The sequence below is a fragment of the Brevibacillus panacihumi W25 genome, assembly GCF_000503775.1.
Lineage (GTDB): Bacteria > Bacillota > Bacilli > Brevibacillales > Brevibacillaceae > Brevibacillus > Brevibacillus panacihumi_A.
Window position 1 is genome coordinate 867,501 of record NZ_KI629785.1, and the last position, 57,671, is coordinate 925,171.

53 protein-coding genes, 2 pseudogenes and 1 riboswitch (1 of these 56 only partly in view) are annotated in these 57,671 nt (G+C 50.1%); of the genes and pseudogenes, 23 read left to right on the top strand and 32 right to left on the bottom strand.

What is annotated here, in order from left to right; all coding sequences use genetic code 11:
• Positions 1–424: the 5' portion of a tRNA uracil 4-sulfurtransferase ThiI gene (gene thiI / locus T458_RS45265; protein WP_023557700.1), read on the bottom strand. Its footprint begins 776 nt before the window's first position; only the first 424 of its 1,200 coding nucleotides appear in the window; the start codon lies at positions 422–424; its stop codon lies off the left edge, out of view.
• 29 nt (positions 425–453) lie between these two features.
• Positions 454–1,596 (bottom strand): cysteine desulfurase family protein, encoded by a 1,143-nt coding sequence (locus tag T458_RS45270; protein ID WP_023557701.1) that lies wholly within the window; start codon positions 1,594–1,596, stop codon positions 454–456.
• Between the two features lie 280 nt (positions 1,597–1,876).
• Between T458_RS45270 and T458_RS57270 the strand changes: the two genes are divergently transcribed.
• Positions 1,877–2,026, top strand: a complete 150-nt coding sequence (locus tag T458_RS57270; RefSeq protein ID WP_023557702.1) for a hypothetical protein — start codon at positions 1,877–1,879, stop codon at positions 2,024–2,026.
• An 85-nt stretch (positions 2,027–2,111) separates the two neighbouring features.
• Here T458_RS57270 and dapF read toward each other — a convergent pair whose 3' ends face one another.
• On the bottom strand, positions 2,112–2,972 hold the full coding sequence (gene dapF / locus T458_RS45275) for a diaminopimelate epimerase (protein WP_023557703.1): 861 nt from the start codon (positions 2,970–2,972) through the stop codon (positions 2,112–2,114).
• Between the two features lie 217 nt (positions 2,973–3,189).
• Here dapF and T458_RS45280 point away from each other — a divergent pair, with 217 nt between their 5' ends.
• A complete protein-coding gene (locus T458_RS45280; protein WP_023557704.1) occupies positions 3,190–3,723 on the top strand; it encodes a DUF84 family protein in 534 nt (177 codons plus the stop codon).
• 63 nt (positions 3,724–3,786) lie between these two features.
• On the opposite strand, the gene T458_RS45285 is transcribed toward T458_RS45280, so the two are convergent.
• Positions 3,787–4,362 (bottom strand): DUF4190 domain-containing protein, encoded by a 576-nt coding sequence (locus T458_RS45285; RefSeq protein WP_023557705.1) that lies wholly within the window; start codon positions 4,360–4,362, stop codon positions 3,787–3,789.
• Between the two features lie 94 nt (positions 4,363–4,456).
• On the opposite strand from T458_RS45285, the gene T458_RS45290 reads away from it, so the two are divergent.
• The gene (locus T458_RS45290) at positions 4,457–5,047 is read left to right on the top strand and encodes a 5' nucleotidase, NT5C type (RefSeq protein ID WP_023557706.1); all 591 of its coding nucleotides are present in this window, start codon (positions 4,457–4,459) and stop codon (positions 5,045–5,047) included.
• A 56-nt stretch (positions 5,048–5,103) separates the two neighbouring features.
• On the opposite strand, the gene T458_RS45295 is transcribed toward T458_RS45290, so the two are convergent.
• Positions 5,104–5,340: a DUF1540 domain-containing protein gene (locus T458_RS45295; RefSeq protein ID WP_023557707.1), complete on the bottom strand. Its 237-nt coding sequence runs from the start codon at positions 5,338–5,340 to the stop codon at positions 5,104–5,106.
• A gap of 91 nt (positions 5,341–5,431) precedes the next feature.
• Between T458_RS45295 and T458_RS45300 the strand changes: the two genes are divergently transcribed.
• Positions 5,432–6,211, top strand: coding sequence for an SDR family NAD(P)-dependent oxidoreductase (locus T458_RS45300; protein WP_023557708.1), 780 nt, complete (start codon positions 5,432–5,434; stop codon positions 6,209–6,211).
• Here the strand turns inward: T458_RS45300 and T458_RS45305 are convergent.
• Both T458_RS45305 and T458_RS56575 read right to left on the bottom strand, forming a co-directional pair.
• Positions 6,125–7,459, bottom strand: a complete 1,335-nt coding sequence (locus T458_RS45305; protein WP_023557709.1) for an MFS transporter — start codon at positions 7,457–7,459, stop codon at positions 6,125–6,127. The genes T458_RS45300 and T458_RS45305 overlap by 87 nt on opposite strands.
• Positions 7,460–7,618: 159 nt before the next feature.
• Positions 7,619–8,533, bottom strand: coding sequence for an MFS transporter (locus T458_RS56575; RefSeq protein ID WP_084567998.1), 915 nt, complete (start codon positions 8,531–8,533; stop codon positions 7,619–7,621).
• 147 nt (positions 8,534–8,680) lie between these two features.
• Between T458_RS56575 and T458_RS45315 the strand changes: the two genes are divergently transcribed.
• Positions 8,681–10,039, top strand: a complete 1,359-nt coding sequence (locus tag T458_RS45315) for a transposase (protein WP_023555811.1) — start codon at positions 8,681–8,683, stop codon at positions 10,037–10,039.
• A 71-nt stretch (positions 10,040–10,110) separates the two neighbouring features.
• On the opposite strand, the gene T458_RS45320 is transcribed toward T458_RS45315, so the two are convergent.
• Positions 10,111–10,392, bottom strand: coding sequence for an MFS transporter (locus T458_RS45320; protein ID WP_023557711.1), 282 nt, complete (start codon positions 10,390–10,392; stop codon positions 10,111–10,113).
• Positions 10,393–10,564: 172 nt separating this feature from the next.
• Between T458_RS45320 and T458_RS45325 the strand changes: the two genes are divergently transcribed.
• Positions 10,565–11,290 (top strand): ArsR/SmtB family transcription factor, encoded by a 726-nt coding sequence (locus tag T458_RS45325; protein WP_023557712.1) that lies wholly within the window; start codon positions 10,565–10,567, stop codon positions 11,288–11,290.
• Positions 11,280–12,593 carry an MFS transporter gene (locus T458_RS45330; protein WP_023557713.1) on the top strand — a complete coding sequence of 438 codons (1,314 nt, stop codon included), beginning with the start codon at positions 11,280–11,282 and terminating at the stop codon, positions 12,591–12,593. Before T458_RS45325 ends, T458_RS45330 begins: the two co-directional genes overlap by 11 nt.
• Positions 12,594–12,662: 69 nt before the next feature.
• Here the strand turns inward: T458_RS45330 and menC are convergent, their stop codons facing one another.
• The 6 genes from menC to T458_RS45360 form a co-directional block, all read right to left on the bottom strand.
• Positions 12,663–13,775 (bottom strand): o-succinylbenzoate synthase, encoded by a 1,113-nt coding sequence (gene menC, locus T458_RS45335; protein WP_023557714.1) that lies wholly within the window; start codon positions 13,773–13,775, stop codon positions 12,663–12,665.
• Between the two features lie 175 nt (positions 13,776–13,950).
• Positions 13,951–14,727: a GTP-sensing pleiotropic transcriptional regulator CodY gene (codY, locus tag T458_RS45340; protein ID WP_023557715.1), complete on the bottom strand. Its 777-nt coding sequence runs from the start codon at positions 14,725–14,727 to the stop codon at positions 13,951–13,953.
• 101 nt (positions 14,728–14,828) lie between these two features.
• A complete protein-coding gene (locus T458_RS45345) occupies positions 14,829–15,608 on the bottom strand; it encodes a sporulation protein (RefSeq protein ID WP_023557716.1) in 780 nt (259 codons plus the stop codon).
• 34 nt (positions 15,609–15,642) lie between these two features.
• Positions 15,643–16,194: a sporulation membrane protein YtrI gene (locus T458_RS45350; protein ID WP_023557717.1), complete on the bottom strand. Its 552-nt coding sequence runs from the start codon at positions 16,192–16,194 to the stop codon at positions 15,643–15,645.
• Positions 16,191–16,502, bottom strand: a complete 312-nt coding sequence (locus T458_RS45355) for a YtrH family sporulation protein (RefSeq protein WP_023557718.1) — start codon at positions 16,500–16,502, stop codon at positions 16,191–16,193. The genes T458_RS45350 and T458_RS45355 overlap by 4 nt, the downstream gene beginning before the upstream one ends.
• A 150-nt stretch (positions 16,503–16,652) precedes the next feature.
• Positions 16,653–16,877: a hypothetical protein gene (locus tag T458_RS45360; RefSeq protein WP_023557719.1), complete on the bottom strand. Its 225-nt coding sequence runs from the start codon at positions 16,875–16,877 to the stop codon at positions 16,653–16,655.
• A 305-nt stretch (positions 16,878–17,182) separates the two neighbouring features.
• Between T458_RS45360 and T458_RS45370 the strand changes: the two genes are divergently transcribed.
• The 3 genes from T458_RS45370 to T458_RS56095 all read left to right on the top strand — a co-directional run bounded on the left by T458_RS45370 (position 17,183) and on the right by T458_RS56095 (position 20,115).
• Entirely contained in the window at positions 17,183–18,436 is a 1,254-nt protein-coding gene (locus T458_RS45370) for an MFS transporter (RefSeq protein ID WP_023557720.1), read from the top strand.
• A 15-nt stretch (positions 18,437–18,451) separates the two neighbouring features.
• The gene (locus T458_RS57275; protein ID WP_023557721.1) at positions 18,452–18,589 is read left to right on the top strand and encodes a hypothetical protein; all 138 of its coding nucleotides are present in this window, start codon (positions 18,452–18,454) and stop codon (positions 18,587–18,589) included.
• Between the two features lie 137 nt (positions 18,590–18,726).
• Positions 18,727–20,115: an HD domain-containing phosphohydrolase gene (locus T458_RS56095; protein ID WP_023557722.1), complete on the top strand. Its 1,389-nt coding sequence runs from the start codon at positions 18,727–18,729 to the stop codon at positions 20,113–20,115.
• A gap of 60 nt (positions 20,116–20,175) precedes the next feature.
• Here the strand turns inward: T458_RS56095 and T458_RS45375 are convergent, their stop codons facing one another.
• Entirely contained in the window at positions 20,176–20,685 is a 510-nt protein-coding gene (locus tag T458_RS45375) for a hypothetical protein (RefSeq protein WP_023557723.1), read from the bottom strand.
• Positions 20,686–20,819: 134 nt separating this feature from the next.
• On the opposite strand from T458_RS45375, the gene T458_RS45380 reads away from it, so the two are divergent.
• The 3 genes from T458_RS45380 (at position 20,820) to T458_RS45390 (ending at position 23,856) form a co-directional block, all read left to right on the top strand.
• The gene (locus tag T458_RS45380; RefSeq protein ID WP_023557724.1) at positions 20,820–21,650 is read left to right on the top strand and encodes a GNAT family N-acetyltransferase; all 831 of its coding nucleotides are present in this window, start codon (positions 20,820–20,822) and stop codon (positions 21,648–21,650) included.
• 89 nt (positions 21,651–21,739) lie between these two features.
• Positions 21,740–23,029, top strand: coding sequence for a BaiN/RdsA family NAD(P)/FAD-dependent oxidoreductase (locus T458_RS45385; protein WP_023557725.1), 1,290 nt, complete (start codon positions 21,740–21,742; stop codon positions 23,027–23,029).
• Between the two features lie 332 nt (positions 23,030–23,361).
• A complete protein-coding gene (locus T458_RS45390; protein WP_252989841.1) occupies positions 23,362–23,856 on the top strand; it encodes a GNAT family N-acetyltransferase in 495 nt (164 codons plus the stop codon).
• A gap of 78 nt (positions 23,857–23,934) precedes the next feature.
• Here T458_RS45390 and T458_RS56580 read toward each other — a convergent pair.
• A pseudogene (locus tag T458_RS56580) lies at positions 23,935–24,276 on the bottom strand (group II intron maturase-specific domain-containing protein); the annotation flags it as partial.
• A 124-nt stretch (positions 24,277–24,400) separates the two neighbouring features.
• Between T458_RS56580 and istA the strand changes: the two are divergent.
• Together istA and istB are read left to right on the top strand one after the other, a co-directional pair.
• Positions 24,401–25,606, top strand: coding sequence for an IS21 family transposase (istA, locus tag T458_RS45395; protein WP_290367281.1), 1,206 nt, complete (start codon positions 24,401–24,403; stop codon positions 25,604–25,606).
• Entirely contained in the window at positions 25,603–26,382 is a 780-nt protein-coding gene (istB, locus tag T458_RS45400) for an IS21-like element helper ATPase IstB (protein WP_023555287.1), read from the top strand. Before istA ends, istB begins: the two co-directional genes overlap by 4 nt.
• A gap of 202 nt (positions 26,383–26,584) precedes the next feature.
• Here istB and T458_RS0129030 read toward each other — a convergent pair.
• The 4 genes and pseudogenes from T458_RS0129030 to refZ all read right to left on the bottom strand — a co-directional run.
• Positions 26,585–27,169, bottom strand: a pseudogene (locus tag T458_RS0129030) (reverse transcriptase domain-containing protein); the annotation flags it as partial.
• A gap of 593 nt (positions 27,170–27,762) precedes the next feature.
• Positions 27,763–27,918, bottom strand: coding sequence for a hypothetical protein (locus tag T458_RS57280; RefSeq protein ID WP_171819392.1), 156 nt, complete (start codon positions 27,916–27,918; stop codon positions 27,763–27,765).
• Positions 27,919–27,965: 47 nt separating this feature from the next.
• Positions 27,966–30,677 (bottom strand): septation ring formation regulator EzrA, encoded by a 2,712-nt coding sequence (locus tag T458_RS45415; RefSeq protein ID WP_023557728.1) that lies wholly within the window; start codon positions 30,675–30,677, stop codon positions 27,966–27,968.
• Positions 30,678–30,700: 23 nt separating this feature from the next.
• Complete coding sequence (refZ, locus tag T458_RS45420; protein ID WP_023557729.1) at positions 30,701–31,330, bottom strand: forespore capture DNA-binding protein RefZ; 630 nt, start codon at positions 31,328–31,330, stop codon at positions 30,701–30,703.
• A gap of 318 nt (positions 31,331–31,648) precedes the next feature.
• On the opposite strand from refZ, the gene T458_RS45425 reads away from it, so the two are divergent.
• On the top strand, positions 31,649–32,425 hold the full coding sequence (locus T458_RS45425) for an endonuclease/exonuclease/phosphatase family protein (protein WP_171819393.1): 777 nt from the start codon (positions 31,649–31,651) through the stop codon (positions 32,423–32,425).
• Between the two features lie 7 nt (positions 32,426–32,432).
• On the opposite strand, the gene T458_RS45430 is transcribed toward T458_RS45425, so the two are convergent.
• From T458_RS45430 to T458_RS45445, 4 genes are all read right to left on the bottom strand, one after another.
• Positions 32,433–33,332, bottom strand: coding sequence for a hypothetical protein (locus T458_RS45430; protein WP_023557731.1), 900 nt, complete (start codon positions 33,330–33,332; stop codon positions 32,433–32,435).
• Between the two features lie 61 nt (positions 33,333–33,393).
• On the bottom strand, positions 33,394–34,374 hold the full coding sequence (locus T458_RS45435) for an MBL fold metallo-hydrolase (RefSeq protein ID WP_023557732.1): 981 nt from the start codon (positions 34,372–34,374) through the stop codon (positions 33,394–33,396).
• A 61-nt stretch (positions 34,375–34,435) separates the two neighbouring features.
• A complete protein-coding gene (locus tag T458_RS45440) occupies positions 34,436–36,679 on the bottom strand; it encodes a sensor domain-containing diguanylate cyclase (protein ID WP_023557733.1) in 2,244 nt (747 codons plus the stop codon).
• Between the two features lie 38 nt (positions 36,680–36,717).
• Positions 36,718–37,299 (bottom strand): histidine phosphatase family protein, encoded by a 582-nt coding sequence (locus T458_RS45445; RefSeq protein ID WP_023557734.1) that lies wholly within the window; start codon positions 37,297–37,299, stop codon positions 36,718–36,720.
• Between the two features lie 229 nt (positions 37,300–37,528).
• On the opposite strand from T458_RS45445, the gene T458_RS45450 reads away from it, so the two are divergent.
• From T458_RS45450 to T458_RS45475, 6 genes are all read left to right on the top strand, one after another.
• Positions 37,529–39,805, top strand: a complete 2,277-nt coding sequence (locus T458_RS45450) for an S-layer homology domain-containing protein (protein ID WP_023557735.1) — start codon at positions 37,529–37,531, stop codon at positions 39,803–39,805.
• A gap of 312 nt (positions 39,806–40,117) precedes the next feature.
• Entirely contained in the window at positions 40,118–40,717 is a 600-nt protein-coding gene (rpsD, locus tag T458_RS45455) for a 30S ribosomal protein S4 (RefSeq protein ID WP_023557736.1), read from the top strand.
• Positions 40,718–40,883: 166 nt separating this feature from the next.
• Positions 40,884–44,000 (top strand): penicillin-binding protein 1A, encoded by a 3,117-nt coding sequence (locus T458_RS45460; protein ID WP_023557737.1) that lies wholly within the window; start codon positions 40,884–40,886, stop codon positions 43,998–44,000.
• Positions 44,001–44,081: 81 nt separating this feature from the next.
• Positions 44,082–44,714: a hypothetical protein gene (locus tag T458_RS45465; RefSeq protein WP_023557738.1), complete on the top strand. Its 633-nt coding sequence runs from the start codon at positions 44,082–44,084 to the stop codon at positions 44,712–44,714.
• Between the two features lie 40 nt (positions 44,715–44,754).
• The gene (locus T458_RS45470; RefSeq protein ID WP_023557739.1) at positions 44,755–45,399 is read left to right on the top strand and encodes an acetoin utilization AcuB family protein; all 645 of its coding nucleotides are present in this window, start codon (positions 44,755–44,757) and stop codon (positions 45,397–45,399) included.
• On the top strand, positions 45,396–46,547 hold the full coding sequence (locus T458_RS45475; RefSeq protein WP_023557740.1) for an acetoin utilization protein AcuC: 1,152 nt from the start codon (positions 45,396–45,398) through the stop codon (positions 46,545–46,547). Before T458_RS45470 ends, T458_RS45475 begins: the two co-directional genes overlap by 4 nt.
• Before the next feature lie 72 nt (positions 46,548–46,619).
• Here the strand turns inward: T458_RS45475 and T458_RS45480 are convergent, their stop codons facing one another.
• The 8 genes from T458_RS45480 to T458_RS45515 all read right to left on the bottom strand — a co-directional run bounded on the left by T458_RS45480 (position 46,620) and on the right by T458_RS45515 (position 56,595).
• The gene (locus T458_RS45480; RefSeq protein ID WP_023557741.1) at positions 46,620–47,993 is read right to left on the bottom strand and encodes a GntP family permease; all 1,374 of its coding nucleotides are present in this window, start codon (positions 47,991–47,993) and stop codon (positions 46,620–46,622) included.
• Between the two features lie 122 nt (positions 47,994–48,115).
• Entirely contained in the window at positions 48,116–49,129 is a 1,014-nt protein-coding gene (gene pdxA / locus T458_RS45485) for a 4-hydroxythreonine-4-phosphate dehydrogenase PdxA (protein WP_023557742.1), read from the bottom strand.
• A 13-nt stretch (positions 49,130–49,142) separates the two neighbouring features.
• A complete protein-coding gene (locus T458_RS45490) occupies positions 49,143–50,429 on the bottom strand; it encodes a four-carbon acid sugar kinase family protein (protein WP_023557743.1) in 1,287 nt (428 codons plus the stop codon).
• Positions 50,426–51,199: a DeoR/GlpR family DNA-binding transcription regulator gene (locus T458_RS45495; protein WP_023557744.1), complete on the bottom strand. Its 774-nt coding sequence runs from the start codon at positions 51,197–51,199 to the stop codon at positions 50,426–50,428. The genes T458_RS45490 and T458_RS45495 overlap by 4 nt, the downstream gene beginning before the upstream one ends.
• Positions 51,200–51,406: 207 nt before the next feature.
• Complete coding sequence (locus T458_RS45500) at positions 51,407–51,835, bottom strand: hypothetical protein (protein WP_144083867.1); 429 nt, start codon at positions 51,833–51,835, stop codon at positions 51,407–51,409.
• On the bottom strand, positions 51,825–53,426 hold the full coding sequence (locus tag T458_RS45505; protein ID WP_023557746.1) for a PQQ-binding-like beta-propeller repeat protein: 1,602 nt from the start codon (positions 53,424–53,426) through the stop codon (positions 51,825–51,827). The genes T458_RS45500 and T458_RS45505 overlap by 11 nt, the downstream gene beginning before the upstream one ends.
• A 168-nt stretch (positions 53,427–53,594) precedes the next feature.
• Positions 53,595–55,007, bottom strand: coding sequence for a group II intron reverse transcriptase/maturase (gene ltrA, locus T458_RS45510; RefSeq protein ID WP_023555536.1), 1,413 nt, complete (start codon positions 55,005–55,007; stop codon positions 53,595–53,597).
• A gap of 460 nt (positions 55,008–55,467) precedes the next feature.
• A riboswitch (cyclic di-GMP riboswitch) is annotated at positions 55,468–55,545 on the bottom strand.
• Positions 55,546–55,575: 30 nt separating this feature from the next.
• Complete coding sequence (locus T458_RS45515) at positions 55,576–56,595, bottom strand: alpha/beta fold hydrolase (RefSeq protein WP_023557747.1); 1,020 nt, start codon at positions 56,593–56,595, stop codon at positions 55,576–55,578.
• A gap of 141 nt (positions 56,596–56,736) precedes the next feature.
• Here T458_RS45515 and T458_RS45520 point away from each other — a divergent pair, with 141 nt between their 5' ends.
• Positions 56,737–57,636 (top strand): LysR family transcriptional regulator, encoded by a 900-nt coding sequence (locus tag T458_RS45520; protein ID WP_023557748.1) that lies wholly within the window; start codon positions 56,737–56,739, stop codon positions 57,634–57,636.
• Positions 57,637–57,671 lie beyond the last annotated feature (35 nt).

Here is a 57,671-nt window from a genome sequence, read left to right on the forward strand (position 1 = left end):
CTACCTTGATTTGCGGCAGTGCACGCAAAATATGCGTCCCGACGATGCGGTTCATCTCCATGGATGGAGTCGGATACCGCTTGTCCGCACGGCGTGTCACGACACGGAACGTCCGCGGCTGCGGGTCCATCTGGCGGATCAACTCGAGCGCCCTCGTCTTGATCGTCTCCTGGTCAGGCTCGACGTGGATCGTAGGGCTGAACGAAGAGATTCCGAATACGCGTTTGAGCCGCTCCATGACTTCATGCGCATCCTCTCCGTGCAGTTCCACATACATTCGCCCGTAATTACGGCGCACCTTTACCTTGAAAAAGGAACGCAAGACGCTTTTTACGCTTCGAGCCAATGCCTCCTCAAATTGATCGCGATTGCGCCCTTTCAAGGCAAGCTCGCCATAGCGAATCAAAATTACATCGTAGTTCATGTCAGTCTCCTTCTCAGTTTCCCTAATTTTTATTTCATATAAGAACGCAATGTCTTCACGCAATCCCGCAACGCCACGATAAACTGTTCAACCTCATCGGCTGTATTGTCTCGGCCGAGACTGATGCGCAACGAAGAAGAAGCGCATTCAGTCCCCACCCCGATCGCCATCAGCACTCGACTGGGTTCATTCGCCTTGGAGGAGCAGGCCGACTTGGTGGAGACGAGAAATCCCCGTTCTTCGAGGGAATGCAGCAGCACTTCCGCCTTCACTCCGGGAACAGACAGATTCATAATGTGAGGCGCTGTTCCTTTTGCCGGCGTATTGACCTGAATTCCTTCGATCGGGGAAACCCCTTCCCGCAGCTGTTCAAGCAGACGCTGCAGACGTGAGGGTTCATCTGCACCCGACTCCTGCAGCAGGCGGAATGCTTTGGCCAATCCTGCGATTGCCGGCAGATTTTCCGTACCGGAGCGAACCCCTGCCTCCTGCCCGCCACCGGTGAGCAGCGGTTGGATAATCAAGCCTTCCCTTTTATAGAGAATGCCGATGCCGCGTGGACCATGGAATTTATGAGCAGACAAGCTCAGCAGGTCGATGCCGGATTCTTTGATTCGCAGCGGAACCTTGCCGATTCCCTGCACCGCGTCGACATGGAAAAGAACCTTGGGAAATTGCTTGAGCCACTTTCCGATCTCTTCGACTGGCTGTATCGTGCCCAACTCATTATTTACGTGCATGACGGAGACGAGGATCGTATCAGGCCGCATTGCCTTTTGTACGTCTGCCACGGATACTCGTCCCTCATGATCCACTGGCAGATACGTCACGGTAAAGCCCATCGACTCCAGTTGCTTGCAAACGTCATACACGGCGGGATGCTCGATTTGCGTCGTGATGATATGCTTCCCTCTGCCTTGATATTGGAAAGCGACACCTTTTATCGCCGCATTGTTGCTCTCTGTCCCGCCTGAAGTAAAAAAGATCTCGCCTGGCTTGCAGCCGAGATATCCGGCAGCTACAGCCCGCGCTTGGTTCAAAATATTTTCTGCTTCTACACCTTTGCGATGAAGAGAAGATGGATTGCCATAATAGCTTGACATCGCCTTGCTCATCGTCTCAATGACCTGTGGATGGGGACGGGTAGTCGCACTGTTATCGAAATAAATCACTTGCCTACACCTTTCTTGGGGCATCTGCCCTAGTCTACGCTTCATCATAACATGACTTTTCCCTGATCACATATAGCCAAAAATCATGTCTGCTCTCTATTTTCCCCACCTTTTACAGCTGCCATATCCATTTTCAACCCATGATTGAGCGTTTGTTCACAATCCGTTCACGAAGTAACCGCTTACACCCATAAATAGGCTCTTTACATCGCCAGTTCCTTTCTTTAGAATAGTCAATAAATTTAGATAAAAACAAAAAACAACTTAGGAGAGAGCAACCATGACTACGCAAGCCATGCAAGAAAAAATCAGCAAAATGGAAGCAGAGATAAAAAAACTGCAAGCTGAACTAGCCAAAATGAACAAAAAAAATACACCTCGCTTCGAACGCTCAGAAATTGCCTATCTCAACGAAGTGTACAACGGGTAATGTTCTGTTTCCTTAAAAAAGCTACAGCGTGACGCTTTGCTCTCTGATTTGATCGAGCAAGACATCACGCTGTTTTTGTGTCCATCTATTTGTAAGGAATCGGCCCCTGGTAGACACCGGAAAAAACTTCTTCCGCCGGACCTGTCATGATGACGCGGTTGTCGCTCTCACGCCACTCAATGAACAGATCCCCGCCAGCGAGATGAACCGTTACTTCCCGATCCGTCTTCCCTCTGAGGCAGGCTGCGACAGCCGCGGCGCAAGCCCCGGTCCCACAGGCAAGTGTCACGCCAGTCCCCCGCTCCCAAACGCGGAATTCGATTTCCTGCCGATTCAAAACCTGAATGAACTCGACATTGGTCCGCTCCGGGAACCACTCATGAAACTCCACTTGAGGCCCGTACAGCCGTACATCTTCATCACGTACTTCATCCACGAACAGAACTGCATGCGGATTGCCCATCGAGACAGCCGTCATCGTAAAGGAAGCATCGACGACATCTATCACTTCTTCTACGGCCCGTTCCTCGGGAATGCCCGTCATCGGAATCGCTGATCGCTCAAAGCGCGGTTCGCCCATATCGATGCTGACCTGATCCACTTTTCCATCCGGACCTACCGACACGACAGGAGCCATGATTCCGCCTAATGTCTCCACCGTGAACCTCGTCTCTTGGGTCAATCCATGGTCGAATACATACTTGCTCACGCAGCGAAGTCCATTCCCGCAGTTTTTCGCTTCGCTCCCGTCATTGTTGAAGACGCGCATCCGGAAATCTGCCCGCTCCGAAGGAAGAATCAGGATGAGGCCATCTCCCCCGATCCCGAAGTGGCGGTCACTCACCTGCCGAGCCAGCTCAGGCAGGTCCACACGGCTCACATCTTCCTCAAAACAGTTGACATACACGTAGTCGTTGCCTAATCCATGCATCTTCGTGAACTTCATTCCTCTACTCCTCTTTTTCTTTGTTTAGGTTGATTTTGTTTATGTGAAAAACGTCTCGACGTTTTTCATAAAAGTGGATATGACCGCTTGCGGTCAAGCAAAACGGTCGTGAACGTTTTGTATGAATTATCTTAACATATTGGTCAACCTTCGTGGAGAAAACTGTAGAATGGTATACTACTCCTGAAATCAATGTGTGGAAAAGGAGTTCGATGACATGGATTATGCCCAATTTCGCTATGCACTGGGAACCCAGAATGGTGCAAAAAGGCGGGCGGTGGTGCAGGCAACCGGAGTAGAACCGTCATGTCTGTCGGTTCCTTCCGGGGTATCGGACCAGCCCATGTCCGAAGAAGAGACAATCCGAGGAGCGATCAATCGCGCAAAAGCCGTGCTGGAAAAGCTCCCCGAGCACCACATCGGCCTGGGCCTGGAAGGAGGTTTGATGCTCGACCAAGCATACACCCAGCAGTGGTACCTGATCTCCATCTGCGCTGCCTGGGATGGCAATCAATTGTCTATAGGAAAAGGACTCAGCTTTCCCATTCCGCTTCAAGCCGCACAGCGAATTGTACAGGAGGGTATCGAGCTGAGTACTGTCATTGATGAGTGGGGCAACACAAGGGGCAGCAATCAACAGGGAGGGGCATACGCTTTGTTGACGGAAGGGCGCATCCAGCGCGCTGACGTGTTCCAACAAGCCGTTATTGCCGCCATTACTCCTTTTATCTCCCCGCTGTACAAGCTGTAGACAGACAAAAACCTCTCCAGCCATAGGAGAGGTTTTGCCCGCGGGTTTTGATGTGCTGGCAGGTTATCGCGTCGTAAAGTACGGATAGATAACCAGGGCACCCAAAATGCCAGCCGCCCCAAGTACAATCGCCCATACTCCCGTCATTTTCGCATCGCGGCGATAGGCGACAATCCCCAGCACAATCCCCACAATTCCGAGCAGGTATGGCCACATAAACAAAGAAAGAATAGACAGCACAAGCCCAGTAATTCCGATGCCTTTGGCTCCTGCTCTCGGGCTTCCATCGATTTCCTGGTCGTCTGCCCGTCGCGAGCGCGGAATCGGCTCGGCTATTTCTGCTGCTGACTCGACATCATTGTCGCGTACGTTCGAAGCCGTAATGCGCTTCTCCTCCGTACCTCTTTCTTCACTCATCCCTGTCTGCCCGGCTTCCTCACCAACCAGTTCACCTCTGTAGCGTTCTGTCTGTGTATACGGATCATACTCGATGCGTCGCTTGGCATTCGCTTCGCCATCAGTCAGGGCAGCGCTTGTCCATGTATCGGCTGCGAACTCCGTATCATGCAGATCGACCGTCTCAGAAAAACCGGTATCTTCCTTGCGCCTCGCAGTCATACGTTCATCTTGGTCCGTCATGGCATGCTCAGCCCCTTTTGGAAAAGGATTTGTTGGTGAAGGAAGTAGCCTTATTGTCTGCCTTGGGTGTACAATTTAAACGGGAGGCGAGAGGATGAAATCAGGAAAAGTCCTAACCATTGGCATAGATATAGACGGTACAGTAACTTCACCAAGCAGTATTGTACCTCTCATGAACGAATGCTTTGGAAAAAATTTACGCTATGAAGATTGCCTGGAGTACAACCTGGCCAATATTTACAAGATTACCGATGAGGAATTTGCCGACTGGCTGGATCAGTACGGCGAACGGCTTTATCATGAGGCTCCTGTACACGGGAATGCAGATCAAATCCTGCGAAGCTGGCATCAGGAGCATAAACTGATCTATATCAGCGCGAGGGAAGACCGTCACCGTGAAGTAACCTTAAACTGGTTTTCCCGTTACCACATTCCCTACGATGAAGTAGATTTGATCGGTTCTCACGACAAGCTGGCATCAGCTCGCAAATGGGAGGTCAATCTGTTCCTCGAGGATCGGTTGGAAAATGCTCTGCAATTGTCGGAGGAATTGGAAATTCCTATATTTTTATTTGATACCCCGTACAATCAGGGTGTTTTGCCAGATTTCATTCACCGGGTCTACACCTGGGAGGAAGTAAACCATAAGGTAAAGCAGCTATTTCCTCAAACTGCTTCTCGGTAATACAGGGAAAAGACGTACCACTCCACCGGAGGATACGTCTTTTCTAGCGCAAGGGTTTACTTGCTTTTGGAGTTCTTGGGTTTGAACGTCAGACAACAGGTTTGGGAAGAAGTATTGGCTGCATCTTGATGGCTGGTTTCCGTGCTGCTGCCACCACCGTACTCACCTGCAAATTCTACATCGAGGTTTTGTTTCGCGTGTGCATCAATTTCAACCAGGATCTCATCAGCGCTGCATTTGTTGCCTTCTGCCCAATACGTACAGTTGGCTACACTGCAATTTACTGTCGGCATTCCTATCACCCCCTAGGGGCTATCCTTCACCTTCACCATTCAGCTTATACTTGGCAATCCCCAACACACTTCCAAAGGAGACTTCCTTTTCATGACTTCTTCACGTGTCGTCGTCATTACCGGAGCCACAGGCGGGCTTGGCCGCGCGCTTGTCGAGCTCCATCTGAAAAAAGGCGATCAGGTCATCGCAACAGGCCGCCGAGAACAAGCGCTTGCTGCCTTGTCCCAGCACCTCCCTGCTACGGATCTGTTGCATACCTATACCCTTGATGTAAGCAGCAATGAAGCAGTGCGCCAACTCGTCGCCTGGGTGCAGGTGCGTTTTGGACATTGCGATCTCTTGTACAACAATGCAGGCACAGCCGTTTTCACGCCGCTGACGGACATGCGGCTGGAGGAATTGGATGAGACTTTGCTCACCAACATCGCGGGAGTCATGTATCTGACACGGGCTTTTTTGCCGATGATGCTGCAGGCCCGCTCTGGACATATCGTCAATATAGCCTCCCTGGCAGGACAGGTAGCGACAGCCAAAGCAGCCGTCTACGCAGCCAGCAAAGCGGCGGTAATCCGCTTCAGCGAAGGTCTTCGCCATGAGCTGGCAGGAACAGGTGTCAGCGTTACCTGCGCCATGCCTGGTCCGATCGATACGCCTTTTTTGGATCGCGCCGATCATACGGGAGCCTATCGCAACAAGGTGCGCCGCTACCTGCTCACACCGGAGCAGACCGCGGAACGAATAGGGAAGGCAGTGGAAAAAAGGCAGCCTGAGATCGCCTTGCCGCTACGCCTTTCTTTCCTCTCCCAGCTCTACTCCCTCCTGCCCCACTGGTTGAAGCGAATCGCCGCCCCGCTGATCAACCGCAAGTGATTCTTGCTGATCCAAGCCTCGCAAAAGAACCAGGGCAAGAAGTCCCGTCAGGATACAGGCAGCCGCTCCCGCTCCCAATAATCCACGAACGCCTAAAACGGGAATCAAAACGCCACAGACGGCGGCCCCTGCCGGCATCCCGGTCCCTGTGATCGTACGGATGCTCGTCATAACCCTTCCGAGCAAATGATCCGGCACATGATTTTGCAGGTAGCTGCGGTAGAGAATGTTATAGGGCGAAAAGCTCAATCCGGCAATCCCCATCGCGAGCATGGCGACCTCCAGTCTTGTAAACAAAGCCAACGGGAGTGTCGCCAATCCCCAGAGGACAATGATTCCGCCAAGCGTCACGCCTGTAGCCAGCTTCCAGCGAACAGCAGTAAACAGCAATGACCCCAACAGGGCGCCTCCGGCCAGTGAAGACCATAGCATCCCCAAGCCCACTGGTCCTGCTGCCAAATCCTTGTTGGCGTATAAAGGCAACGCTACCTCTACTGGTCCGTAGCCCATGTTGAACAAAAACGTAAAGATAACCAGCAGCAGCATTTCCTTACGACCAAACAAATAGCGGTACCCGACGCGCATATCTGCGAGCAGGGAGCGTAAGAACGGACCCACTTTCTTCGCCGCACTCCCCGACGATGCTTCCTGATCTTGAACCTGGTGAGCGATAAGCTGTCTCGGCAGCCGCGAAAAACAAAAAGCGCAGACAAAAAAGCTGGCTGCATTGAGAATCAGGACATGAGCCGGTCCGATCCACCCGATCAGCACACCTGCCATGGCAGGCCCCAGCATGTAGACGATCTGCCACTGACTTTCCATGACCCCGTTAGCCTTTACCAGCAGTTCCTTTTTCGGGACAAGCCGCGGCAATAAAGTCTGGGCGCCAGCCGAGCTCAGAGGTGACAAAATCCCCGCACAGACAACCAGTATGTAAACGAGCAGGCGCGGAACCTGTTCCATCTGCAGCAGCGCAACAAGTCCGAAAAAAATCACGCCTCGCCCCACATTGTCCACCACAATCAGTTTCGTGCGGTCGTAACGGTCCAACAGCACGCCTGCAACCAATCCGGCAAAAACCGCTGGCAGCATATACGCCATGATGATGCCGCCCATCGCCACAGGGGACTGGGTTCTTTCCATTACGAACCAGCTTAGCGCCATCCAGCCCATTTGATCGCCTAAACCCGATAAAAACAGACCTAGCCAATACCAGCGGAAGGGACGCTGAAGCCATAGCTCCTTCATGCAGAATCCCCCTTCTTTTTGTAGATTTTGACTTTATTATAACTTGTTAACATACTTTTTCAATCATTATATTTCGAAAATAGAAAAAAGTTATTTCATTGTTCTCTACACAAAACAAGCCCCCGATCTCCACGCTGCGGGGCTTGCCTTTTTCCCATACTATTCTGTTCCCGCTTCTCTTCGCTGCAGTTGGCGTCGGCTCCACAACCAGCCCACCCCCGCAACAATCCCAAACACAGCCAGCCATACGGAGGAGACTGCGCTTCCGACATGCTCGGCGCCAACGCCCAAAATCAGACAGCTGGCCGAAAAGCTCCCCATCGTCGCCATCTCCCGAATGGAGAAAACGCGTGCCAGGTATGCTGGATCCGTAAGACGCTGCAGCTTCGTGACAGAAAGAATCGACGAGAGGAACGAAGCGAAGGCGCAGAACAAGATTGCGACTGCCATTCCCATGATCGGCTGGATATGGAAGACTGCATATATGCAGATTCCCATCGCCACCAAGGCCCAGCCCTGTGCGACAGAGAGCTTATGGTCGCTGAACCGGTCCGCCAGTTTGGTGGCAATCACACCTGCGATCACTCCGCCAAGTCCGAGCGGAATGTCCAGCAGCCCGAATACGTACAAGCCCTCTCCCCGCTCCTGCAAAATGTAGAACATCAGCATGATGTAATAGGCAGCGCAGATTCGCTCCGCCATCTGATACAGGATCACCCTGCCGATCTCTTTTTGCCGGCTGATGTAGCGAAAGCCTTCCTGCAAACGCGCAAAGAAACCAGCAGATGCCTGCTGCACGCGTTCTGTCACCAAGGGAGGCAGGCGCAAGAGGATCAAAAGCGATAGAAAATAACAAGCCGCATCCAGCAAAAAATTATAGCGATAGGAAAACAGGTAGACGAGAATAGCCGCAATCCCTTGGCACACGATAATGAGAAAAGAAGTCGTCCCCTGCAAAAGGGAGTTGGCCCCCAGTCGATCTTTTTCATCGACGGATTGCACGATCGCTACCTGCATGGCGGGCTGGAAGAAGGCACTGCAGATATTGACCAGCACCAACAGTAAAAAAGCCACCCACAAAAAAGCAGACGAAGTGAATCAATTTCATAAATCTAAGCCCTACGGGCTCAAGGGTTTTTGAGCATAGAAAAAGGAGTACCTCCCCAAATCTCTAATAAGTTAAGTGCGACCCAAACTTAAGAGAATGGAGGATGACTCCCAATGTCCATTATAAGACAAGGAAGCCTGTTTGATATACAAGAATTATTCGACTTAGAACCTCCCCAACGATTTGAAGCGATTTTTTCCACCCTTGACATCGATCCGATTCTTTGTGTTATCTCCAAAAAGTCGATCTATGGAGCTCCTACTGAGTTGAATTATGCTGCTATGCTGTATTCTTTGGTCGCTCGAATCGTAGAACGGATTCCAACCGTGAAAGATTTACGGAAACGGCTTAAACATGACTTTATCTTTCGGTTGGAATGCGGTTTTTTGGTTTCAGACAGCCTTCCTTCTGAGGCATCGTACTCACGTCTGGTTCAGAAGCTATCTGAAACAACACTTCTCGAGAAGGTTCAAGATACGTTATTGCTCCAAGCGATTCAAGAAGGGTTCGTGAATGATGAAGCGGTTGCTTTCGATGCGACCCATTTTGAATCTCGTGACCGTGGAGTAGCAAAGGAAAAAAAGCCAAAGCCGGAACCGAAGAAACGCGGACGTAAAACGAAAGCAGAAAAAGAAATATACGACAAGAAAAAGCAAGAAGAAGAAGCCCAAAAGTCCTTATACGAGAAATCTATTGCAGCCCAACTGGATGCCCCATTGGAAGAGCTCTTAACCCATGTCCCTTTACAGCCTGACTGGGGAATCAAGAAAAATAGTGAAGGGAAAAACGTGTTTTGGTACGGATACAAAGCACATCTTGCTGTCGGCACGAAAAGTCAATACATTCTTCGTTCCCTTATGTCCTCTGGAAGTATGAATGATGGGAAAGCGGCGATTCCTTTGCTCAAAGGAGTTCAGACGATCCTGCCGGATCGTATACATTATGGAATCATGGATGCAGGGTATGACTACAAACCCATTTATCAGCAAATCAGTCGAATGGATGCTCACGCTATTATTGCTTACAACAAGCGGAATGAAGGAGAAATGGTTGGGTTCGACCAGCACTTTGCTCCCACATGTGTCCGAGAGCACTCCTATCGTTACGACAGTTATGATAAAAAGTACAAAACACTGAAATTTGTACGTCCCAAGGAGTGCAAAGACTGTCCACTGGCTCAAGATTCCCTCTGTCAGAAGGTGTATAAAATTAAGGTCGAAACGGATCTTCGGAAGTATACGGCTCCGGCCAGAGGAACAAAAACGTGGGAAGAACTCTATGACCAAAGAACAGCTGTCGAGCGGGTGAATGCCTATTTGAAAGAATTTTTCCAACTGAACAACGTACGCTATCGCACAGGGAAGAGGGCCAAAGTTCATTTTGATTTGGTAACTCTTGTTTATAATGCCGCTAAATTAGCCACTGATCGGATTCGTAACGCACTGGAAAACAAGAAGCCAGTCGCGGCTTAGTTTTTAAAAAAGGATAAAGAAGAGATTGGGGCAGTCTGTATATTTTTAAGATGAGCAATTATGAAATTGATTCAAGTAATAAAGAAAAAGAGTCCGACGAGAATGCCGCGCAAGAGATTGACCACCAGCATGACGCGTTTTTTATTCCAGTTTTCCAGCAGTGGTCCGGAAAAAATACTCGTCAGAACGTATGGCACTTGTCTAAACACTGTCCCGGCAGCAAAGGAAAGACCTGACCCGCTTAGGTCATGCAAAAGCCCGACTACCGCAATAAACGTAAATTCATTCCCGATGATATGCACGATATGAGCTAGATACAGGCGGAGAAAGACGGGATGCTTTAACAGATGCATAGGAGAACAACCAACCTCTCACCGCTTTTTTCCGTATTGTATCACTTGTCAAAAAAAATGGGAAAAAGGTTCTTGCCAGACGAATGATTTAACTGTTACAATACGTTCAAATAAAACTGAACGTTTAAATTACAGAACACGTTCAGTATCCCTTGAAATGAGGTCGATCTCCTTGAAGCGTTTTCTTGTCATTGAAACGTTGGATCAGTTAAAAGCCATCAGCGATTCGCTGCGCATGGAAATGATTACACAATTGGTAAAGGAGGAGTACACCGGCAAGCAATTGGCCAGCCTCCTCTCTCTTTCCCCCTCGAAAGTGCATTATCACCTGAAGGAACTGGAGAGCAATGGATTCATTGAAGTCGTCCGGACAGAAGAAAAAAATGGCATCGTACAGAAGTTCTTCCGGGCTGTCGCATACGATTTCAAGGTGAGCGACGCGCTTCTCCCCTCTTTGCAGGAAGATACGATGCTCTTGCAGGAAGTGATGCTGAACCATTTACGCACAAGCATCACGCGTCTGTACAACGCCCCCGAGGAATCCTTCCTGCAATTTGCCGAGCCGCAAAAGCGTCCTCCTGCCATCGCCATAAGCTCAGAGGTCAAAGCTCCTCGTGAGGAAATCCGGAAATGGCTCAAAAAATACCAAGCACTGCTGGATGAATTAGGAGAGATGGATACGCGGTACGAATCACGGATCAAGGCAGGAGAAATGGAGGACACGGAAGAGATTTTCTATCTCGTCTCGGTCGGCTTCATGAGCAATGAACGTTACTACGTCGCTGACGATGATTCCTTGCCTGATGATTATGAGCATTCCCCGACCGAATTTAAGCACTTGACCGATAAAGTCGTCGTCTCTCGCAAAAAGAAAGGGGATCGGGAGAATGGCAACTAATTCAGCCGGCAAGCATGTGCTCTGGAAAAACAGCTCATTCGTTCGGCTGTGGTGCGGCTCCGTCCTGTCCGCGCTTGCAGACGGCGCCTTTTTCATCCTGCTCTCCTGGTTTATCGTCGATGTGACCGGATCTGAAGCGATGCTTGGAACCACCTTGATTTGCATGTCCATCCCCCGTCTGCTGTTTATGCTGGCTGGCGGTGTGGCTGCCGATCGCTGGAACCGCAAGTGGATCATGACGCTCTCCATGATTGCGCGCGGGTTGATCCTGATTGGATTTTGCCTGCTGCTTCTGGATGGAAGCGGCGGCTGGCTGCCCTACTCCGCCTATTTGATCGCTGCCCTGTTTGGTACGGTCGATGCCTTCTTCTGGCCTGCACGCAGCTCCATTGTCCCGTTCCTGGTGCCGCGCGAGCAATTAGCGCCGGCCAACAGCCTGATGGAAATATCCCAGCAGATCAGCATGGTCTGCGGCCCTTTGGCAGCCGCGTTTTTGATTCAGACGAAAAACTATCCGCTGATGTTTGGGATCTTGGCCATTTCCTTCTTTGCCGGAACGGTATTCATTCTTACCTTGCGCTTGCGTCCGGTACAAGTCGAAGCTAAGGCAGACGGGGAATCCGCCTCCCAGAAGGACGGGTATTTGCGGGATATCTGGTACGGCATTCGCTATTCGTTCTCTGTGCCGATTCTCTGCATTATTTTGGGTACCTCTCTGATCATGAACATGATGTTTTCAGGTCCCATCAATATGGGTTTACCGCTGCTGGTCAAGGATCTGGGCTGGAACGGCAGCGACTACAGTACACTGGGGATGACGATGGGGATTGGCACGATTCTGGGAGGAATTGTTACAGGGTTATGCAATGGTTTTCGCGGCAGATTTCTCATTATCCCCCTCTTTGTCGGCGTGATGGGAATGGCTACCAGCTCTCTATTCTTCATGCAGCATCTGGGCATGGGCCTTTTCTCCATGATCGTGCTGGGAATAACCTTGAGCTTGACCAACATCCCACTGATCACCTACATCCAGAGCATCGTCCCCGGAAGTATGCTCGGGCGGGTCATGTCCTTGCTTTCTCTTATGTCGATTGGACTTGGACCAGTCAGCTACGCTCTCTGCTCATTCGTGCTGCAAAACAAGCTGGCGACTCCCGCAACCCTATTATTGGCGGGTGGCGTTGTCTTGGGCCTGATCGGTTTGTCCCTCTATCTGTTTCGGGAATTCCGCAAAATGGAGCAGCATCCCAACTGGGTGCAACCCGTTGCGGTATCCGCAGAATCGACGCCGCTGTCTTCCTGATCGGCACAAAATAAAAAAATGGCGCGAGCTTCTCACAGGCTCGTGCCATTTTTGGTTGTGAAACTGAAATTAGGGGCGGAAATGGGCAGTGCGCAATACGTACTTCCCGACGGCCTTTTGGTTAAGCGCGTACCCGATACCCGGTCCATCCGGTACTGCCAGCTCTCCCGGAGCAATCAACTCCACGCCCGGCTCGACGATGTCTTCCTCCCAATAGCGGCTGCCCGCGGATGTATCGCCCGGTATCGTAAAGTTTGGCAAAGCGGTAATGGCGATATTGTGGGCGCGGCCGACGCCGGATTCCAGCATGCCTCCGCACCAGACAGGGATATGATTTGCTTGGCAAAGATCATGAATCCTCCTGGCTTCCGTCAAACCGCCGACACGCCCGATCTTGATATTGATGATTCGGCAGCTTCCCAGCTCGATCGCTTTTCGTGCATCCTCTGCCGTGTGGATGCTTTCGTCCAGGCAGATCGGCGTAGAAATCTCAGCCTGCAGCTTGGCATGATCGACAATGTCATCGTGAGCCAGCGGTTGTTCAATCATGATCAAACCGTATTGATCCAGTTCCTTCATGATGTGTAGATGATCCAGGGTATAGGCGGAATTGGCGTCTGCCATCAGCGGCACATCATCGCCAAACTTCTCGCGGATCGCCCGGATCACCTGCACATCGAAGCCAGGCTTGATTTTGACCTTGATCTTTTTGTAGCCATCACCCAGGGAGCGTTCTACTTTTGCCAGCACTTCATCTACGGTTGGCTCGATTCCGATGCTGACACCGACATCAATTACTTTCTTGTCTCCGCCCAATGCCTTGGCCAGAGAGATGCCTTTCTGTTTGCAGCTGAGGTCCCAGACAGCTCCCTCCAAGGCAGACTTCGCCATATTGTTGCGTCGAATCGGCGCGAAGAGACGTTCTACCTCTTCCGGAGATTCAATGGGATGGGCAAAAAGGCGCGGGATCAAGAACTTCTCCAGTATGCTCCAAACTGTATCGGTCGTCTCTTCGCTATAGAATGGATCCGGCATCGCTACGCTCTCTGCGTACCCCACCTCGCCATCCCCATACACGCTGACCAGAATAAAATCTTTCATCGTGGTACTGCCAAAACTCGTCTCAAACCGGAAACGAAGCGGCATCTGCAGGTGCTGCAGCTCGACACGCTCTATTTTCATTTGGGCTTGCTCCTCTCCTACACGAACCTGCCTAAACGGCGAAATATTCGTTCACTTTCGACAACAATCTCATGGTACAACGATCCTTTGCTGAATACAAGATCGCCCTTTGAACGTAAAAAAAGCTATCCTGCAGCCGTCTGAGGCGCAAAATAGCTTTTCCTTTGATAATGGATCAGGAGGTTTTCCACTTCGCCAATTCGGAAGGGAATTTGTCATTGAGCACTTTGATATAGGTTCCTTTCATCCCCAGTGAACGCGACTCCAGCACACCGGCACTTGCCAGCTTGCGCAGCGCATTGACGATGACGGACCGTGTAAGACCTGCTTGATCGGCCAATTGGCTGGCTACGAGCAAGCCTTCTTTGGCATCCAGCTGCTCCATGATTTTTTCGATGGCGATCTGCTCGCTGTATGACAAGGAAGACAGCGCGATTTTGGCAAAAGTCTTATCACGCACTTCATTTTCGATCTGTTCGGTACGTTGCCGCACGATTTTCATTCCGATGACGGTCGCTCCGATTTCACCCAAGATCAGATCTTCTGTCTCAAACAGACCGATGGGGCGCAGCAACACAAGGGTACCCAAGCGGCTTCCACCCGCGCTGATCGGCACAACGGTCGTCATCATTTGCGGAAACAAAGCGCGAAGCTCTTGCGGAACGAGACTGTACGGGCTGTTGATCGGCTCATTCGCAATCGTCTGACTCACTTCCAGCAGCTTTTGATTCACTGCAGCCGGAAGCTGGTTGGACTTGCGCTCATCCTCGCTGAGCAAAATATCCTGATTCAGGCCATTGCCCAGAATCGTGCCGTCTGCCGTAACGATATAGACGTTGGCAGCAATCACTTCTGCGAGCAATCGGGCCAGGTCCTGATAGCCGACACCGCTTCCACCCATTGTTTTTTGCAGCATCACATTAATCTTTCTCGTCTTTTCTAATAAGTTCATACATGTATTTCCTCCTTGGATTCTTATGCCCACAGTATTGTCAGAAAAATCCAGGCCTATACATGCAAATCAAAACATTAGAAAGAGACCAATGCAAATGGTTAGGAAGGGATTTGTGTCAATGTGCGTTTCTCGATCATTTCCGCCAATTCGCTCATCGGAAGCTCCAGATCATCAGCAGACAGATAAAGTCGCTTGTAGCGCTCTTCCAGATCAAATGCATGTTCCTGCGCACGCAGATAACCGCGGGCACGTCTGTCCACTTCAAAGAAAATCTCCAGCCCCGTCTCCTCCAAAAAGAAGAAGACATCCAGCTCTTCCACACGCCAGCGCAAAATACCGACTGGCCGGAATTCAAATGCCTGGACAAACGGATACTCTCTTCCCAAATAGCGATTATATTCACAATCCACCTTGTACAACTGAAACCCGATGGATTGAATGGCATCCAGCACCTTTTCCATGTAAGGATGCGGGCGCACATCAATAAAATCCGAATCGCCCGGATCCATCGCCATTTTGATGTCCAGACCTGTCCGCAAATAGACGGGCTGGCGTCCCATCGTCAGCGGGGTTTGGTAAGGGAGGGTAAAAGAGAAGGGCAAGGCAATCGTCTCATTGGGGTGGAGCACAATTTTTTCTGTCAAGCGATGTTTGGCTAACACGCATTCTTCTCTTCCCTTTTTCTGGTTATCTTCCCGCTCATAATGTGTAATGACGTACATGTAAATTTCATCAATTTCCTGTGCCACTTCCCCGCCTGTCAGGTGAATGTCTCCTGTGACCTGATCGCCGGGTACCAGTGAATCCTGCGACAAACGAGCATCCACTCGGGCTGCTCCGATTCCGACACTAGCCAGCAGTTTTTTAAAAAAAGTCACGGCACGAAACCTCTCCTCTGTAGCGATCCTCAACTTATAGCTTAATGATTTTTTCTGATTGAATATACGAGTGGAACGTAAGAAAGTTTCGGGCCACCGCCTGCCACACCTCTTCCGTTTTCACTTCCGCCGTTACAAATAGATGGAGGGTTCGGCTGATCACGACAGTCTTGATGCGCACCTCTGACATGCTGCCGTCAGAGAGAACGTATTCGCGCCTGCGCAGCATCTCATGCAGGACTTGATGAACCTCTGCCACCTGCTCCACTTTTTTCCCTTTTAAGGATTCGAGATCTTCTTCCATCTTATCAACGACCTGTACTTCGATAGTCGGGTGAGGCTTCGGGTCCAACACGGTTACGCGGATCTCTTCGATGACCGTCTCCTGTTTTCTGCGAGATACATGCTGGTTTTTCTTCAGCGACAGGTTTTCCTCGTACAGCTTCTTATTTTGCAGCTCCAGACTTTGTTTGACCAGCATCATTTCCTCCATCTCGCGGCCATGCATAAACAAGATTGACGCTCCGCCGAGCAGACAGCCGATGACAAATAAGGCTATGTATCGTTCCCATGGCCGCCTGCTCATGATCTCACCTGCACCAGCCAGTGTACACAGATGGTCCCGATGTGAGCGCCCCAAAAGGCGACGACGATCATGACCATCTGCTTGATGACGGGAGAGAAATTTCCCATGAGAATTTTTTCGATCTGTAAAAAGGAATCAAATGTCCCCCCCAAGGCTCCCACGATGCCAAATATTTTCAGTTGCGTAGCCAGTTGAAACATGGACAGCAGCGGTGGTTTATCGGTCAAAAAAGCTCCTAATCCGCCGGAAATGGCGCCCCCAACAACAATTCCATAGGCAACAAAGAAAGTGAGTACCACTTGTGCCATCCCGCATCCCTCCTCCCGACAGCATGACCTATGCTAAAACGTACGCTGCTTGTCTGACAAATATGATGAATGACCTGTCCCGGGAAGGAATGCAGTCTGGAAGAAGGGATAAAAAGTGACGGCATGCATTCCACAGCATGCCGTACCTGGTCAGCGTTGGTTTCGCCTCATCTTCCGCAGCCTCTTCTGGATTTTTGCAGAGTTCATGACCATCAAATCCATAAAGAGGTTCACCATGTTGGGGTTTTGCAAAAGCTGGCGAAACACTTCCGGATTCTCCTTGAACCATTTCTCATTTAATTTTACCCAAGCCTTGAAGCCCTCGTTTGACTGATAGTATTGATTCAAGCGACGAACAGGTCTGTAGGCACTCATCCTAATCTATCCCTTCGTCAAAAAATATAGAGAGGAGAAAGATGATCACGAGAATCCAGATCACCACTTCAAAGCCATCCTGGTTAAAAAAACTCATGTCCGTCCCCCCTTCACCAACCAGCACGCCTCGCACTTGGCTGTCCGCCCATAGTGCCCTTCCCTATAGGTATATGACGCAAGGAAAGTGTTGGATTGTACCTTAGCCTGTGATTGACCATTTTCCGCGCATGCCCAACTCCGGTGCATAGAGACGCTCCCCTTCCACTCATACTACCTACGGAGGATGAATGAAAAAGGAGGCGATTATGGAAGCCTCAACTGCCTTGATGTGGCGCAACAAGCGGTATCTCATGCTTCTGGTTCTCGTGTTTTTCATGCATCTCGCAGCCTATCTGATCGTCCCGGTCTTCCCCATTTTTTTGCAAAAAGTGCGCTCCCTGTCTCTTTCCGAGGTCGGCTTGATTCTGGGTGTAGGCAGCTTCGCCTATCAGGCTGGGAGTTTGCTGGGAGGACCTCTACCCGATCGCTTCGGCAGACGCTTCGTCATGATGACAGGCGCTTTGCTGCAAAGCTTCGCGATGCTAGGCTATCACTATGCTCAGGCCTACGGACTATTTTTGCTCTTCTCTTCGGTCAATGGCTTGGGAGTCGGCCTCTTGTCTCCGACAATCAAAGCCATGATAGCCGATCAGGTTATGGCGGATCAGCGGACAGTCGCCTTTTCCTGGCGTGGAATCTTCGCCCATTCCGGCATCATCGTGGCCGGACTGATCATTACCTGGCTGACCTCCATCGGCAAACAGCCTTTCTTGCTCGCAGCTCTCGTATTTTTGATCCTGGCCATCCTGACGCGAATCAGTTTGCCAGCCGATCATTGCGTAGGCCCTGAATGTCCCCGTACACCGCTAGTGGAATACAGACATATCCTCACACATCGCAGCTACATGATGTTTTCCGGGATCATGCTGCTGCTTTGGGCCCTCTATGCCCAATTCACAATGATTCTTCCGCTGCGGGGGGAAGCCGTCCTGCACTCTGCGACGCTAATCGGCTTGATCTGGACCATTAACTCGGTGAGCGTCGTGCTGTTCCAGGGAGCCGTGTCCCGCTTCGTGCTCCAACGGATCAGCCCTTACCTGGCGTTGACGCTGGGGATTCTCATGCTCGGCATCGGCTTGACCGCACTGGGGTGGGCAAATCATTTTATCGCTCTCAGCGGAGCAGCCCTGCTGTTTATTTTCGGCGAAATGCTGTTCATGCCGGTCCAGGACAGCCTGGTTGGTCACTTTGCCCAGGAAAAATGGTTAGGCGCGTACTTCGGTTTCTCCAATTTTGTCTCCGGCATCGGCACTGCGCTCGGCACCAGTATCGGAGGCTCACTCGTACAGCGACTGGGTGGAGTTACCAGTGTCAATCCATGGATTGTCTACGCGATCGCAACTGTATTTCTCGCAGCCATCCTGGGACTTTTCGCCATCTACGCAACAGCACGCCACAAAAAAGGGACACCTCCCTCTCGTCGTGGAGCAGGTCAAGGGTCAAGAGAAGGAGCCGTATAGAAAGGAGGAGCACGTATGAGCAAAGAAAAGAAGAGTATGCCTGCCGCGCAGCATCCAAACGAAGCGGCAACCCGTCAGCCCGAATCGGTACATAATGACGCACCGGGCTACGGCGATAAAAAACTGGAGGGTCCTAATCGCCCTTCCACGTGAGCAGCAAATCAGAGAGGGTTGAACAGATCAACCTTCTCCCTTTTTTTTGACAGGCTTCGATCTTTTCTTGAAGGTTTGGTCAAATTGTCCTATGATGAATAAATAAGTTTCCCAATAAACGGAAGGGACGTAGGACCTTGCCACTAAAACCGACGACCAGATCACATCTTTTTTCCCTCTTCATCGTCTTTTTGCCTATCCTCTTCACCGTGGTCGTTTTTCTCGGGTATACGCAAGCCAAAATCGTGTTCTACCGCTCCGGTGTTGACGCCATGGATAGGCAGCTTGGCACTGTCACACAGCTTCTCGACCTGTACAATGAACAAATCAAACACGATAGACTCAGCTTTACACAGGTGGAAAACAAAATCAGAGAGATGTTCGTCGGCTCCCGGCACGCGGACAATTCTTCAGACCAATCCCGGGACCGCCTTGCGATTGCTCCCGGTTCCGAACTTTTCGTCTTCAATTCTCAGGGTACTTTGATTATTCATCATTCTTTGGAGGGTCAGAATATATTCGGCTTGTCCCAGATGGGAAACGGTTTTTTTGCGAAGAAAGTCCTTTTTGAAGGAATGGATACCGTCTCGTATTCCTTTTCTGAACCTGGAAGCCCCTCCCACTCCAGCAGCATAGCCACCATTCGCTACTACCCTCAATGGGATTGGTACATCACGCTTACGATGGATGAAGAAGCTTTTTATCAACAGTTCAGTCAGGTAAAATCCTTCCTGATCATGATTGTCACCGTCAGCTATTTGATTACCGCCATTCTCTTTTATCGGACTTACCATAAGGAAAAGGCTTTCGTCTCCTCCAAGCTGCAGAGCGTTCAGTTGGCCGAAGTGAATCAAAGCATCCTGAAAACGCTGGCTGTCGCGCTCGAAGAAAGAGACGCCTACACCTCCGGACATTCTCAACGTGTCGCCTACTATATGCGGATCATCGGCAAGCAGATGGGATTGGATGACGAAACGCTTGATATGATGTATACGGGTGGGCTTTTGCACGATATTGGAAAGATCGGCATTGAGGACAATATTCTGCTCAAAAAGGGCCGTTTGACCGAAGAGGAGGCCGAGGTCATCAAATCCCACACCGTGCGCGGCGAGGCTCTGCTGCGAAAACTGTACGCTCAGGCCGCCAGTAAAGACGCGAGCCGCATCAAGAAGATCCTGATGATCACCCGCCATCATCACGAGCGATATGACGGAACCGGGTATCCCGATCAGTTGAAGGAAGAGAACATCCCTTTGCTGGCTCGCGTAGCTGCCGTAGCCGATTCCTTCGATGCCATGACTTCCTCGCGCGCCTATCGCAAAGCACTGAGCTTCTCCAAAGCATGCGATGAGATCATCCAAAACGCCGGCACGCAATTTTGCCCGAAGGTCGTAGATGCCTTTTTCCAAAGCGTAACCGAAGATACCTTCCACCACGCCCATCACATCTCGCGAGCCAATGAATTGCTGGAGCCGATCGTCAAGGAAACAGAAGTGATTTACACCCAGCATCCCATTGGCGGATGAATCCAGACGATGACAAAAGAAGCCATCTCGCCCTTCGGTAGAAGTGCAAAATGGCTTCTTTTATTTCAAGGGAACCAGTTTGTAAGGCAGGGAAAAAGCTTGCAAGCCGCTGATAAATGCCTCGGCGGATTCTTGGTCGGGCGCGATGAGCTGCAGATAACGGGTAAAGTAGAAGACGATGCGGTCTTCCTGTCCTTCCAAAAGACGATAGTGTGGGAGCTCGGCAATATCTTTCATCTCGTAGAAGTACCGGTATCTCTCCTCCGTCATCGGACTGCGGAAGGAGCGGCTGACGACGATCCCCTGGCTTGTCTGCTCACGCGTATTTTCCTTCGTACTGCCCAGAAAACGGAGCAGCTCGCCTGCTCGGCGCACACCCAGCTTCTCGATCAGCATGCTGTCATTATATTCGACCTCAAGTTCTGTCAAACGCGGACGAACAGCCTCCAGCATCGACATCATGACTTTGCGAACCGCGAGATTCTCTGTCGCAAACTGATTGTCGAATACGTTGAATTCAAAAGATGTGGCATCTCCCCATTGCTTCGTGTATAACAGGACTGCTTGCATGTCGCCACCTCCTCTTATTTCTGTATTACTCAGCATTTCTGTTCTCTATTATACTGGGAAAAGAGAAGGATTTCACATCGCAATAACCGAATCAACTGCAAATAGCAGAAATGGAGTGGGAGGAAGATGCATCGATGACAATTACGTTTCGCGAATTGAAAACACAGCAGGAACTGAAGCAGCTGGAGGCCTTGGAGTCCGCAATCTGGAAAGGCGAAACCCCGATTCCTCATCACATGACGCTGACGCTGGCGAAATTCGGAGGCCTTTTTTTGGGAGCCTATGACAGAGATGATCAAATCATCGGCTTTCTTTACAGTTTTCCCGGCTATACGGACGGTCAGCCCCATCTATGCTCTCATATGATGGGCTTCTTGCCTGAATACCGAAAGCAGGGACTCGGCGTGCAGATGAAGTGGCTGCAACGGGATGAAGCCATCAAATTGGGACATACCAAGATTACCTGGACCTATGATCCGTTGGAGACCGTGAATGGATTTCTCAACATCGTCAAGCTGGGCGGCATCGTCCGCACATACTACCCGAATTGCTACGGTTCATTAGATGATGATTTCAACCGCGGACTTCCGACAGATCGTTTTTTGGTAGAATGGTTTCTTGCAAGCAATCGCGTAGAAAACTATCGGACTGGATCGAAAAGGCTGCCAGAGCTCCAAGGAGCGCCGCAGGTTCTGCGCTTTGAGAAGAGCGCCAATCTTCCGCGACCTGTAGAGATGGACACGACGCGAGAAGAAGATGTCGTCCTGCTCCCCGTGCCCGCCTTTTTCCAAGACGTGAAGCGAGCCGATCTGACGGTGGCCTCCGAATGGCGCAAGATGACTGGAACCCTGTTTGCCTCCTACTTTGCCCGCGGATATGCCGTGACGCATCTGATTCGGGAAGAGGACATGGTCATCTACGTTCTGGAAAAACAACCGCTATCAGCTCTCCTTGAGCGGGCATAGGCTGCTTTTCATACGCTGCGGCGTGTTTGCTCGCCTCTTGTGATACAATGAGCATGGCATGACTGAAACCGACAAAGGACGAGTATAACATGAATGTATCCAAACACGATTACGATGTGATTATTATCGGCGGCGGTCCCTCCGGACTGATGGCAGCTTGGGCGGCATCGCGCGAAGGAGCGCGTGTCTGCTTGGTGGAAAAAGGGGCGAAGCTGGGGCGCAAGCTGATCATCTCAGGCGGCGGCCGATGCAATGTGACCAATGCCAAGGAACAGGACGAACTGATTAAACAAATGCCCGGCAATGGCCGGTTTATGTACAGCGCCCTCTCCCAGTTCGGCAACCGGGAGATCATTCGTTTTTTTGAGGACTTAGGCGTTGCCCTGAAAGAAGAAGATCGCGGCAGAATGTTTCCCGTGACGGACAAGGCTGTCACAGTAGCCCAAGCGTTGATCAATCAGATCAAAAAGCAGGGGGTCAACATCCGTCTGCAAACGCCTGTGAAAACGGTCAATTACAGCGAGGGTCACACGACTGGCGTTACGCTGCAATCCGGAGAAGTGATTACCTCCTCCTGTGTCGTCATTGCCGTCGGCGGTTGCTCCGTCCCTCAGACTGGATCCACAGGAGACGGGTATGCCTGGGCGAAGGAAGCCGGGCACACGATCACTGAATTGTATCCAACCGAGGTTCCACTGATTGCCAACGATGCATATATCCGCGACAAATCGCTGCAGGGCCTCTCCTTGCGTGAAGTCGAAATGACGCTGTACGCTCCCAACGGAAAAAAAGTGACGACGCAGGAAGGGGATATGATCTTTACCCATTTCGGCATCTCGGGGCCGGCGGTACTGCGGATGGGTCACTATGTCTCTATTACACAGCGCAAGCACGGCGGTGCTCCCCTCGCCCTGACGATCGACCTGATGCCGGAGAAGTCCGCAGAGGAGATCGCTGCTGAAAGCTGGAAACTGCTGGAGGAACAGCCCAAAAAAGCAGTGAAAAATGTGCTCAGGGGCTACCTGCCTGAACGTCTGATCCCGCTTTTGCTCTCCCTGGCTTCCATCGCGGAGGATACGACACTCAGCCACATGCGAAAACAGGATTGGGCCCTTTTTGCCAAGCAGATCAAAGCTCTTCCCTTGACGATCACAGGCACCTTGTCGCTTGAAGAAGCCTTTATCACCGGTGGCGGGGTGAGTGTGAAGGAGATTGACCCGCGCACGATGCAGTCCAAACTGATGGAGGGACTCTTCTTCGCGGGAGAAGTCATGGACGTCCATGCGCATACAGGCGGCTATAACATCACCATAGCCTTTTCCTCCGGTTATGCGGCTGGGACGAACAGCGCAAGAAAATCCCTTGAATTGCTTTCCTAGGGTTTACTTCCGGGCCGAATAGGGAATGATGAGTGTTGGGTACTCTTGTTCGTCAAGAGTGATCAGATTCACCCGACGTCGGTGCTGGGGACTGATCTTCACACCTCTACTCCCTTTATCTTACTGGATGAAGCGGCGATTCCTATCGTCGCTTCTTTTTTTTGCCATGTTTTAGGGCTTATGGATAAAGGAGTGCGAGAACAAAACGTCGAATAAAAATGATTACTTATTGAAAATTTGTCTTTCAATCAGTTGGTAAACCATCTAAGGAGGAGATTACAGCGGATCGTATTTCGATAAAGAACCCGTTATTGAGCAATCACTTTTTGGTTGTGAAAGCAGAAGAAAAACATTTTGCGAGTCTAATGGAGCTATTCCTCGAAACAGCTTCTTGGTTACAGAGTAAAGGCCTTTCACAATGGCGTCATTTCCTTGATGGATATGGACGTGATGATGTGATGCAAAGCATAAAAAACGAAACAGCCTATATCATTGCAAAAGATGATGTGCTGGCGGGAACTGTAACCATATCCACGTCACCTGATGATTGGGATAAACATATATGGAAGCAATCTACTATTACCGATTCTGTATTTATTCATCGACTGGTGATAAAACGAACCTTTTCGGGTCAAGGTTTGGGACGAGACATTCTACGATGGATGGAAAGAGAACTTATATTTCCTGCTGGCAAAAAACAGATAAAACTTGATTGCGTAGCAAACAACAAAACACTGAATGAATTCTATGTTCATAACGGATATGCCTATATGGGAAGTACCGAGGATGGTCATAGTAAATATCAGAAAGACTTACATGTGGTATAAGTTAATCGAGTAGGAGGGGGTGACTAACCCCCGTCCTCTCACACCACCGTACGTACCGTTCGGTATACGGCGGTTCATTTAGGTATGACGCAAATAGGTGTATCTGTCTGACAAACTCTTCAAACCTTGATTACGCCAGTAAGCATTATTCAATGCTCGGTGAAGAATTGGACTACATGCAATTCGCCATTGTTTCTTTCGTGAATTGCCCCATTCATAGGCTTTTTCCTTGGGAACTCCTAAGGAGATAAGCCTTTTCACTTTTGTTTTCGGGCGCTTCCACTCTTTCCAGAGACACATTCGGAGTCTTCTTCGAATCCATTCGTCAAGATGGCTGAACACCGAAGGGGTATCAGCCAAGGCAAAATAGCCACACCAACCTGTAAGGTACTCATTGAGATCGTCAATTCTGTATTCCATTGTGTGAACAGCACTGTTAAAATCCTCAATAACGGCACTTGAAAATTCCCCACTTTTGGCAGAAAATCTCTCCCTGGAGGAGAGAAATATGCTAAAGAATGGGGAGTTTTACTTGATTAAGGACATGAGAGGAAGAGGAATGAGTATCACACAAATTGCTGACTCACTAGGGAGGGATCGAAAAACAGTTCGCAAGTGGTTGGAAAAGAATGAACCTTCAAAATACCAACGATCCGTTACAAAAACAAGCATTCTCGATCCGTATAAACCCTATATCAAGGAGAGAATGGAAGAGGGCTGCTTAAATGCTGTCGTTTTGTTTGATGAGATTAAAGCTCATGGCTACCCAGGGCAAATTCGCCTTCTTCGTTCATTTATGGAACCGTTGCGACCGGTTGTTACAACCAAAGCAACGATCCGTTTTGAAACGGCACCCGGAAAACAAGCTCAAGTCGATTGGGGACATTTCAAGGTTCAGTGGAATGGTGGGTACAAACGGCTGTACGCCTTTGTCATGGTTTTGGGATACTCGAGAATGTTGTATGTGGAGTTTACAGAGAATGAACGGTTGGATACCCTTATCGGCTGCCACATACGTGCCATGCATTACTTTGGCGGCAGACCGGAAACATGTCTGTACGACAATATGAAAACCGTCGTTGCTGGCTACGACGAGCAAGGGCATGTATTGTGGAATGAACGCTTCTCCCAGTTTGCAAGTCATCACGGTCTTACGCTGCGGCGTTGTGCCCCCTACCGCGCGCGAACAAAAGGGAAAGTAGAAAATGGTGTTGGCTATGTTAGAAAGAATTTTTGGCCTCGCGTACAGACGTTTACCAGCCTAAGTGACTTGAATCAGCAAGTACGCCAGTGGCTGGACACAGTGGCCAATGTACGGATACACGGCACGACTTATGAAAGGCCAGTAGAGCGATGGAAACATGAACAGTTGAAGCCGCTGAACCCGATTCCCTTCGAAGAAGTAGAACGGCATACTCGAAGAGTATCCAACGATTCACTCGTTTCTTACGAAGGAAGCCGGTATTCTGTTCCCTATACCTATATTGGTCATACGGTAGAAGTACAGGATCTCCAGAATGGTCATATCCGGATCTATCAGAGTAACACGATCATCGCTGAACATCTGAAAGCCGTTCGTTCCAAACAAGTCGTAACCCATAAAAAACACTTCGAGGGGATTCAAACCCAAAGTCGCGCGGAGGCTCCCCAACCTATGCCGCGTCTGGTTTCAAATCCAAGCCCCGAAGTGGCGGAACGTGATTTATCCGTCTATGAGCAGTTTGCTGACGAGGAGGTGATCGTACAATGATGCTCCAGGCCCGTTTAGAAGAAGCCATTTCGCATATGGGATGGGTAAGAATCCCGGAAATTATTCACCACCACGCAGAAGAAGCTGCTGCTCAGAATATATCGTATTTGGAGTTCTTGGACAAGCTTCTGCAAGAAGAAATTAAGGCCAAGAGGGATCGATTCATCCGTATGAAAACGAGATTGGCTCATTTACCCTACCATAAAACGTTGGAGCAATTCGATTTTAGTTTCCAGCCCTCCATTGATGAAAGACGGATTCGTGATTTGGCAACCCTTCGGTTTGTACAACAACAAGAGAATCTCATTTTGCTAGGTCCCCCAGGAGTTGGTAAGACTCACTTATCTGTCGCACTGGCTCTGGAGGCCATTAAACAAGGTTTTACAGTTTACTTTACAACCGCCCATGACTTGGTTCAGACCCTTCAGATTGCCCATCAAAACAACAGTATTAAGCAAAAAATGCGGGTATTTATTAAGCCGAATGTACTTATTATTGATGAAATCGGCTATCGCAAGATGGATGAGACGGCAGCTCACTTTTTCTTTCAAATTATATCGGAACGTTATGAATCCGGTTCGATCATTCTCACTTCGAACAAGTCCTATGGTTCGTGGGGAGAGATATTTGGCGATGCGGTACTTGCTACCGCTATCCTTGATCGATTATTGCATCACTCCCATACCATCAACATTAAGGGGGAAAGTTATCGTATCAAAGAAAAGAAAAAAGCTGGTTTCTTTCGGACAGAGTCGATTGATGATAAAACCGAATAAATGGAGTTTTCCCGTTACCTGCCCCCTTCGGGGGGCAATATTCAAACAAATGAACTGCCTATAATGGGGAAAATTCGAGTGCAGATAATGAGGAATTTTCATTTGCAGTTGACATTTGGGAGTGGTTTAGTGCGGGAGGTGATCTCCCGAATCCTCTGTTTTGCTCGCTTCAGACTATCGTTCGCTATTCGAATCTTGGGCGAGGACTCAACGGGCCACCTTGCGGCACCCCTTGATCGCTTTCAATTTCCATACCATTAACCATAATCCCTGATTCGAGATAGCGTCGGATGAGGGTTAGGATAGTTCTGTCTTTGACATGTTTTGCGATAAGCCCCATAAGTTTATCGTGGTTTACCTTATCGAAGAACTTCTCAAGATCCATGTCTACGACCCAACGGTATCCTTCCTCGATGTATGTCTGTGCCTTCTTGACTGCGTCATGTCCCCGTCTTCTTGGACGGAATCCATGACTATGTTCGGAGAACATAGGATCAAATATCGGAGAAAGAACCTGTGCAATTGCTTGTTGGATGAGACGGTCGGTCACGGTAGGAATGCCTAATAGCCGAACACCACCGTTCAGTTTCGGGATTTCGACTCGTCGGACTGGCGAAGGTACATAGGTTCCATTCTCCAATGACGCTCGTAGGGAGTCCCAGTTGGATAAGATATGTTGACGTAGGGATTTTACGGACATACCATCCACACCGTGGCTTCCTTTGTTCTTTTCTACTCGCTTTAGTGCCAACAGGAGGTTTTCCCGTGACAGCAGTTGTCCCATCATAAAACCAGATATCCTTTCGCGTGAACGTTCTTTCTACTTGTGCCACTCTCTATTCCGCCCTCTTGAAGTCCCCCATGGATTCACCATTTCCTCCTTCAAGTAAGTCCATCTGGATTGTCTGCATCATCATAAAGAGTGAACGCCTAGCGTCCCGTTCTTCCTAAATGTTCGGCCCTTCCCGTTTCAAGCGTCCTCTACTCCGGTACTATGGCCTCTGCTGACTCCTGACCGTTCAGTTTCTCCTAGCGGAGAAGGTTACCATGAGGGCATGGCGTCCCAGTCAGGTCTCCCCGGGTAAGAACGTTGTCTTTCCCTCCATCCACCTGCTTCATTTACTCCCGATAGCCTTTGGCAACATGGACTTCGTCTTGTATGGCAGACTCATCCAGCTATCGTTAGCCTCATATGAAGTTCGTGTTCCTCAGGCCGGAGGTTTGCCGCAGACTTCCTTCAGATTCCACCTCGCGGTGGACACCCTTGTCGTAAGCTAGTGGCTACTGTTGCCTTCGCCATTCGGGACTTTCACCCTAGAGACAACGCCCATGCCGGGCACACCACCAAAAACACCCGTGCCGCGGCACGGGTGTTTTACCTTACATCGTATAACGGTACAGATACGCAAGCCCAGCTAAGACAAAGGCGAATCCGAGCAAGAAAAACGTGTTGGCTCTTTGCTTGATTCGTTGCTCATTGCCGTTAAAATGCTTTTGCATCCTGGACTGCCATCGTTTTGTGCGAGGTTGCGCCATGATCAGCAGTCCTGCTGCGAGAAGAAACAAGGGGTAGAGAATATGCGTCACCCCTTCTTCTTACGTCGCAACAGCCAGCCTGTTTCTTCCTCTTGAGGAGATGCACCTTCAATCACCAGGCGCGCATCTTCCGCCAATTGGTAGGCTTCAGCAAATGCCAACTGGCGAAATGACTGCTCTGCCAATGTCAGCAACTCATTCACCTGGCGATTTTGTCTGCGGTAGCGATTTGTGTACTGAATGGCTCCCTCCGCCAATTGGCAAGTGGAGATGACTCGCTCGGTAACTCGCTCGGTCTCGTCCAATTGATTGCTTGCATCCTGCAACAGTATCGCCACTTCTTCGAGATCGTAGCGATGTCGCTCCATGATGGCCTTAATCCGAGCCAAGGTTTGCACAACTTCCTCAAACATAAACTTCAGATGATCGGGAATGCCTGGCAGATAGCTGCGCTTGATCTGCTGGCGAAGTCGAATCAACGTATTAGAGATTCTCTCCATCTCATCAAGGGCGTCGTCTTCGGTCTCGATGTAGAGGGTATTCGCTTCTTCCACTGCCTCTTCTTCTTGGATCGGCACTTCTGCGCGTTTCGGCATGACCAGCTCGTACTCTTCCTCATCCTCACTGCGATCTTCAGCCGCACCTGGAACAGCAGGGGTGGGGACATTCTGATCCACCTGTGCGAAGGACTGTTCTCTCAACAAGCCTTCCCGCTCCGCCTGACTGATCGTATCCTGCTCCAGGAGACGGCGTGCTTCCTCCGCCTTTGCTTGCTCTCGCAGGCGGGCCAGTTCTTCGGCTTCCGCCAGTTCCCGCAAACGTGCAGCTTCCTCTGCTTCCGCCAGATTCCGCAAGCGGGCTGCTTCCTCTGCTTCCGCCAATTCCCGCAAGTGAGCCGCTTCCTCTGCTTCAGCCAATTCCCGCAGGCGGGCCGCTTCCTCTGCTTCAGCCAGTTCCCGCAGGCGAGCCGCTTCCTCTGCTTCGGCCAGTTCCCGCAGGCGGGCCGCTTCCTCTGCTTCGGCCAGTTCCCGCAGGCGGGCCGCTTCTTCGGCTTCTACCAGCGCTCGCAGACGTGCCTCTTCGGATTCTGCCAGTTCCCGCACGCGTGCTTCCTCTTCTGCTGCGACCAGTTCTCGCAGACGCGCTGCCTCCACTGTTTCCACCAACTCACGCGGACGTGACGCTTCTTCGGCTTCCGCCACCTCTGGAAGGCGGATCGACTCTTCCACCCTCGCCTGTTCCTGGATACGTGACGCTTCTGCCGCAGCCACGGCGGCAGCGGCTGCCTGCTGCTTCGCTAGGACCGCTTCTTCTAATCCTTGGTAGGTTGCTTCAATCAACACTTCAAATGCCTTCACATGCGTTTTGACGATTTCGAGGTTGCCTTCCTCCAGTCCGTTGCCAGCAGCGTTCATTAACTGCTTGGCTTGCAGCATGGCGTTGTCCAGGCCATCCAGGCTGATATCAAAGCCGTCACGCCGAGCCTGTTCAATCCCTTCCTCCAACTGCTTGAACTCTCTTGGCATCTCCTTTTTCACACGATCCACCATGCCTGGAACCTGTTCAAGTGCTTGAACGATGCCTTCCAGCATTTTTTGCGCCTTCATCGTCGTCTCGTAGGCGTGCACATCATCTCCCGCCGCACGCGACTTTTTGACCAGAGTGCGCATTCCCTCCACCTCATCTAAGGTGGACTTCAACTCGTGGAAAGAAAGGCCGTAGTCCAGACGCATGTCTGACAAGCGGCGCTCGACCTGTTCAACCATTTTGCCAATCTCCGGAATGGCAGCCTTGTTCTCTTGTTTCGTTACCGCAACCTTGGTGGTATCCTCCTTCAGTTCCGCCAACTCCTGCTCGATCTGCGTCAGAGCCTCACGTGCCTCCTCCAGCATCCCGATTGCGAGTGAGAAACGGAAGCGATCGCAAGCCTCCTCCGCATCCAGAATCATCATTTCCACGTCCGGAATCTTGATGCGCAGGAGGTTTTCCTTTTTATCCGCGATATGGTGGTAACGCACCTCTGTCATTCCGCTGGAACGGCGAAGCGGTTTTTCCACCTCGATGACATGGATTTTCTCGACAAGCTCATCTTTCCAATCCTCTACGTCATCGACCTGGGAAAAAATGGAGCGGCGACGAATCATCGCATAGACGAGGGCAATCGACAAAATGGCAAAAACAGCGCCAATTCCGTAGATCCACCAAGGTATCTCACCAAGAAACGACTTTGCTTTCACTTCTTCTGTCTCCTTGGCTGCATCTGCCTGTTCTGGCTGAGCTGGTTTGTTCTGCACCCGCTCCAGCTCTCTATGTACCTCTTGGAGGAACGTTTGAATCCCGTTCAGATATTGCTTTTGATTGCGGAAGGGCACGTAATAAGAAGAAATTTTATCGTGGAGCATCTCCAGTGTGGCGCCTTTTTCCTGGAATTCGGGGCCAGCGTAGACACCGAGCTCTTCCGTATTGTAATCGAGCACGACCATGATCGCATTGTCAGGCAAATTGAAATTGTCGTATAGCGTCTGTGCGTATAGATCTGCAGATGAGGCTTCCGGCGAGGTGCTCTCCACCACGACAACCTTGTACTCCCCCGGCAGATCTTTGATCGATTCTATAAATTGTGCTGTATTTTCAGCTTTGAGGTAATTGTCCTGATCTTGTACAACGTTGTCTGTCTTATCTGGAAAAGGTGTAGCAAAAGCTGGATTTGTGTATAGGAGCATGCCCGCCAAGCAGAGCATGAATAGTTTTCGTTTCATTTGGATACAACCCCTTAGTGTATTCATTCATGGAAGAGGGTACTACTCCTCGAGTCAGGCAATAGACTGACGCGCAAAAAATCAAGAACAGATGTATAAAGCCAATCTGAGAATTCTTCTGAGGCTGGTTCCAATTCGTAGACCTGTCGAACCATCTGCGGGTGCAAGAGCGGATAGACGATATGACTCGTCACGCCCAAGACAACGCGATCAACCGAGCAGGTTTGGAATTCCCCTGTCCCGATGCCATACTCCAGCACGGAAGCCAGTCCATGCTTGTAACGGCTCATGTACAAGGTCATCACTTCACGAGCCAGCATCGACTCCACACTTAATTCACGCTGAATCAACCGGGTAATGGCAGCGTGTTCACAATGAAACTGTACATAGAGACGAACGACCTGCTCAAGTCTTTGCCAAACCGGAGCACTGGCAAGAGTCGCTTCCTGTTCTCCGAGCAAACGGAACAAGGTCTCAAAATAGGAAGCCATCAAAGTCTCCAGCACGCCTTGCTTTCCTTGAAAATGATAGGAAATGAGGGCAACGTTCACGTCAGCCTCTTCGGCAATTTTGCGAACCGACGTACCCTGGTAGCCGTGTATGTCAAACAGCTTGGCTGCTGCGGACAAAATGCGCATTTTCGTTTGTTCCACTGCCGATCGTCCTTCCTGCTTTGCATCTGACGTACAGGGAATGCAACAAGCATGTCAGGTATCGTACCTATTGTACAGACTGTTCGACGTAAAAAGATAGTCCCGTTCTATGTTCGACAAAGTTTTCCAGTATTCCTCCTACTACTTTCCTTGCTATGATAAAATCAGAATAGAAAGATAGAACTTTTGTCCTTTTGATTTAACTGAATATTTCCACTGTTTTTTGCACAACTGGGGGTGGACAACATACGGCCAAAATGGATTCGTCAAATCACGCTAATGCTCACACTGTTTCTCTTTTCACCGACAGACCCCATCATGTACAATGCTCATTTGGTGTCGTCCCATCCGCAGAGTAAAGACGAACGAGCCCTGAAGATCGTTACCTATAATATTCGCGGCTGCCGGGATGATGAAGGCATCGCCGACCCTTCGAAGATTGCGGACACCCTTAGGATCTTGAATGCTGATGTGATCGCCCTGCAGGAAGTCGATTTTCGGCTGCCGCGCTCCCAATTTGTTGACCAGATTGCCACCATCGCCGACAGCTTGCAAATGAATTACGCCTATGCGCCTTCCCTGTCTCTCGTAATCGGTACGTACGGCAATGCGCTGTTGAGCAAACTTCCGATCCTGGATGTCAAATCGATCGCACTGCCCGCTTCCTGGGAACCTCGTTCCCTGCTGGAAGTGACACTGGACTGGAATGGAGAGCCCCTGCACGTATACGCAACCCATCTCGGGGTGAAAGAGTCAGAACATAAAGAACAGATAGAATCCTTGCTCGCTACTTTGCATGAAAAACCGTATCAATCCAGCGTTTTACTGGGAGACTTCAATATGCAGCCCGATCACCCGCTGCTCCATTCCCTACGTGCCTTGTATCAAGATCCGGTATACGATCAACAAGACGATTTTGTGACGTTAAAAGGAGTGCATCGCGGCAGACAGATAGACCGGATTTTCCTCTCACCGGATCTTCATTTTCTCGAAGCAGCAGCTCCTTCGATCGGACACTCTGACCATTATCCGGTCTGGATGCATATACAAAAAAACGCTCCGCATCTCGCGAAGATTGCGGAAGCGGAGCGTTGATGGCAAGCTATCTCTTCCTATCCGATGGAACAGGTGAAAGGGATCGATCCGACTTTTTTGCCAGTCCATAGTTCTGCAGGTACGTCTCTACCTGTGTATGCTCCTGCACGCGCTGATTGTTGTAATCGTACTGGGAGCGGATGCTCATCAGCATGCTGGTGGGCAGCTTGGTAGACTTTTGATACATAATCGTATACTCCGCTTCCAGGTCCATCTGATCGATGATTTCTTGAAGGTTGGCATTTCCTGCCGACTGAATTCTCGTTCCTTGGGGAGGTTCCTGCCAATCTCCTTTGGACAAAGACATCGCCAGCTTCTGGCTCGGCTTGTGCAGCTTTTCACCGGGGGACACAGACTGGACATGGGAGCCTGTCTGCGCTTGCAATTGAGCACCCAACCAGCTTTTCAATTTGGCAGAGTCCAGTACGACCCGGATCCCCGCCTGGTCAGTTCTTAGATTTTTCGTGATCGGAATCACGCTTTTCTTCATTTCATCCATTTGCGCGAAGGCAGATGCGGGATTCCAGTTCTCCATCTCTTGCCGCAAAGCAGCCTCCGAGGAGACGCTCAGCCTCCAGTCTTGATCACCATCTGTTTTGGCATACAGCTGTTTACCCTGGTCCAACAGAGATAGCGAATCGACGCGATTTTCCTCAGGGACAGACCGCTTCACATTCATATAAACGCTACCTTCGTCTTTTCTTCCAGAAAAATTGACTATGTTGGCATTGGAGCTGTTATCCGTCAATAGCTTTGTACGGCCATAGAACTCGTACGCCCTTTGTTTGGCGAATTGATCGCGAACCTGTTCAAAATCAGAGCCAGCATTCTGCTGCACGCCCATCTGATTGCAGCCGCCCAGCATCGCCGTCACCGTCAGCAGACAGATGATCCAACCCTTTCGCATTTTCGTCCTCCTTCACAGCTAGTCTCCTATAGCGTTTCCGGGGAGGAAAGGGCTTATTCTTCTACAAATGGTAGTACAGCACTCCGTCTCTTTCTTTCACGTCTACCTGATGTAGAATCATCAAAAGGTCGATATGCCCGATCGTTTCAGACAGGGTAAGCGGCATTTCTTTTTCGTACAGGGTTGGGAACAGTAAAGCTGCCAGTTCATATGCTGTTTTTTCACCAGATGCCAGCAGTTGGCGCAGTGCATTGGTACGGTCCCAGTTTTTTTGCAGACGGGAAGAAATCAGCTCACGATGATTCGTCACCGGTTCTCCGTGGCCGGCAAAGACCTGATTAATTTCCATGTCTGCGCACATCTGCAAGGCTGTCCGATACTGGACGAGCGTCAGCGGCCGACTGCGGGAACCATCTCGCGGAGGCTCGATAAAAGCATTGGAAGAAATATGCTTGATGATGTGATCGCCGCCGATAAGCAGACGGTCTTTTTCCCGATATAAGGAGAGATGGCTCTGGCTATGCCCCGGGGTATACAGCACCTGCCATTCGGGCAAAAGCGGAACAATCTGTTCATGCTTGAGCAGACCGTCGATTTGACTGGGCTGCGAAAACGTCTGCATCAGCTTCTGAAACTTCTCAATGATGATCATCTTGTCAGCGGGTACCCCGCTTTGGCTGTACAAATGAGTGAAAAATTCATCATGGTACGCCATAAAGCTCTCGTCGAGCTGGACATAGGGTCTGGCCAGGGGATGCGCCAGCGTACGGGCACCCGAAACGCGTCTCACCCGCTCCAATAATCCGCAGTGATCGACGTGATGATGCGTCAAAATAATCTGCTTGATCTCCTCCATCCGGATTTCGATCGAAGCAAGCCCCTCTTGAAGCGTCTCCCAGGCTTCTTCTGTCAGCGGTCCTACATCCACCAACGTCACATGCTCTTCCTTGAGGACGTATACATTGACCGAGCCGACATGAAAAGGTGTCGGAATCTCGATGCAGTATACACCCGGTGCCATTCTTACTCCCCGTGCTGTCATTTGCGTCCCTCCATCTGTCCTGACTTTTTCTATAGAAAGAGAAAAGAGCCATTCGCTGGCTCTATGCTAACACAACCTGGTTTCTACCCGAATTCTTCGCCTCGTAAAGGGCCAAATCTGCTTGATAAAACAAGGCTTCTACGCTCAAATTGGCATCTATTTCCTTGTTCCACTTGGCCAGTCCGGATGAAATTGTCACCTGTGGCGAGGTCTCCATCTCCACACAACGGCGGATTCGTTCGGCGACAGCATGAGCCGTAGCCTCATCTACACGCGGCAGGTAAACCGCCAATTCCTCTCCGCCCCATCTGGCGGCAATATCAGTGTCGCGAATACTTTGACGAATCAGATTGGATACCTGGATCAAGACTTCATCGCCAACCTGGTGGCCAAACGTATCGTTCACCTGTTTGAAGTAATCAATATCAATCAGGATCAGTGAACCATGGCTATCCTGTTCCAGCGAGGCGCGCACGCGTTCGTTCAGGTGGCGACGCGTGTACAGGCTGGTCAGATTATCCGTGATCACCATCCGTTCCATCTCTGTATGCAGCACAGCATTGGTCATCGCCAAGCTCGCGTGCTGTCCAAAAATCTCCAGCAGCTTATAATCGTCAAAACTAAAAAAATGATAGCGTGAATCCGCAACGAGCAATACTCCGCTGATCTCCCCTTCCACGATCAAGGGGACACCCATCAAAGAGCAACTTGGCACCAGCGAGAAGGGAAGCGGTCCCGAGCCCGGCTGAGCCAATAGCAACGTCTGCTTGTTTTGCAGGATCTGTTGAAATGGCTTTTCATTGGCAGTTACAATTTTTCCGGTGTATTCCGGTATGGAGGCAGCGAGTACCTCAAAGCTCTCTTCTCCCGGTTCCTTGCGCAGCAGTGCGCAAAATTCCGCATCGAAGGTAGCACGCATCATCGTCGTCACAAATTCGAGAATCTCCGACAGGTTCAAACTCCGATTCAACTGCCGTGCCATCTCGTTGATCAGACGAAGCTCACGAATGAGATTGCGCGATTGTTGGTATAGCTGTGCATTTTCAAAGGCCTTCCCGGCTGTATCCGCCAAGATCGAGATGTAATCCGTCTCGTACGGGCTGGGCGATACCACTTGATCAGAAGTGATTTGCAGCACGCCATAGATACCTTGCTTGCCCAGCAGCGGAGCTGCAATCACCGTCTTCGCTTGTCCATTTTCTACGATGTCCTCGACGATCAGATGCCCTTCCAAATATGCCCTCGTACTAGTAGAGCCTCTTTCCTCTTGCAGGGAAAGCTGTTTGACAGGGGTCGTCGCGTCAGGCTCCACCGTAAGAAACAGATCGACGGAATAGTTTGGATACAAGCTAGGAATGCTGGTCACGATCTCATGCAGGACATCGTTGACATCGATGGAGGCCTGAATTTTGGACATCAGCTGATAGAGCAAGTTCTTCTTGTTGGCTTCACGGCGCAATTCCTCTGACATCATGACCCGCCACAAAGCGCTGCTCGCTTTATCCGCCACTTCCTGTAAAAACGCGACGTCCCTTTCGTCGTAGACGCAATCTGTCTCGTCAGGCGATAGATGGAGAAACAGACCATACAACATTTTTTTGTTCCAGCTGACCGGCATGATGATCAGCCGGTTTTCCTTGAGAATCGCCGGAGCGATCGGACTCGTTCCCAATTCCGCTACAATTTGCGAGATCTGGCTTTGTTCCTTGTCGACTGCTTCCGTCGTTACCATGTCGTGCATCAGCAACGTGCCGTTTTCCGAAAGCTTGACCGCAGAACAATAGCCTTTTTGGATCACTTCTGCAATCTCACCAGTGAGGTTGCTCAACAGAGATCGCGTCGTATCATGGACGCTCAGCTCCATGATAATTTGGCTGGTCGCATGCTGAATATAGGCATCATACCCCATCCGGATCAACGGTTCCAGACCGCGCATATAGGAAGCCAGGTCGAAGGAAATCTCCTCTTGGGGTGCTGCGATTCCGATCGTAGCGCGAACATAGCCATCGCGCTCACGCAATGGAAAAACAGCGAGTACGAGAGAGTTTTCAGCGTATGTCGCGACCGCAATCTCACCCGAATGCAACGCCGATTTTACAGGGTCATACATCTTTCCTGCAGGAGCGGCATGTAGCGAAAGGTCAAGTTCTTGAGGCTTCCAGGGCTGGCCTACCTGCATGTCCATGGTGTTGATCACACGGCCTGTGGAATCTGTCAAGAAAAGGATGCCCGGTCGCTTTTCCGGCCATGATTGCAGGATGAAGTGGGCCGCATAGGAAAAGACCGTCTCTAACTTTCCCAACATTTTACTTGACACGAGATACTCCCTCTCTCAACTTTTTCTCAAGCTTCCAAATGATCCGTATTATTCACCTGTAGCACTTCCCAGCGTTGATCAGCAAAGCGAAAAAGATTGATGCCGGTATTCTCTATCTTGGTAATTCCAGTTCCTTGCAATCCTCCCGTTACATAATGAAGGAAGCTGTTGATCAGCCCGCCATGGGAGACCACCACAATCGTCTGGCCGGGATGTTGGCTGGCAATCTCTGTCAAGGCCGTCACTGCGCGCTGCTGCATGGCGTCAAATGTTTCGATCCCATGCGTCTCCTCATCCTCCTGCGAGAAGCGGTCGCGGATCTCCTCGTACGTAAGTCCTTCCAAACGACCGTAACAGCGTTCCCGCAGCGTAATATGTGTCGATATCCCATAGCCAAAATGCTTCGCGATATGTTCGGCCGTCACGTGGGCGCGACAAAGATCGCTGGAATATACGGCGTGAAGGATCTCCTGCTTCAATCTGGCGCCTACTAGCTCGGCTTGTCGAAGACCACGCTCATTCAATGCGACATCACTATGGCCTTGGATACGCCGAGAAGAGTTCCAATCTGTCTCGCCGTGACGTATGAGGTACATGATAGTTTCCAAGTGATACGTTCTCCTTTTTTCACAAGTGCATGAAATGAATAGGTTCTCTTATTATATAAGATGCCTGATCTCAATTCTAGATTCATCCCACAACATTTGGGACAATATTCCCATTTCTTTATCAAAAGTTCCAAAATCAGCAGGATCCCTATTGGAGGTTGAAACGGATGGAACATCACGCGCGTCTCAGGTAATAAGTTTGATTCTAACGCAATCGGAGGTCATGAACATGAAACCCTGGCTGTACCGTTCAAGTGCCATTCTCCTGTCTGGCAGCTTGCTCATCCCTGTACCGGCTTCACACGCCAATGCCATCCAGGCCTCGCAATCTGTCTCCTCACAAGGCAATCCAGTTGCTCTGGCTGCCGCAAAGGATGTCAAGCTTTCCAAAGATGCAGCGTTGGCCATTGCCAAACGAATGGTTCCTGGCAATGACATGGAGCTGAAATCCGTGTCTTTTCGCTCAGCAGATACATGGCGTTCTTTTCCAGAATGGTCCTTTAGTTGGGAGAAAAAAGTCCCGGACAAAAACGAGGTGCAAGTCTATTTCAGCGTCAGTGTCCACGCCAACAGCGGCGAACTGACTTCATACTCCCATCACGATCAGAACAGCAGCAAACTTCCTTATGCCAACCGCGTCTCCTATGAGGATGCACGCAAAGCAGCAGAGCAATTTCTCAAAAGCAACAACCCGGGCAAGGCGGCCAAAACGACACCGGATATGGACACGATACCACCCAAGACGCCATTGCACGCGGATTCGATCTATATCTTCCGCTTCTCGCGAGTGGAGGACGGCATCCGCTTCCCAGACAACAATGTAGAGATCTCTGTCAATGGAGCAGGCAAAATCATCAATTATTCATTGATGTGGAATGAGGAAATCCAATTTGACCGCCCGTCCAAAACGATCTCGGCTGAAGATGCCAAAGAGATCATGAGGGAAAAGACACCTCCTTCCCTGTCCTATCTCATTCCGTGGGATGCGCAGGGCGATCAGCGCAACAAGCCTGTTTTGGCCTACACCAATCCCTTTTCCATCTTGATCGACGCGAAAAACGGAGACGTGCTCGATGGTTTGCTCGCCCCAATCGATGGAGTCAATGAGCCGATTCCCGTCAGCAGCAAGCGACTCCCGGCCCGGCACACGGGCAAAAATCTGACGCAAGAAGAAGCCGTCAAGATCGCGTCTCAGCTTTTCCCGCTTGCTGGTTTTGAACTTCGCTCCGCCCAGTACAGCGAGTCGGATTATCGCGGCAATCGACCTGTCTGGGATCTCTCCTACGAGAAAAAGGACAGTGATGACTACGATTACGCCCACTTATCGATCGATGCCTCTACCGGAGACATCTACAATTTCTCCAAAAAACAGATCAAACCGTTGGAGAAAGATACGGCCAGCTCCAAACGGACTGCCGAAGAATATCGGGAAAAAGCCATGGAAACGATTCGCAAATGGAGCCCGACCTTGGCACATGAGCTGTACTGGAACGAACATTCCGAAACAAAAGCAAAGCTAGGCTCGACGGAGGAATACCTGGTGACCTTCCAGCGTTATGTCAATGGCATAAAAGCAGCTTCCGGCTCGTCTGCGGTCAGCTTTGATCCGACGACGGGAGAAATTCTCTACTACAATGCCGACATCGGGAAGGAAACCTACCCGGCTCAAATCCCGGATCATCTATCTGCGGAAGAAGCGTCTGAGGCATGGTGGAAGGAAGCAGAAATCGAGCCAGTCTTCATGCTGGAGCAGTTAACCCCTGAGGACCAGAAAAAGATCCGGCAGCAGCCAGCCTTCATTCCAAGCCGCTCTGCCAAGCTTGTCTACCGCGCCAACTCCACGGTATTTGACGAGCCTTATTTCCTCGACGCAGTCTCTGGTGAATGGCGTTCGCAAGCGAGTGGGAAACCCGTAGTTCTGCATCGCATCGATCCGGTCGATCTCGACGGACATCCAGCAGCCAAAGAACTGCTGCTCATGTATGAATACGATGCGCTCTCCCTCGAGGATGGCAAATTGCTGCCAGACAAGACGATTACCCGGGGCGAAATGATCGAAATGCTGATGATCAGCATCAACCGGGGACGGTACTTCCCAATCTACTCCTCGGAGAGAGAAGCCTCGTTCAGCGACGTTTCCAAACAGTCCCGTTACTTCTCAGCAGTAGAAAATGCGGTAGATAGCGGTCTGCTCGACAAACAATCGTCCAAACTGAATCCGGATGAAGCGATTACCCGCGAAGAACTCGCTGATATGATTGTTCGCGCTCTGGGGTATAAAAACCTTGCGCAATACTCCAATATGTTCCAAAGCGATCTGACGGATATTGCCAACTCGCCAAAACGCGGCTCGATAATCATTGCGACTACACTGGGGATCGTTCCGACTGACAAGCAAGCCTTCCGCCCGCAGGCCACAGTCAGCCGTGCGGATGCTGCAATCGCCTTCTCTCGTTTCCTGGAGAAACGCAGTGAACAGGATACGCAGCCAAGCGTTCCCCGCTGACCTGAATGATAAGGAAAAGATGAGCAAAAACGCCGTCCCTGCGCACTTGCTGGGCGGCGTTCCCTTTTGATTCCCCTCTTGACTTTATGCAGTTTTGCCTAGTATTATTGATTGTATGTGTACAGGGTAGCATTGATTGCAGGTAAAAACGAAAGGCTAACCCTCTTAGTTCCTTCCCTTTCAGGCAGCGGCTGAACTATCTGTGAGGAGCACGATGCGGAAACGCTACCGTCCGAAGTTCGTGTAGATAAAGAAGGAACTAACCTGTCGGAAGTAAACACCTGCGAATCCACATTAAAGGAGACTGAAAACATGTCACGTTACACAGGCCCACGCCACAAACTTGCTCGTCGTCTGGGAATCTCCCTCGATGGTACTGGCAAGGACATCAAACGCAACTTCCCTCCTGGTCAACACGGTCATAACAACCGTCGTAAAATCAGCGAGTATGGCATCCAGTTGCAAGAAAAGCAAAAACTGCGCCATATGTTTGGCCTGAATGAAAAACAATTCCGTCGCACTTTCGACCAAGCTAACAAAATGGCTGGCGTAGTGGGCGAAAACTTCATGAAATTGCTGGAATCCCGTCTGGACAACCTGGTATACCGCATGGGCTTTGCACCTACTCGTCCTGCTGCCCGCCAATTGGTAAACCATGGTCACTTCCTGGTAAACGGCAAAAAAGTGAACATCCCATCCTACCGTGTACAACCTGGTGATGTGATTTCCGTTCGCGAAAAATCCCGTGGTCTGCAATTGATCAAGGATTCCCTGGAAAGCCGCAACTTCCTGCCTAACTACGTTACTTTCAACGATGCAGCATTGGAAGGAACTTATACTCGTCTTCCAGATCGCGAAGAAATGCCTGCTGAAATCAACGAAGTTCTGATCGTTGAGTTCTACAGCCGTTAATCGCTTGATCGCAAAAGAGCAGTGCCGACTATCGGCCTGCTCTTTTTTTTGCCAAAAACCTCTTTTGCCCTCATACGCCCCCTCTTCGTTTGCCGGCTACGCAATTCCTATCCTCCAGGTTCCACCTATGGTATAATCAGGCTGTATGCTAGGGGGTAGTAGATCAATGTCGAATAACCAAAATTCTTCCTCTGAACCCAAGAAGAAAAAACGCCGACGAGGACGCCGACGACTAGTCTGGGGCATCGTCCAAATCGTCTTTTTGCTCGGATTGATGGGAGCAGCACTTGCCGGGGGAATCGTGACAGGATATGTCGCAGCACTCGTCAAAGACGAGCCAGTCCGTACCAAGGAGGAATTGGAGCAGAAAATCTTTACCAACTATCTGACCGGCTTCGCCTATTACAACGACGGCTCTCTGATTGGTCAGCTTCGTGCAGAAGAGGGCGACCGACGTTTGGTCAAAAAAGCAGACGTTTCTCCCTATTTGATCAATGCCATTATCGCCACGGAGGACAAGGGCTTCTATCATCACAATGGTATTGCCGTTCAATCTACGTTGCGCGCCACCTACCAGGAGCTTACCAATCAGCCAGTCGTGACAGGCGGGAGCACCATTACCCAGCAGCTTGTCAAAAATACGATTCTCACACATGAAGTCAGTCACGCTCGCAAGGCTCGGGAAATTTTTAACGCTTTGCGGATCGAGCAGATGTTTTCCAAGGATGAGATTCTGGAAGCTTACATGAACGAGATTTACTTGGGCAAAAACGCCAATGGCTCCAATATATACGGGGTCCAGGCTGCCGCCAAGGGTGTTTTCGGAAAAGATGTAAAAGAACTCGGACTCAGTGAAGCCTCCTATATGGCAGGCATGATTCAAAATCCCGGGGCATACTCTCCTTTTGGCACTGAGAGCTACGAACGCGGGAAAGAACGGCAAAAAATGGTGCTCGATCGGATGCTTGAAAATGGCTACATAACACAGGATCAATACGACAACGCACTTGCCGCCGATCTGAAGGCCACGCTCGCCAAACCGACACAGCAGGCCTACCGGGAAGTTCCCTTCCTGATGATGGAAATCGAGGATCGGGCTGCACGCCAGCTGGTAGACGCAGATCTGAAAGAAAAGGGACGGGACAAGTCTACCATCAGCCGCAATGAATACCGTCTTTTGATCGATGAAAAACGTCGGGACATCTTGCGCAACGGGTACAAGGTATACACGACGTTTGACAAAAATGTACATCAGATCATGCAGGCGGTCGCTGCAGATGCGAGCAATTTCGGGAAAAACCGCAGCTATACGATTCGCCGTTCCAATGGAAAGACAGAAAAAATTGAAAACGCACTTGAAGAAGTCGGCGCGATGATGATTCACAACCGCACCGGAGCCATTCTCGGCATGATCGGCGGACGTGACTTTAACGTGGAGCAAACCAACCACGCTACCGTACCACGCCAGCCCGGTTCGGCCATGAAACCGCTCGCGGCCTATGCGCCAGCTTTTGAACTGGGCATTCTGCAGCCCGCATCCCCGATCGACGACTCGCCTGTGTTGCTGACGGATGGACAGAAGGGCTACCACCTGCCGAAAAACTGGAACAACAAATGGCAGGGAATGATGAGCGCCCGGGAAGCCCTGCGAAATTCCTGGAACATCCCGGCGATCAAGGTGTATCAAAAAGTAGGCATCCCTACAGCCCTGGAGTACGTGAAAAAAATGGGCATTACGACACTCGTGGACGCAGACAATTATGCGCAAACCGGCGTCATTGGAGGACTCACCTACGGAACCACCGTCGAGGAGATTACCAACGCTTACGCTACCTTTGCCAATAACGGTTCGTTCATCGACGCCTATCTGATCGAGCGCATCGAGGACAGCCAGGGCAAGGTCATTTTCCGTCATCAGGCTCAGCCGGTACAGGTGTACAGCGAACAGACCGCTTATCTGATCACGGATATGATGCGTACCGTCGTCAATGCCGGAACCGGTACACATGTCCGCAAATTTGTACCGCGCAAGGTCGACATCGCTGGGAAGACGGGAACGACCAACAGCAGCAACGACCTGTATTTTGTTGGCTACACGCCAGAGGTCTCGATGGGCGTATGGGTCGGCTTCGATGAGCCTTATCCGATGCCTGACGCTGACAAATACGTTCCGATGATCGTCTGGGGAAAAGTCATGAAAGAAGTCATCGAAGCGCATCCCGAGATCTCTCCGCCGGATGCCACGTTTAAAAAGCCGGAGGGAATCGTCAGTGCCACCGTCGACTCCAAATCAGGCAAACTGCCAAGCGAGCTGTCGAAGGAAGCCGGTCATCTGATCACGGATCTTTTCAACCGCCGCTTCGTACCGAAAGAAGTGGACGACTCCCATCAAAAGGCTCGGGTTATCACCTATAATGGTGAGCGTTACCTGGCGAAGGAAAGCACACCTGCCGACTTTGTAACAGAAGGAATCTTTTTTCGGTCGCCTGATCCCTTGCCGACCAAGGAGCAGATTCAAGCAGCCAATTCCAAGGTCGCCATCCGCCCTCCCGATTGGGAGCAAAGGCTGCCCGATGCAGAAGACCCGCGGACAGAAGTGCCTGGTGCGCCGGGCTCGCCATCGGGACTTGCAGCAACTCGCAACGGAGCTCAGGCAGTCCTGACCTGGAATTCCAACAAAGAAGCAGATCTGGTCGGATACCGCATCTACCGTGCAGATCCGGCAAGTGGCTTCACGCATCTTGGCACGGTAAAAGATCCTGCCGTACTGACGTTTACAGATGAAAAAGCGCCCGGCGATTCGGCGTACTATGTCACATCCGTCGATTTGACAGGCCTGGAGTCAGAGCCATCTGCCATCGCAGCAGTCGGTTCCTCGTCCCACACCTGGCAATTGCCGCCGCAGAATGGTTCGAATGAAACGCCGATGGACGGCTTGGAGCCAGGCGATCTGCCCGATCCTATTCTGGGTCAGCCGGGTCAAGACAACTCATCTGGCACGACGACGCCATCTGCTTCACCGCCTAGCGCCCCCCAAAACCTGACGATCAAAGAGACAGGGAACGGCTGGCAATTGCAGTGGAAGGCTAACAGGGCGGCCGAACAGGTCATCGCCTACAACGTCTACTTCAGTCCAGACCCAAGCAGCGGCTACCTCTTGCTCGGCACCGTGTCCGACACCAGCTTTACGCATGCTGCTGGCGTGGAAAATCCGAATTACTACATCACAGCCGTAAATAGCTACGGGGAATCCACATTCTCCAATACCGTAACAGGCAGATAACAAAATACATCACATTCATGAATGAACAGAAGAGATGGTGAACCAGCCATCTCTTTCTTTCTACCTATTGGAGGTGAACAGATGGAACACATCAAGCGCTATCACGCTGCCAGGATGCAGGTGAACGGCAGGGATCTGCTCATCGAAGGCCCCATCTCAGGAGCCGATCTCGCAGCTCTCTCGTTTGACGAGGGACTGAAAGCATTCCGTATCCCCGACATGCAGCATAAAGCCCTGATCGAGATAGCCGATCTCCCGGAAGGACGCATTATTGTGGCACGAGAAGGTGATCACGTTCTGGGTTATGTGACCTTTCTCTATCCTGATCCGCTGGAGAGATGGTCTCAAGCCAAGCTGCCGGACCTATTGGAGCTAGGTGCGATTGAGATCAGTCAATCGGTACGCGCTGGCGGAGTGGCGAAGAAACTGCTGGAGGTCTCCTTCCTCGACGATGCCATGGAGGATTACATCATCATTACGACCGAATATTACTGGCATTGGGATCTGAAAGGAACCGGACTGGATGTATGGGGGTATCGCAAGGTCATGGAAAAAGTGATGGGAAGCGTGGGGATGATCTGGGTAGCGACGGATGATCCGGAGATATGCAGCCACCCCGCAAACTGCCTAATGGCAAAAATAGGAAAACGCGTTCCTCAAGAAAGTGTCGTCGCCTTTGATAACATGCGTTTTCAGAACCGCTTTTTGTATTGAAGACAGCCCCATAGGATCTGAAATAATGGAGGAATGGTTCATGCGCATTGAGGATATCATGCGAAAAAATCTGGTAACAGCCAGCCCTGCCACTACGATCGGGGAAGCGCTGCTTTTGCTTCGGCTCAACAGGATTCGGCATCTTCCCGTGCTTGAAGGCGAACAGCTTGTCGGGATCGTCTCGGATCGGGACCTGCGGGATGCCCTCCCCTCCCGTCTGATCACGCGAGACGATGACGATACGATTCTGCACAAACCCATATCAGAAATCATGCAAACGCAAGTGATTACAGTTCATCCCCTCGAATTCATCGAGGATGCGGCCGTGCAAATCTACGAGAACAAGATCGGCTCGCTTCCCGTCGTGGAAGGTACGAAACTCGTCGGGATGATTACAGAATCCGATTTGTTCAACAGTCTCATCGAACTGTTCGGGGTCAACAAGCCCAGCTCGCATATTGAGGTCGAGGTAGACGATCGTGCCGGCATGCTCGCAGAGGTGAGCCAGGTCTTCCGAGAAGCGCAGGTGAATGTGTGCAGCGTCGTCGTCTACCCAGGGAAAAAAATCGGAACGAAAAGCCTTGTCTTCCGTGTGCAGACGATGGACCCGCGCAGTCTCATTCACCTGCTCCATGAGCGCGGCTTTACCGTTGTCGGGCCAGCGAATGGGGGGATTGGCTCGTGAGTCGCCAATCACGGCTGATCTACTCCCCCGTTTATACGAACTATTATTTTCATGACGATCATCCCTTCAACCAACGCAGGCTGCTGCTCACACATGACCTGATGCAAGCCTACCAGCTTCTATGTGATGAGGATATTCTGGCTCCCCGTCAAGCAACAGACGAAGAGCTCGAACTGGTCCATGATCCACGATACATCCAGTTTGTGCGCGAGCAAGGCGAAACCGACGAGATCCTTCCCGTCGCTGCTGGGTATGGACTGGGGACAGAAGATGTGCCTTGCTTTCGCCACATGCATGAAGCGTCTTCCCTCATCGTAGGCGGAACGCTGCAGGCTGTCGATGTCGTCATGAACGGTCAAGCCGAGCATGCCTTCAATCCCGCCGGGGGGCTCCATCACGCTTTTCGCGGACGAGCCTCGGGCTTTTGCATTTACAACGATTGCTCGGTCGCCATCGCGTATTTGCGCAAGCACTGGAATGCACGGGTCTTGTACATCGACACGGATGCCCACCACGGGGACGGAGTGCAGTGGGCCTTTTATGACGACCCCAACGTATTGACTGTCTCTTTGCATGAAACGGGCAAATACCTGTTTCCGGGGACAGGCAATACGACTGAGCGCGGAGACGGCCACGGTTACGGCTTTTCTGTCAACATCCCGCTTGACGCCTATACGGAGGACGATTCCTTCCTGGAGGTGTATCAGAAGCTGATCCCCAAGCTGGTGCGCGGCTTTCAGCCTGATGTGATCCTCACCCAAAACGGCTGCGATGCTCATGCTTACGATCCGCTGACTCATCTGTCCTGTTCGATGAAAGTCTATCAACAGATTCCGCGACTTGCTCACGAGATGGCCCACACGTATTGCTCCGGCCGCTGGATCGCGGTCGGCGGCGGCGGCTACGACATCTGGCGTGTCGTCCCTCGTGCTTGGACTCTGCTCTGGAGCGAAATGAGCGATCAGCCCTTGACGGATGACTGCGAAATCCCTAGTTCGTGGCAGGAGCATTGGCAGCCGCAAAGCGAGTTGATCCTCCCCTCTCGTCTGTTCGACGAGCCATTTCCCGCGATTCCCCGTCGCGCGGAGATCACAGAAAAAAATCGGGTGACGCTGGAGCGGGCGATCCTGCATGCACCCATCGGATGAACAAAATCACCCCGCGGAATTCTTTGTGGTACCTGCGAGGTATCACCTGAATTCCGGGGGGTAAAGTGTTTCTTACATAAACATATTCGCGATCAAGAGACAAATCAAGCCGACAAACCAGGCAATCGTGGTAGGTACAGACCAGACCATGATTTGTTCTTTGACGTTCTTGATGCCCAGCATGCGGTTAACGACCCAGAACAAGCTGTCGTTAAAGTAGGAGAAGATCATCGAACCCATTGCAGCGGCTTGAGCAGCCAATGCCATATTGACTTCCATGTTCCCCAGGATCGGTGCGGAAATCGATGCAGCGGTTACCATCGCGACCGTTCCGCTACCTTGGACCAGACGTACCAGCGTCGAGACAAAGAACGGAATCAGAATCGCAGGCAAAGGCATCTCCGCAATTTTTCCGGCGATGAAATCCCCTGCGCCGCTCTCACGCAGTACGGCGCCAAGCGCGCCACCTGCACCAGTCACCAGAATAATAATCCCCGCTGTTTGAATACCCTCTTCCATCCGATCCAGCGTAGCGGAACGGCTCAGATGTCCGGCAAGCGCGTAGATTGCAGCAATCAAACCGATGCTCACCGCGATAATCGGTTTACCCAAGAAGATCAGAATTTCGTAAAAGCCGGTTGTCATCTCCAAAGCGGAGAGCGTTGTGTTGAGAAAAATAAGAATAATAGGGATGAGAATCGGCAACAAGGATCTGCCCAGGGAAGGCAGCTCTGTCGATTTTTTATCGGCCAGATCCAAAAACTCTTGATAGGCGATTTTGGTATCCGGTCTGCTGAATCCCTCTTCCGAATCATCCGGAATTTGGTAGATTCGATTTCCCAACCATTTGGCATACAGAACGCCGACGATCATGATCGGAATACCGAACAACAAGCCAAGTGCGATCATCACACCGATGTCGACTCCAAAAATCCCTGCTACGCCAAGCGGACCTGGAGTTGGCGGCACCATGGAGTGCGTAATGACAAGACCGACAGCCAGTGCCACACCCAAGGAGATGACCGATTTTCCTGTTTTCTTTGAAAGCGCTTTTACAAGTGGGTTTAAAATAACGAATGCGGAGTCGACAAAGATCGGAATGGAGACGACATAACCCGCGATCGCCATCGCCCACTCTTCTTTTTTCTTGCCGACAAACCGGATCAAGGAATAGGCAAGTGTTTCAGCGGCCCCGGATACTTCCAGAATCCGTCCGATCATGACGCCCAATCCAATAATAATCCCAATGGAAGCCAAGGTGCTGCCAAACCCTGCTGAAATGGTGTCCGCTACTTTCCCCGGCGGCATTCCGCCCACAATTCCTGCGATAGAAGCTGCAATAATCAGTGCGAGAAAGGCATGAATCTTGGTTCGCAAAACGAGAAAAATCAAAATGGCTACTGCCAGAACCAGGCCAACGACCATTTGTGTACCTGAGACATCCATATCCCTGCTCCTCCTTTGTATGAAAGTGTTTACATTTGAATGGATTTGTAATGAAGGATCTGTTCAATCCTTCATTACAAATCTCTCATTCACTGACGCGAGATACGCCCTCTATCCCTGCCTTACAGGGTGTTGCTGGAGAACTTAGGCGCATATTGGGCTGCGAGCTTGATGCACTCCTCCATGCTGATGCTCTCTGCGATGTTCTTGCCTGCGATATCAAAGGCTGTACCGTGGTCGACAGAGGTGCGCAGGAAAGGCAACCCGTTGGTAATGGAGATGGTTCTGTGGAAGTCGGTCATTTTCGCTGCGATATGGCCTTGGTCATGGTAGAGCGACAGAACAGCATCATATCGTCCTTGCAGAGCTTGGAAGAATACGGAGTCTGCTGGTACCGGACCTACTGCATTGATCCCTGCAGCCGCAGCCGCTTCAATTCCTGGCTTGATTTCTTCCACTTCTTCCATGCCGAACAGTCCGCCTTCGCCGCTGTGCGGGTTCAGACCGGCAACTGCAATTCGTCTCGATTCGACTCCCAAGCGCTGCAAGGCTTGGTCGCAGCGAACGAGGTAATCCTGCACTCTTTCTTTTGTCATCTGAGCGATCGCATCTTTTAAAGACAGATGGCGAGTCAGGAAGAAGATACGCATGCCATTCACTTCAAACATGGTCAGAGGATCTTTGGTGTTGGTAAGCGATTCGAGCATCTCCGTATGGCCAATGAAAGGCACCTTCGCCGCTTTGAGCGATTCCTTGTTGATCGGAGTGGTAGCCAGCGCTTTCACTTCGCCATTCATCGCCAACTCTACGGATTTTTTGATGTATTCAAAAGCACCCTGGCCGCATTGCGCCGATACTTGTCCGTATTCCAGCTTGTCCATATCGATATTGTTCAGATTGATGACATCAACGGTGCCCAGCTCGTATTTTCCTTCAGCAGGAGTCTGCACTTCATTGATTTTCAAATCTGCGTTGACGATCTCGATTGCTTTTGCAAGCACCTTGGCATCCCCTACTACCAACGGTTTGCACACATCGTAAATCTCTTTCTTTGTCAGGGATTTCATGGTAATTTCTGGTCCAATCCCTGCTGGATCACCCATTGGAATGGCAATGATTTCTCTCGTTGCTGTCATGTCTGGTTCCTCCTTAACATTTTGCCAATAAATATTGAATGCTGGTGTAGATGGCTTTCTTGTCTCCTGCCATGCCGCCCTTGGTGATTAGCGGTATGCCATCGAGATATCCCCCGATGAGATGCCCGTAGGCGATCAGGGGAAGCACCTCTACCTCCAGCTTGATTCCTTCTGCTCGGCCGATGGCGCACAGTGATGCGGTGACATCTCCGCCGCTGGTGAAGCAGCCTCCGATTTCATACTCACTCTTCTGGATCACCAGTCGCGTGATTTTCCCGAGACCATCTGCAATTCGCTTCGCAAGACTGTCCTGGGTCGTATTCTGTTCTTTGGCAATTTCCTTCAGGTTAAGCGGCTCGGCCATCGGGGAATTGGTGGTGATGATCAGAATCGACTGCTTCTTCATCTCTTCCAGGACGACCTGAATCACGCGATCCGTCTCTTCGTCCCAGGACTCCGTCATGCTCGCCAATTTTTTCGCGTCCACGTAGATGGGCTGAGCATTTGTTTTTTCCACCAGATATTGCAGCTGGCTCGCCGCGTTCGTCGTAATGCTGCCGACCGTCACAATGATCTTCTTGTCGTTGGCGTGCTGGCGAGCAAACACTTTGGAGTAGATGGCGGACAGCGGTCCCGGATCGACGGGAACCATCTGGTACTCCTTGATCGCTGCCATCGCTCTGGCAATCGATTCGATCTCCTCATCTGTCACGGCATCCATCACCAGAATCCGTTTGCCCTCCGCGATATGCGCTCGCATCGCCTGCTCCGTCTCCTTTTCGCCTGCCAAAACCGTTTCCAGACCGATATAGGAAACCGGATATTTGCTTTGTTTTTGCACGATGGCAGGCACGTAGGATTGCGTAACCGGCGCGACCGGATCATGCGCTACGTCCGTCGTCTGCAGAGGAACCCCATTCACCAGCAGGTAGCCCCCTGAGGTAATGCGCCCTGAATCCGGATAGGAGGCTACAACTACCGCCACCGCTTTATCACCAAGCCCGGCAAGTACCGTATCGATTTCTACCCCTATGTTTCCTCGCACCGTACTGTCGATTCGTTTGCAGATGACATCTGCGCCCCATTTTTTGAGGTTTTCCAGCACGGTCTTGACTCTCATCTGCGCAACATCTTCTCTGGCATATCGGCTGTCCGTATCCACCATCACGGCGTTGTAGGAATCCGAAGAGGGAAGATTGTTGTAGTGAACCATCGTAGCTGCTTCAAAGCCTTGCCGGGCGAGTCTCACCCCTGTCGCATTTGCTCCTGTCAGGTCATCTGCAATGACTCCAATTTTCATGTGGCCTCACCCACCTCTGCTGTCACAACTTTCAGATGTTCTTTTATTTTTTCCAGGTCTTCCGATGATAATCCATCATCTGTAATCAAACCGTCGAGATCGGACAAGTCGCATACCTTCGTGAATGACTTCTGGTCAAACTTGCTGGAGTCTGCAACCATCCAAGTAGTGCCGGCAGCTTCTATCATCAGCTTCTTGATGGAAGCCTTTTCAAAGGTCGTTACGGTAATTCCCGCCTCTACATGAACCGCATGCGCACCCAGGAAAAACAGGTCGACGTGGATGTTTTTCAGGATTTGCTCCGTCAACGGACCGAACAAAGCCCCTACCGTGTTTTGCAGCTCTCCGCCCGCCACGATCACTTTAACCTCGCTGTCCATCAGTTCGGCGGCGATTTTGATATCGTTGGTCACTACGGTCAGATTCTTTTTATCCTTCAGCAATCTGGCTATTTCAAGGGTAGTCGTGCCTGAGTCCAGCAGGATCGTCGAGTGTTCCTGAATCAGCGTTACGGCTTTTCGGGCAATTTCCCGCTTCTGTCTGCTGTACTTCCCCTCTTTGGTGAGAAAGGGTGTTTCATGTATCAAGGGCTTGTTGAGAATCGCCCCTCCAAATGTACGGATGATCTTTTCTTCCTCTTCCAAAATGGACAAGTCTCTGCGAATGGTCATCGCCGACACATTCAACTGCTCGGCCAGCTGGTCGATATCGATCTTCTCGTCTTTGCTAAGCTGCTCCAAAATCCACGTTCTGCGCTCTTTTGGCAACAAAGTCATCACCCTTGTTAATTTAGAACATTTTATAATGGTATTATGTTATTCTCGAACAATTTTGTCAAGGAACAAAAGTTTATTATGTTCAAAATGAACAGTTGTATTGAAAAGGTTAGACATGACGGTTTTGGTGGCTCTATGAGTAAACAAAAGAAACCCCTGGCGAGAAGGATTTTCTCGTCAGGAGTTCTATGGATCTGGGATTTATTTTACTGTGACGGGGAATTGGAGGGTTTCCCCAGCGTACGTAACTGTAATCATGACTGTGCCGCGTTTTTTTGCTTCGATGATAATTTCATCTGTGGAATGAATGCTCAGGTCTACTCCATGTATAATTTCGATGATATCTTCGTTTGAAACGCTCCATTCTGCATAAGCAGCTGCCGGTCGTAAGTATTTATCTCCCAGGTCAGCATAAAGCATCACACTTTGACTATCGCCGATACGCAGATCACGATCCTCCTTTTCCAACTGCAGTCGGGTCGGGGGACGGTCCGAGACGATGAGCCCTTTTCGCACCGTGTGCCCTTTATATTGGCCGATAATCAGGATACTCCCCGGGTACAAAGCCTTTATCTTATTATCTTCCAAGGAATATACTCGACCATCGTCTCCCCAAACTTTAATATTCATTTTCGTACTCACATCTTCTTTTTTTTCCATCTGTATATGTGGCGGTAGCCTTAATTTGAAAAGTTTCCCCAATTTTAAGAAGGCCGTTTTTGCCTGAGAATTGCACCGTTTTTACAATTTTTTGCCCTTTATCTGGTTTTACTTTTAGTAAATATACATCTTCACCATTGAGATCAGAACGTGCCTTGCCCACTAGCACGTACTCTCCCTCTTTCGTTTCCCGGACTTCGTTTACCCATTCCCCATTATCAAATCCGAAATGCTTTTCCCAGATAACCTTTCCTTTTTCATCTAATTTATACAAGATAGTGACTTGTGTATTATCTTTAAATATGAATGCATTAGTCGCGACAATATAGCCGCCATCACTGGCTTGGATAACTCCTGCTATTCTCTGATTTTTATCATATGGTGGTCCTTCAATCGTCCTCCTCCATTTGATTTTTCCTTTTTCGTCGACTTTCACTACTCCATCTTCTGCATAAGTCACAATGCCACCATCATTTGTGATATCCATGAACGTAAGGATTTGCCCTACATCTTTTGTCCATAATGTTTTCCCAGATTGATTCACCTTGGTTACATAATTCCCCAGAACATAGTAGCCTTCATCACTCGTTTGCCGCACCAGGTCAGCACCATTTTTAATTTTCGTCTTCCATTTCTCTCTACCCGACTTATCTAGTTTAATAATGGCTTCACCAGTTGCCAAAATAAATCCATCATCTTTTGTTTGCTCTACGTATCCTCCCCAATATTTACCGGTCAATGGAAACTCCTTCGACCATCGGACGCTCCCGTTCACGTTCAACTTGCGCAAAATTATAGTTCTCCCTTTTCGCCCCTCGCTATTGCTAAGCATTACATATCCTCCATCACTTGTTAGACGGATAGTTCTGGGAGACTCCTTTCCTTTCATTGCAATCTTTTTTTCCCACTCAAATGCCCCGTTTTTTTTCACTTTCAAAGCAAACAGTTCATCGCTTTTCCATCCTCGAGAAATTCCGAGCACTATAAAACCGCCATCTGAAGTCGGAGAGCCTGAAAAAGCTTCTTCATTAAGCCCTTTATCGTACATGAATTCCCACAATACTTCGTCGCTAAAATTGACACTCACATGAAGATTGACTTGGAAATCCAGATAGGAAGCAGTAATGATCGCCCGCCCCTCATCGAATACCTCGATTTTGCCGTCTTTTACATCTACAATAGAAGTATTACTGCTTGTCCATTCGACTTTTTTGGTGACATCTTCCTTACTTTTGTCCTTGTAATGGATGTAAGCAATGACGTTCGATTTTCCCCTTTTCGAGAAATGTAGCTGCGTCTTGGAAAGCGTAAGTTGGGTTGGTTGTTCTCGTGAAACGCTCTTTTTTCCTCGAACATTTTCCTCTTCTTCGCGACTGTCATATTTTGTATGCGAAGTACTTAACTTGTCTAGGCTTTCTAAACGACCATCTTGTGCTCCGTAGATCAGCGGATAGTCATCCATAAACGAATCCTTACCAAATGCCACTCCTATAGGCAATAGAGTTGCCATGAAGCATGCTGCTACAAGTATATGGGCAACCTTTCTAGTCAAACCTTTCACATCATATCCCCCAATGCTTTTAATTGAGTTTTCTTTCTATTTTGCTTGTACTTCTTTCACCAGAAAATCACCCCCTTTCAAGTAATCGGGTAGGAGGCTACCCATTATTTGGGCAGCCGACCTCCCACACCACCGTACGTACCGTTCGGTATACGGCGGTTCCTAAGTTTACGCAGTGACTTGTCGATAATAATCTGAAAAGAATATGAAACCGAGTCCTTTGATCGTGTTGTTTCCGAGGGATTGGGCGAGGATGGGACTATTGGAGGTTCTCCAGTAGCTCTTTCTTGTGTTTGCGTATTCCCATGCCTTCTGGTCTTGGACTCCGAATAATTTCAGCATTTTAAACCTTGTCCTTATCCGTTTCCATTGCTTCCAGTAGATCATGCGAATTCGCCTTCGCATCCATTCATCCGTGGTTTGGAGCAGTTTCTTCATGTCGGCAATTTTGAAATAGTTCACCCAGCCCATGATATATCGTCTGAGCTTCACGGCTCTGTCTTCGTTTCCTATTCCGTTGCTTCTTGCGGTCAACTCCTTAACCTTGGTTTTCATCTTCACGATGGATTTCGGATGGATTCTGACTCTCGTCTGCCCCTTGAGGGAGTAAAATGAGAAACCAAGAAATTTGACCTTCCTCGCCTCATCCACGACCGTCTTCTCCCGATTTACTTTGAGGAAGAGTTTCTTCTCGATAAAGGGGAGGATGTTCCTCAGCGCTCGCTCAGCACTTTTTCTGCTCTTGCAGAAGATGAGCAGATCGTCCGCATAGCGGACGAACCTATGACCTCTGTTTTCCAGTTCTGTGTCCAATTCGTTCAGCATGATATTGCTAAGTATTGGACTCAGATTGCCCCCTTGCGGTACACCGACTTCCGTTTCTTCAAACTTATGCTTCACGATGACGCCAGCTTTTAGGTACTTGTGTATGAGTGAGATGACCCGCCCGTCCTTGATGGTTCTCGATAATACCTCGACGAGTTTACTTTGATTCACGGTGTCGAAGTATTTCTCCAAGTCCATATCCACCACGTATTTGTACCCTTCTTGTATGTTCGCCTGACTTCTTCTGATTGCATCATGTGCGCTTCGTTTGGGGCGGAAGCCGAAACTATTCTCGGAGAACTCTTTCTCATAGATCGGCGTAAGCACTTGCGCTATGGCTTGTTGGATGACTCGATCAACAACCGTCGGGATTCCCAGGTTTCTTTTCTTTCCATTCTCTTTGGGGATTTCTACCCTCCGAACGGGGTTCGGACGGTATTTCCCGTCCAGGATTGATTGCCTGAGTGTCTCCCCATTCTCTTTGAGATGTTGTAGAAGTTCATCCACTCCCATCCCATCAATTCCGTGGGAGCCTTTGTTCGCTTTGACTCTCTTGAACGCTTCGTTCAGATTGTTCCTGCTCACAATTTTCTCGAGCAATCCATCCTTCGGCAAGTCTGTGTTGGTGTTATCCGTTTCAGTTATCCTCGCAGGAATGTGCGCTCCCGCATATCCTTCGTGTTCCGCACTATCTTTCTGCGTGAAGCCTTCCGTTGGAAGTTGGCTGCCCTTTGCTCCTGTTTTGGTAACTTTCATTGACTCACACCTCCTTAGGTTCGGCCCTTCCCGCATGTTGTCGACTGCATGCGGTACTATGGCGTCTGCTGACTTCTCATGATAAATCTTGTTTCAACCGTGATTCGAAGTGCATCTCCTCACGTCCATGAGACCTCCCACGGTAAGACGATTCACTTTCCTTCCATATACCCACATCATTTACATTGGTACGTCCGTGTAGTTAATTGGACTTCGTCTTGTTTGGCAGACTCATCCCGTATCCTATGCCTGATGATGTTCGTGTTCCTTGGGCCGGAAGTTTGCCTCCAGCTTCCTTTGGATTCCACCTCGCGGTGGACACCCTTGCTCTTGGCTAGTGGTTGGTAACTACAAACCCCCACAGTGGACTTTCACCACCTAGTTAATCGCCATGCGTGGCACACCAAAAAAAAGCTATTTCCACATAGGAAAATAGCCGTATACCAAAACGGAAACGATACTTGGTAACTCAGCCATCTTAGTTCATGGAACCTTAGACCTGTAGCTTTGCGAAGTTTTCATTCTACATAATTCGACATATTTAAAAGAGTATGGTGGCAATGATGATCTATCTGTTTGTACGAAGCGCCAACAATCGTTTTAGGTTGTTATCAATAAAGGTATTATCGGCAGTGTTGATTCCGCGACCGGCAAAATGGCCCCAGATCGACTCGATAGGAGTAAGAACAGCATTAGGTATAAGCTTAGCCTCGTAGTTGTTATCGTCCGCCGTACAGAATAGATCCGTGCTCCCTGGCATGACGCAGGCAAGTGCTTTAATGCTTTTGAGCGCCTCATCGAAATCTCCTTTATAGGCGGGGTTTGCACTAATATCTGCATTTTGGCCTGTCCATAACATGGCTAGGACATTGTGCGGATCCATCTTCATAAAGCTGTCTTCCCAGACGCCAGCGACAAAAACCTCCAATGATTCATATCCCAGCTCTCGATAAAGCTCCTCTCTGTAAAACGCCTGCGATAAGCCCCATCCCGCATAGACACGGCCAACGGCGCGCATGTCTGCAGACGTCAACTGGTTTCGTTTACTTGAATCGAAGCCAACTGCAGCCATGAGCGCAGCTTTCAACCCGTCGAGGACCACAAACGTATGGGGCCAAGTCTTGGCAACTCCGGAGAAAGGTGCAATTCGCTCCACCATGTCGGGATAACTTGCCCCCCATTGGAATGCTTGAATCCCTCCCATGGACCATCCAACTACGAGAGCAATCTTTTGAATGCCGAATTTTTCAGTCACCAGCCGATGCTGGAATGTAACGTTGTCAAAGATGGTAACCTGCGGAAAATTGCCCCCGTCGAATGGGGGAGGCGTGTTACTGGGAGACGAAGATAATCCGTTGCCCAGCAGATTGGGAACGATAATGAAATATTTCTGCGGATCAAGTGCCATGCCGTTGCCAATCAACCATTCATTCTGAACATGCTGGTCGCCAAAAGCAGTTGGATAGACGATGACATTATCTTTCTTTTCATTCAAAGTTCCATAAGTCTTATAAGCAAGAAATGCGCCAGGCAACGTCACTCCTGATTGCAAGGTTACGTCACCCAAATCAAAAATTTCATAATCCATCGTAATCGCTCCCTTCAAAATGAAACACAAACATGTAGAATGTATTTCTTGTTGTTAGTATAGATCCGTGATAATCTCAATAAAAGTGAATGATATTCAAAGCGATATTCAATTATATTGAAAGGTAAAGGGGGTAATTGGATGGAATTGCGCCAACTGATTACGTTCCGCACGGTTGCATCAACGTTAAATTTCAGTCGGGCTGCGGAAGTGCTGAACTATGTCCCCTCCAACGTCACGATGCAAATAAAAGCATTGGAGGATGAGCTTGGTGTTCGTCTCTTTGACCGCTTGGGCAAGCAGCTCGTTCTCACCACGGCGGGTAAACGCTTCTTAACTCATATTCAAAGCATTCTGGACAAATTGGACGAAGCTCGCAGCGTCGTTCATGACAATGAAAACCTAAGCGGCACCCTGACGATAAGTGCCAATGAGGTTATTTGCGCCTATCGGCTTCCCGTTGTCTTTCGCCTGTTTCGTTCGCGTTATCCGGGAGTGCGTCTCATTTTCCGTTCCGTTCCAAATCAAGAGCTCAAGCAAACCCTCTTTGAGGGAACCGCAGATGTCGTCTTTATGCTGGATGAACCCGTTCGCTCGAGCTCACTTGCCGTGGAACCGTTGGTGGAAGAGACATTCCGCCTTTTCGCTGCTCCAGACCACCCGCTCGCACAACGAACTGAGCTAGAGCTGGAAGATTTTCACAAAGAAGTGTTCCTGACGAATGAAAAGGGTTGTCCCTATCGCACCATGTTTGACCGGTCATTTGAGAAAGAGGGCATTGATAGTATTACGTATCTAGAGTTTCAAAGTGCTGAAGCCATTAAACAATGTGCAATTTCGGGAATCGGTATTGCCTTTCTTCCTGAAGTCGTAGCGCAAGCCGAAGTTGAACGGGGCGAACTTGTCGCTCTTCCATGGCAAATTCCGGACTTGCACGTGTATACACAGATGTTATGGCATAAAGACAAGTGGCTTTCACCCATCATATTGTCTTTCATAGAAGCAGCAAGGGAGACTCTCGCTATAGAGGAGGAGAAGTAGAGTATGTAGCCTTCCTAAACACACAAAAAAACGTG

Coding starts and splice junctions, on each gene's coding strand:
- T458_RS45285 (WP_023557705.1), bottom strand. CDS start 4,362: ATGACGGACCAAGATGAACGTATGACTGCGAGGCGCAAGGAAGATACC.
- T458_RS45290 (WP_023557706.1), top strand. CDS start 4,457: ATGAAATCAGGAAAAGTCCTAACCATTGGCATAGATATAGACGGTACA.
- T458_RS45430 (WP_023557731.1), bottom strand. CDS start 33,332: ATGCGAAAGGGTTGGATCATCTGTCTGCTGACGGTGACGGCGATGCTG.
- T458_RS45450 (WP_023557735.1), top strand. CDS start 37,529: ATGAAACCCTGGCTGTACCGTTCAAGTGCCATTCTCCTGTCTGGCAGC.
- T458_RS45320 (WP_023557711.1), bottom strand. CDS start 10,392: ATGCATCTGTTAAAGCATCCCGTCTTTCTCCGCCTGTATCTAGCTCAT.
- T458_RS45295 (WP_023557707.1), bottom strand. CDS start 5,340: ATGCCGACAGTAAATTGCAGTGTAGCCAACTGTACGTATTGGGCAGAA.
- istA (WP_290367281.1), top strand. CDS start 24,401: ATGAGAGGAAGAGGAATGAGTATCACACAAATTGCTGACTCACTAGGG.
- T458_RS45480 (WP_023557741.1), bottom strand. CDS start 47,993: ATGGATGTCTCAGGTACACAAATGGTCGTTGGCCTGGTTCTGGCAGTA.
- T458_RS45375 (WP_023557723.1), bottom strand. CDS start 20,685: ATGCAAGCAGTCCTGTTATACACGAAGCAATGGGGAGATGCCACATCT.
- T458_RS45500 (WP_144083867.1), bottom strand. CDS start 51,835: ATGAATATTAAAGTTTGGGGAGACGATGGTCGAGTATATTCCTTGGAA.
- T458_RS45330 (WP_023557713.1), top strand. CDS start 11,280: ATGGCAACTAATTCAGCCGGCAAGCATGTGCTCTGGAAAAACAGCTCA.
- T458_RS45315 (WP_023555811.1), top strand. CDS start 8,681: ATGTCCATTATAAGACAAGGAAGCCTGTTTGATATACAAGAATTATTC.
- T458_RS45460 (WP_023557737.1), top strand. CDS start 40,884: ATGTCGAATAACCAAAATTCTTCCTCTGAACCCAAGAAGAAAAAACGC.
- T458_RS45370 (WP_023557720.1), top strand. CDS start 17,183: ATGGAAGCCTCAACTGCCTTGATGTGGCGCAACAAGCGGTATCTCATG.
- T458_RS45515 (WP_023557747.1), bottom strand. CDS start 56,595: ATGGATTATGAAATTTTTGATTTGGGTGACGTAACCTTGCAATCAGGA.
- pdxA (WP_023557742.1), bottom strand. CDS start 49,129: ATGACAGCAACGAGAGAAATCATTGCCATTCCAATGGGTGATCCAGCA.
- T458_RS45415 (WP_023557728.1), bottom strand. CDS start 30,677: ATGAAACGAAAACTATTCATGCTCTGCTTGGCGGGCATGCTCCTATAC.
- T458_RS45305 (WP_023557709.1), bottom strand. CDS start 7,459: ATGAAGGAGCTATGGCTTCAGCGTCCCTTCCGCTGGTATTGGCTAGGT.
- T458_RS45350 (WP_023557717.1), bottom strand. CDS start 16,194: ATGAGCAGGCGGCCATGGGAACGATACATAGCCTTATTTGTCATCGGC.
- T458_RS45385 (WP_023557725.1), top strand. CDS start 21,740: ATGAATGTATCCAAACACGATTACGATGTGATTATTATCGGCGGCGGT.
- T458_RS45435 (WP_023557732.1), bottom strand. CDS start 34,374: ATGACAGCACGGGGAGTAAGAATGGCACCGGGTGTATACTGCATCGAG.
- T458_RS45490 (WP_023557743.1), bottom strand. CDS start 50,429: ATGAAAATTGGAGTCATTGCAGATGACCTGACAGGAGCAAATGCGACA.
- T458_RS45520 (WP_023557748.1), top strand. CDS start 56,737: ATGGAATTGCGCCAACTGATTACGTTCCGCACGGTTGCATCAACGTTA.
- T458_RS45425 (WP_171819393.1), top strand. CDS start 31,649: ATGTACAATGCTCATTTGGTGTCGTCCCATCCGCAGAGTAAAGACGAA.
- menC (WP_023557714.1), bottom strand. CDS start 13,775: ATGAAAATAGAGCGTGTCGAGCTGCAGCACCTGCAGATGCCGCTTCGT.
- T458_RS45380 (WP_023557724.1), top strand. CDS start 20,820: ATGACAATTACGTTTCGCGAATTGAAAACACAGCAGGAACTGAAGCAG.
- dapF (WP_023557703.1), bottom strand. CDS start 2,972: ATGAAGTTCACGAAGATGCATGGATTAGGCAACGACTACGTGTATGTC.
- rpsD (WP_023557736.1), top strand. CDS start 40,118: ATGTCACGTTACACAGGCCCACGCCACAAACTTGCTCGTCGTCTGGGA.
- T458_RS45300 (WP_023557708.1), top strand. CDS start 5,432: ATGACTTCTTCACGTGTCGTCGTCATTACCGGAGCCACAGGCGGGCTT.
- T458_RS45360 (WP_023557719.1), bottom strand. CDS start 16,877: ATGAGTGCCTACAGACCTGTTCGTCGCTTGAATCAATACTATCAGTCA.
- T458_RS45465 (WP_023557738.1), top strand. CDS start 44,082: ATGGAACACATCAAGCGCTATCACGCTGCCAGGATGCAGGTGAACGGC.
- T458_RS57280 (WP_171819392.1), bottom strand. CDS start 27,918: ATGGCGCAACCTCGCACAAAACGATGGCAGTCCAGGATGCAAAAGCAT.
- T458_RS57275 (WP_023557721.1), top strand. CDS start 18,452: ATGAGCAAAGAAAAGAAGAGTATGCCTGCCGCGCAGCATCCAAACGAA.
- T458_RS45470 (WP_023557739.1), top strand. CDS start 44,755: ATGCGCATTGAGGATATCATGCGAAAAAATCTGGTAACAGCCAGCCCT.
- T458_RS45355 (WP_023557718.1), bottom strand. CDS start 16,502: ATGGCACAAGTGGTACTCACTTTCTTTGTTGCCTATGGAATTGTTGTT.
- ltrA (WP_023555536.1), bottom strand. CDS start 55,007: ATGAAAGTTACCAAAACAGGAGCAAAGGGCAGCCAACTTCCAACGGAA.
- istB (WP_023555287.1), top strand. CDS start 25,603: ATGATGCTCCAGGCCCGTTTAGAAGAAGCCATTTCGCATATGGGATGG.
- codY (WP_023557715.1), bottom strand. CDS start 14,727: ATGAACTTATTAGAAAAGACGAGAAAGATTAATGTGATGCTGCAAAAA.
- T458_RS45440 (WP_023557733.1), bottom strand. CDS start 36,679: ATGTTGGGAAAGTTAGAGACGGTCTTTTCCTATGCGGCCCACTTCATC.
- T458_RS45280 (WP_023557704.1), top strand. CDS start 3,190: ATGGATTATGCCCAATTTCGCTATGCACTGGGAACCCAGAATGGTGCA.
- T458_RS57270 (WP_023557702.1), top strand. CDS start 1,877: ATGACTACGCAAGCCATGCAAGAAAAAATCAGCAAAATGGAAGCAGAG.